58 protein-coding genes (1 of these 58 running past the window's edge) are annotated in these 54,848 nt (G+C 66.6%); 25 read left to right on the forward strand and 33 right to left on the reverse strand.

Annotated elements, in window-relative coordinates; genetic code table 11:
* Positions 1 to 180: 180 nt before the first annotated feature.
* The 15 genes from OSH10_RS07880 to OSH10_RS07950 all read right to left on the reverse strand — a co-directional run bounded on the left by OSH10_RS07880 (position 181) and on the right by OSH10_RS07950 (position 13,227).
* Positions 181 to 687, reverse strand: a complete 507-nt coding sequence (locus OSH10_RS07880) for a heme-degrading domain-containing protein (protein WP_266331153.1) — start codon at positions 685 to 687, stop codon at positions 181 to 183.
* A gap of 25 nt (positions 688 to 712) precedes the next feature.
* The gene (locus tag OSH10_RS07885; RefSeq protein ID WP_266331154.1) at positions 713 to 1,429 is read right to left on the reverse strand and encodes an ABC transporter ATP-binding protein; all 717 of its coding nucleotides are present in this window, start codon (positions 1,427 to 1,429) and stop codon (positions 713 to 715) included.
* A complete protein-coding gene (locus OSH10_RS07890) occupies positions 1,426 to 2,268 on the reverse strand; it encodes an ABC transporter ATP-binding protein (RefSeq protein WP_266331155.1) in 843 nt (280 codons plus the stop codon). The genes OSH10_RS07885 and OSH10_RS07890 overlap by 4 nt, the downstream gene beginning before the upstream one ends.
* Positions 2,261 to 3,127, reverse strand: a complete 867-nt coding sequence (locus OSH10_RS07895; protein WP_266331156.1) for an ABC transporter permease — start codon at positions 3,125 to 3,127, stop codon at positions 2,261 to 2,263. Before OSH10_RS07895 ends, OSH10_RS07890 begins: the two co-directional genes overlap by 8 nt.
* The gene (locus OSH10_RS07900; protein ID WP_323181569.1) at positions 3,124 to 4,125 is read right to left on the reverse strand and encodes an ABC transporter permease; all 1,002 of its coding nucleotides are present in this window, start codon (positions 4,123 to 4,125) and stop codon (positions 3,124 to 3,126) included. The genes OSH10_RS07895 and OSH10_RS07900 overlap by 4 nt, the downstream gene beginning before the upstream one ends.
* Positions 4,126 to 4,203: 78 nt before the next feature.
* Positions 4,204 to 5,802 (reverse strand): ABC transporter substrate-binding protein, encoded by a 1,599-nt coding sequence (locus tag OSH10_RS07905; protein ID WP_266331157.1) that lies wholly within the window; start codon positions 5,800 to 5,802, stop codon positions 4,204 to 4,206.
* A gap of 153 nt (positions 5,803 to 5,955) precedes the next feature.
* Positions 5,956 to 6,468 (reverse strand): nucleoside deaminase, encoded by a 513-nt coding sequence (locus OSH10_RS07910; protein WP_266331158.1) that lies wholly within the window; start codon positions 6,466 to 6,468, stop codon positions 5,956 to 5,958.
* A 63-nt stretch (positions 6,469 to 6,531) separates the two neighbouring features.
* A complete protein-coding gene (locus OSH10_RS07915; RefSeq protein ID WP_266331160.1) occupies positions 6,532 to 6,945 on the reverse strand; it encodes an OsmC family protein in 414 nt (137 codons plus the stop codon).
* A 47-nt stretch (positions 6,946 to 6,992) separates the two neighbouring features.
* On the reverse strand, positions 6,993 to 7,172 hold the full coding sequence (locus OSH10_RS07920; protein ID WP_266331161.1) for a hypothetical protein: 180 nt from the start codon (positions 7,170 to 7,172) through the stop codon (positions 6,993 to 6,995).
* Positions 7,173 to 7,500: 328 nt separating this feature from the next.
* Positions 7,501 to 8,286, reverse strand: coding sequence for an SIS domain-containing protein (locus OSH10_RS07925; protein ID WP_266331162.1), 786 nt, complete (start codon positions 8,284 to 8,286; stop codon positions 7,501 to 7,503).
* 54 nt (positions 8,287 to 8,340) lie between these two features.
* The gene (locus OSH10_RS07930) at positions 8,341 to 9,084 is read right to left on the reverse strand and encodes a GntR family transcriptional regulator (protein ID WP_266331163.1); all 744 of its coding nucleotides are present in this window, start codon (positions 9,082 to 9,084) and stop codon (positions 8,341 to 8,343) included.
* Entirely contained in the window at positions 9,081 to 9,983 is a 903-nt protein-coding gene (locus OSH10_RS07935) for an ROK family protein (protein WP_266331164.1), read from the reverse strand. Before OSH10_RS07935 ends, OSH10_RS07930 begins: the two co-directional genes overlap by 4 nt.
* Positions 9,980 to 10,846, reverse strand: a complete 867-nt coding sequence (locus OSH10_RS07940) for a carbohydrate ABC transporter permease (protein WP_266331165.1) — start codon at positions 10,844 to 10,846, stop codon at positions 9,980 to 9,982. Before OSH10_RS07940 ends, OSH10_RS07935 begins: the two co-directional genes overlap by 4 nt.
* Complete coding sequence (locus OSH10_RS07945; protein WP_266331166.1) at positions 10,843 to 11,730, reverse strand: carbohydrate ABC transporter permease; 888 nt, start codon at positions 11,728 to 11,730, stop codon at positions 10,843 to 10,845. Before OSH10_RS07945 ends, OSH10_RS07940 begins: the two co-directional genes overlap by 4 nt.
* A 204-nt stretch (positions 11,731 to 11,934) precedes the next feature.
* The gene (locus tag OSH10_RS07950; RefSeq protein ID WP_266331167.1) at positions 11,935 to 13,227 is read right to left on the reverse strand and encodes an ABC transporter substrate-binding protein; all 1,293 of its coding nucleotides are present in this window, start codon (positions 13,225 to 13,227) and stop codon (positions 11,935 to 11,937) included.
* 333 nt (positions 13,228 to 13,560) lie between these two features.
* Between OSH10_RS07950 and OSH10_RS07955 the strand changes: the two genes are divergently transcribed.
* The 3 genes from OSH10_RS07955 to OSH10_RS07965 all read left to right on the forward strand — a co-directional run bounded on the left by OSH10_RS07955 (position 13,561) and on the right by OSH10_RS07965 (position 16,588).
* Entirely contained in the window at positions 13,561 to 14,997 is a 1,437-nt protein-coding gene (locus tag OSH10_RS07955; protein ID WP_266331168.1) for a pyridoxal-phosphate dependent enzyme, read from the forward strand.
* Positions 14,994 to 16,163, forward strand: a complete 1,170-nt coding sequence (locus OSH10_RS07960; RefSeq protein ID WP_266331169.1) for a cystathionine gamma-synthase — start codon at positions 14,994 to 14,996, stop codon at positions 16,161 to 16,163. Before OSH10_RS07955 ends, OSH10_RS07960 begins: the two co-directional genes overlap by 4 nt.
* A 161-nt stretch (positions 16,164 to 16,324) precedes the next feature.
* Complete coding sequence (locus OSH10_RS07965) at positions 16,325 to 16,588, forward strand: BrnA antitoxin family protein (protein ID WP_266331170.1); 264 nt, start codon at positions 16,325 to 16,327, stop codon at positions 16,586 to 16,588.
* 115 nt (positions 16,589 to 16,703) lie between these two features.
* On the opposite strand, the gene OSH10_RS07970 is transcribed toward OSH10_RS07965, so the two are convergent.
* The 6 genes from OSH10_RS07970 to OSH10_RS07995 form a co-directional block, all read right to left on the reverse strand.
* On the reverse strand, positions 16,704 to 17,075 hold the full coding sequence (locus OSH10_RS07970) for a cytochrome C oxidase subunit IV family protein (protein WP_266331171.1): 372 nt from the start codon (positions 17,073 to 17,075) through the stop codon (positions 16,704 to 16,706).
* 9 nt (positions 17,076 to 17,084) lie between these two features.
* A complete protein-coding gene (locus OSH10_RS07975) occupies positions 17,085 to 17,816 on the reverse strand; it encodes a heme-copper oxidase subunit III family protein (RefSeq protein ID WP_266331173.1) in 732 nt (243 codons plus the stop codon).
* Positions 17,817 to 17,825: 9 nt separating this feature from the next.
* Positions 17,826 to 18,530, reverse strand: a complete 705-nt coding sequence (locus OSH10_RS07980; protein WP_266331174.1) for a cytochrome c oxidase subunit 3 — start codon at positions 18,528 to 18,530, stop codon at positions 17,826 to 17,828.
* Positions 18,527 to 20,338, reverse strand: a complete 1,812-nt coding sequence (locus OSH10_RS07985) for a cbb3-type cytochrome c oxidase subunit I (protein ID WP_266331175.1) — start codon at positions 20,336 to 20,338, stop codon at positions 18,527 to 18,529. Before OSH10_RS07985 ends, OSH10_RS07980 begins: the two co-directional genes overlap by 4 nt.
* A gap of 101 nt (positions 20,339 to 20,439) precedes the next feature.
* A complete protein-coding gene (locus OSH10_RS07990; RefSeq protein ID WP_266331176.1) occupies positions 20,440 to 21,255 on the reverse strand; it encodes a cytochrome c oxidase subunit II in 816 nt (271 codons plus the stop codon).
* A gap of 52 nt (positions 21,256 to 21,307) precedes the next feature.
* Entirely contained in the window at positions 21,308 to 21,709 is a 402-nt protein-coding gene (locus tag OSH10_RS07995; RefSeq protein WP_266331177.1) for a c-type cytochrome, read from the reverse strand.
* 276 nt (positions 21,710 to 21,985) lie between these two features.
* On the opposite strand from OSH10_RS07995, the gene OSH10_RS08000 reads away from it, so the two are divergent.
* The gene (locus OSH10_RS08000; protein ID WP_266331178.1) at positions 21,986 to 22,312 is read left to right on the forward strand and encodes an NIPSNAP family protein; all 327 of its coding nucleotides are present in this window, start codon (positions 21,986 to 21,988) and stop codon (positions 22,310 to 22,312) included.
* Between the two features lie 17 nt (positions 22,313 to 22,329).
* On the opposite strand, the gene OSH10_RS08005 is transcribed toward OSH10_RS08000, so the two are convergent.
* The 3 genes from OSH10_RS08005 to OSH10_RS08015 all read right to left on the reverse strand — a co-directional run bounded on the left by OSH10_RS08005 (position 22,330) and on the right by OSH10_RS08015 (position 25,058).
* Positions 22,330 to 23,934 (reverse strand): copper resistance CopC/CopD family protein, encoded by a 1,605-nt coding sequence (locus OSH10_RS08005; protein ID WP_266331179.1) that lies wholly within the window; start codon positions 23,932 to 23,934, stop codon positions 22,330 to 22,332.
* A 107-nt stretch (positions 23,935 to 24,041) separates the two neighbouring features.
* On the reverse strand, positions 24,042 to 24,587 hold the full coding sequence (locus OSH10_RS08010; RefSeq protein WP_266331180.1) for a YcnI family copper-binding membrane protein: 546 nt from the start codon (positions 24,585 to 24,587) through the stop codon (positions 24,042 to 24,044).
* Between the two features lie 78 nt (positions 24,588 to 24,665).
* Positions 24,666 to 25,058 carry a DUF2946 family protein gene (locus OSH10_RS08015; RefSeq protein WP_266331181.1) on the reverse strand — a complete coding sequence of 131 codons (393 nt, stop codon included), beginning with the start codon at positions 25,056 to 25,058 and terminating at the stop codon, positions 24,666 to 24,668.
* A 290-nt stretch (positions 25,059 to 25,348) separates the two neighbouring features.
* On the opposite strand from OSH10_RS08015, the gene OSH10_RS08020 reads away from it, so the two are divergent.
* The 4 genes from OSH10_RS08020 to ydiK all read left to right on the forward strand — a co-directional run bounded on the left by OSH10_RS08020 (position 25,349) and on the right by ydiK (position 29,752).
* Positions 25,349 to 26,527 (forward strand): porin, encoded by a 1,179-nt coding sequence (locus tag OSH10_RS08020; protein WP_266331182.1) that lies wholly within the window; start codon positions 25,349 to 25,351, stop codon positions 26,525 to 26,527.
* 311 nt (positions 26,528 to 26,838) lie between these two features.
* A complete protein-coding gene (locus tag OSH10_RS08025; RefSeq protein ID WP_266331183.1) occupies positions 26,839 to 27,363 on the forward strand; it encodes a hypothetical protein in 525 nt (174 codons plus the stop codon).
* Between the two features lie 3 nt (positions 27,364 to 27,366).
* A complete protein-coding gene (locus OSH10_RS08030; protein ID WP_266331184.1) occupies positions 27,367 to 28,599 on the forward strand; it encodes an HlyD family secretion protein in 1,233 nt (410 codons plus the stop codon).
* 97 nt (positions 28,600 to 28,696) lie between these two features.
* Positions 28,697 to 29,752, forward strand: a complete 1,056-nt coding sequence (gene ydiK, locus OSH10_RS08035; protein ID WP_266331185.1) for an AI-2E family transporter YdiK — start codon at positions 28,697 to 28,699, stop codon at positions 29,750 to 29,752.
* Between the two features lie 35 nt (positions 29,753 to 29,787).
* Here the strand turns inward: ydiK and OSH10_RS08040 are convergent, their stop codons facing one another.
* Genes OSH10_RS08040 through OSH10_RS08050 form a run of 3 tightly spaced genes read right to left on the reverse strand, consistent with a single transcriptional unit; the run spans position 29,788 to position 32,676 of the window.
* Positions 29,788 to 30,093, reverse strand: a complete 306-nt coding sequence (locus tag OSH10_RS08040) for an antibiotic biosynthesis monooxygenase (protein WP_266331186.1) — start codon at positions 30,091 to 30,093, stop codon at positions 29,788 to 29,790.
* Between the two features lie 59 nt (positions 30,094 to 30,152).
* Entirely contained in the window at positions 30,153 to 31,718 is a 1,566-nt protein-coding gene (lsrK, locus tag OSH10_RS08045) for an autoinducer-2 kinase (RefSeq protein ID WP_266331187.1), read from the reverse strand.
* Between the two features lie 10 nt (positions 31,719 to 31,728).
* Positions 31,729 to 32,676 carry a sugar-binding transcriptional regulator gene (locus OSH10_RS08050; protein WP_266331189.1) on the reverse strand — a complete coding sequence of 316 codons (948 nt, stop codon included), beginning with the start codon at positions 32,674 to 32,676 and terminating at the stop codon, positions 31,729 to 31,731.
* Positions 32,677 to 32,917: 241 nt separating this feature from the next.
* Between OSH10_RS08050 and lsrA the strand changes: the two genes are divergently transcribed.
* The 6 genes from lsrA (at position 32,918) to OSH10_RS08080 (ending at position 39,764) form a co-directional block, all read left to right on the forward strand.
* Positions 32,918 to 34,414, forward strand: a complete 1,497-nt coding sequence (gene lsrA / locus OSH10_RS08055) for an autoinducer 2 ABC transporter ATP-binding protein LsrA (protein WP_266331190.1) — start codon at positions 32,918 to 32,920, stop codon at positions 34,412 to 34,414.
* Entirely contained in the window at positions 34,407 to 35,450 is a 1,044-nt protein-coding gene (locus OSH10_RS08060) for an ABC transporter permease subunit (RefSeq protein ID WP_266331191.1), read from the forward strand. The genes lsrA and OSH10_RS08060 overlap by 8 nt, the downstream gene beginning before the upstream one ends.
* The gene (locus tag OSH10_RS08065; protein WP_266331192.1) at positions 35,447 to 36,448 is read left to right on the forward strand and encodes an ABC transporter permease subunit; all 1,002 of its coding nucleotides are present in this window, start codon (positions 35,447 to 35,449) and stop codon (positions 36,446 to 36,448) included. Before OSH10_RS08060 ends, OSH10_RS08065 begins: the two co-directional genes overlap by 4 nt.
* Before the next feature lie 13 nt (positions 36,449 to 36,461).
* Positions 36,462 to 37,493 (forward strand): autoinducer 2 ABC transporter substrate-binding protein LsrB, encoded by a 1,032-nt coding sequence (lsrB, locus tag OSH10_RS08070; RefSeq protein WP_266331193.1) that lies wholly within the window; start codon positions 36,462 to 36,464, stop codon positions 37,491 to 37,493.
* A gap of 73 nt (positions 37,494 to 37,566) precedes the next feature.
* Positions 37,567 to 38,814, forward strand: coding sequence for a class II aldolase (locus tag OSH10_RS08075; protein ID WP_266331194.1), 1,248 nt, complete (start codon positions 37,567 to 37,569; stop codon positions 38,812 to 38,814).
* A 158-nt stretch (positions 38,815 to 38,972) separates the two neighbouring features.
* A complete protein-coding gene (locus tag OSH10_RS08080; protein ID WP_266331195.1) occupies positions 38,973 to 39,764 on the forward strand; it encodes an SDR family NAD(P)-dependent oxidoreductase in 792 nt (263 codons plus the stop codon).
* Positions 39,765 to 39,773: 9 nt separating this feature from the next.
* Here OSH10_RS08080 and OSH10_RS08085 read toward each other — a convergent pair whose 3' ends face one another.
* Genes OSH10_RS08085 through OSH10_RS08095 form a run of 3 tightly spaced genes read right to left on the reverse strand, consistent with a single transcriptional unit; the run spans position 39,774 to position 43,145 of the window.
* Entirely contained in the window at positions 39,774 to 40,994 is a 1,221-nt protein-coding gene (locus OSH10_RS08085) for an SAM-dependent methyltransferase (protein WP_266331196.1), read from the reverse strand.
* Positions 40,981 to 41,790, reverse strand: coding sequence for a DUF1365 domain-containing protein (locus OSH10_RS08090; RefSeq protein WP_266331197.1), 810 nt, complete (start codon positions 41,788 to 41,790; stop codon positions 40,981 to 40,983). Before OSH10_RS08090 ends, OSH10_RS08085 begins: the two co-directional genes overlap by 14 nt.
* Entirely contained in the window at positions 41,787 to 43,145 is a 1,359-nt protein-coding gene (locus tag OSH10_RS08095) for an NAD(P)/FAD-dependent oxidoreductase (protein ID WP_266331198.1), read from the reverse strand. The genes OSH10_RS08090 and OSH10_RS08095 overlap by 4 nt, the downstream gene beginning before the upstream one ends.
* 233 nt (positions 43,146 to 43,378) lie before the next feature.
* Between OSH10_RS08095 and OSH10_RS08100 the strand changes: the two genes are divergently transcribed.
* From OSH10_RS08100 to OSH10_RS08110, 3 genes are read left to right on the forward strand one after another with little or no spacing between them, the layout of a single operon-like run.
* Positions 43,379 to 43,957 (forward strand): sigma-70 family RNA polymerase sigma factor, encoded by a 579-nt coding sequence (locus OSH10_RS08100; protein ID WP_266331199.1) that lies wholly within the window; start codon positions 43,379 to 43,381, stop codon positions 43,955 to 43,957.
* A complete protein-coding gene (locus OSH10_RS08105) occupies positions 43,954 to 44,610 on the forward strand; it encodes a ChrR family anti-sigma-E factor (RefSeq protein ID WP_266331200.1) in 657 nt (218 codons plus the stop codon). The genes OSH10_RS08100 and OSH10_RS08105 overlap by 4 nt, the downstream gene beginning before the upstream one ends.
* A 21-nt stretch (positions 44,611 to 44,631) precedes the next feature.
* Positions 44,632 to 45,048, forward strand: a complete 417-nt coding sequence (locus OSH10_RS08110; RefSeq protein WP_266331201.1) for a DUF2177 family protein — start codon at positions 44,632 to 44,634, stop codon at positions 45,046 to 45,048.
* Here the strand turns inward: OSH10_RS08110 and OSH10_RS08115 are convergent, their stop codons facing one another.
* From OSH10_RS08115 to OSH10_RS08125, 3 genes are read right to left on the reverse strand one after another with little or no spacing between them, the layout of a single operon-like run.
* Positions 45,049 to 46,365 carry an MFS transporter gene (locus OSH10_RS08115; protein WP_266331202.1) on the reverse strand — a complete coding sequence of 439 codons (1,317 nt, stop codon included), beginning with the start codon at positions 46,363 to 46,365 and terminating at the stop codon, positions 45,049 to 45,051. It lies immediately after the preceding gene.
* Between the two features lie 44 nt (positions 46,366 to 46,409).
* Positions 46,410 to 46,808 carry a hypothetical protein gene (locus tag OSH10_RS08120; RefSeq protein ID WP_266331203.1) on the reverse strand — a complete coding sequence of 133 codons (399 nt, stop codon included), beginning with the start codon at positions 46,806 to 46,808 and terminating at the stop codon, positions 46,410 to 46,412.
* Between the two features lie 47 nt (positions 46,809 to 46,855).
* A complete protein-coding gene (locus tag OSH10_RS08125) occupies positions 46,856 to 47,359 on the reverse strand; it encodes a DUF3833 family protein (RefSeq protein WP_266331204.1) in 504 nt (167 codons plus the stop codon).
* 212 nt (positions 47,360 to 47,571) lie between these two features.
* Here OSH10_RS08125 and greA point away from each other — a divergent pair, with 212 nt between their 5' ends.
* The 8 genes from greA to OSH10_RS08165 all read left to right on the forward strand — a co-directional run.
* Positions 47,572 to 48,054 (forward strand): transcription elongation factor GreA, encoded by a 483-nt coding sequence (gene greA / locus OSH10_RS08130; protein ID WP_266331205.1) that lies wholly within the window; start codon positions 47,572 to 47,574, stop codon positions 48,052 to 48,054.
* Between the two features lie 483 nt (positions 48,055 to 48,537).
* Positions 48,538 to 50,196: an arylsulfatase gene (locus tag OSH10_RS08135; RefSeq protein WP_266331206.1), complete on the forward strand. Its 1,659-nt coding sequence runs from the start codon at positions 48,538 to 48,540 to the stop codon at positions 50,194 to 50,196.
* A gap of 100 nt (positions 50,197 to 50,296) precedes the next feature.
* Positions 50,297 to 51,298: a formylglycine-generating enzyme family protein gene (locus OSH10_RS08140; protein WP_266331207.1), complete on the forward strand. Its 1,002-nt coding sequence runs from the start codon at positions 50,297 to 50,299 to the stop codon at positions 51,296 to 51,298.
* Complete coding sequence (locus OSH10_RS08145; protein WP_266331209.1) at positions 51,295 to 52,311, forward strand: HAD family hydrolase; 1,017 nt, start codon at positions 51,295 to 51,297, stop codon at positions 52,309 to 52,311. The genes OSH10_RS08140 and OSH10_RS08145 overlap by 4 nt, the downstream gene beginning before the upstream one ends.
* 6 nt (positions 52,312 to 52,317) lie before the next feature.
* Entirely contained in the window at positions 52,318 to 53,289 is a 972-nt protein-coding gene (locus tag OSH10_RS08150) for an AAA family ATPase (RefSeq protein WP_266331211.1), read from the forward strand.
* Between the two features lie 14 nt (positions 53,290 to 53,303).
* The gene (locus OSH10_RS08155) at positions 53,304 to 54,272 is read left to right on the forward strand and encodes a DUF58 domain-containing protein (protein ID WP_266331212.1); all 969 of its coding nucleotides are present in this window, start codon (positions 53,304 to 53,306) and stop codon (positions 54,270 to 54,272) included.
* A complete protein-coding gene (locus OSH10_RS08160; protein WP_266331213.1) occupies positions 54,269 to 54,742 on the forward strand; it encodes a DUF4381 domain-containing protein in 474 nt (157 codons plus the stop codon). The genes OSH10_RS08155 and OSH10_RS08160 overlap by 4 nt, the downstream gene beginning before the upstream one ends.
* A 3-nt stretch (positions 54,743 to 54,745) precedes the next feature.
* Positions 54,746 to 54,848: the start of a VWA domain-containing protein gene (locus OSH10_RS08165; RefSeq protein WP_266331215.1), read on the forward strand. Its footprint extends 911 nt past the window's final position; only the first 103 of its 1,014 coding nucleotides appear in the window; the start codon lies at positions 54,746 to 54,748; the stop codon falls past the right edge of the window.

Consider the following 54,848-nt stretch of genomic DNA (forward strand, 5'->3'; position numbering starts at 1 on the left):
TTTTGCGGGTCGCTCTTCATCGAAGTTGGAGCAAGCCGTAACAGCAGGCGCAAGCGAACCCCCTCGCCCGCTTGCTTGCGGGAGAGGGTTGGGGTGAGGGCCTCTCGGCTGTCGACCCATCAGGCCGGGTACCGCTCAAAGAGCGGCCGAGAATGGTTCCCCTGCGCCGAAAAAGACAGCCTAAGCCGTCCAGACTTCCGGGCGCGCCTCGCCGGTGCCGAGTTCGGCCAGCAGTTCCTCGATCACGGTGACCACCAGCTTGTGGTCCTCCGCCTGCGGCAGGCCGGAGACGGTCGCGGTGCCGACCATGCCGACATTGCGGACCAGGATCGGGAAGGCGCCGCCATGCGGGAAGTATTTCAGCGGATCGACCAGTTGCGCTGTGGCGAAATCGACGCCCTTCACCCGCGCCTTCTGGCCCATGTAGAATGAGGAATGGCCGTAGCGGCGCACGACCGCCGTCTTGCCGGCGACCCAGAACTCGTTGTCGGCCGAGGTGCCTTCCAGCGCGCAATAGAACAGGCGCTGCTCGCCTCGCGAAATCTCGACGACAATGGAGAGATTGTCCTGCCGCGCGCGTTCGATGATCCGCGTGCCGAGCGTGATCGCGGTGTCATTGTCGAAACGGTCGAAGACCAGCCGCTTTTCCTGGTCGAGAAGTTCCTGCAACAGGGCTTCGTCGCTCATTCGTTCCCCCTCCATGAGATCCCGATCATCGCGCAGCCGCAGCGCCTGCCGCAAGGGCCGGCCGATCGAAGGTCGCGGCAATCCGCCCCTCCGCCATGCGGGCCGCGCGGTCGCACATATGGCCGATCACGTCCGGGTCGTGGCTGACCAGCACGAAGGTCATGCCGAAGCGCGCCCTGAGCGTGACGAGCAGGTTCAGGATCTCGGCCTGCACCGACATGTCGAGCGCCGAGGTCGGCTCGTCGAGCAGCAGCAGTTTCGGCCGCAGCAGCAGCGCGCGGGCAATCGCGATGCGCTGGCGCTGGCCGCCTGAAAGCTGGTGCGGATAGCGCGCCGCGACATCCGGGCCGAAGCCGACCTCGGCCAGCGCCTCGGCGACACGCTGGTCCGGATTGTCGAGGCCGTTGACGACGAGCGGCTCGCGCAGGGCCCGGCCGATCCTGTGGCGCGGATGCAGCGAGGCGTAGGGATCCTGGAAAACCATCTGCACCTCGCGGCGCAGCGTGCCGGTGAAGCGGCGGCGCGGGGCGACGCCCTGCCCCAGCAGCGCCATGGAACCATGCCAGTCGCGGTTCAGCCCGGCGATGACGCGCAGCAAGGTGGACTTGCCGCAGCCCGACGGCCCGAGCAGGCCGAAGGTCTCGCCGTCCTCGATGGCCAGCGTAATGCCGCGCAGGATGTGGCGGCCGACATCCTGGTCCCGGAAGGTAACGTTGAGATCGCTGATATCGACGAGGCTCATGCGCCAGCCCCCAGGCTGACGCGGTCGAGCGTCGGCAGCAGCGTGCCGAAGGTTGCGGGCGAAGGCCGGCACGCCCACAGCGTCTTCGTATACGGATGTTCCGAGTTTGCCAGTTCGGACGCCGGCAGGCGATCGACAATGTCGCCGCGATACATGACGAGCGCCCGGTCGCAGAAGCGCGCCACCTGGTCGAGGTCATGGCTGATCAGGATCAGCCCCATCTCCCGCTCGTCGACGAGCTTCAGCATCAGATCGAGCACCTGGTCGCGCAGGTCGCGGTCGAGCGCCGAGGTCGGTTCATCGGCGATCAGCAGGCGCGGTTCGGCGATCAGCGTCGCCGCCAGCATCACGCGCTGGCCCATGCCGCCGGAAAGCTGGTGCGGGTAGGAATGATAGGCGCGCAGCGGATCCGGCAGGCCGACGGCCTCCAGCATGGCGAGCGCCCGCTCGCGGCGTTCGGCCTTCTTGGCGGCGGTGTGCAGCTTCAGAGGTTCCTCGACCTGACGGCCAATACTCATCACCGGATCGAGCGCGAATTTCGGATCCTGCAGCACGAGCCCGATCCTGGAGCCGCGCCAATGCTTCCATTGCCGGGGCGAGAGCGCGGTCAGATCCTCGCCATCCAGCATCAGCCGGTCGGCAGTGACGCGGCCGGGCTTGGCCACCAGCCCGATCAGCGCGCGCGCCGTCATCGATTTGCCGGAGCCGGATTCGCCGACGAGGCCGAGCTTTTCCGCGCCCATGGCAAAGGAGATGCCGTGCACGACTTCGACCGGCCCGCGATCGGACGGGAAGCGGACGGAGAGCTCTTCGACGTTGAGCAGGGTCGGATCAGCCATTGCGCGGGTCCATCAGGTCACGGAGCCCGTCGCTCAGCAGGTTGAAGGCGAAGCTGGTGAGCAGGATCGCCGCGCCCGGCGTTGCCGCCACCCACCACTGGTCGAAGATCACCTGCGTGCCTTCGGCGACCATGGCGCCCCATTCGGGCGTCGGCGGACGGACGCCGAGGCCGAGAAAGCCCAGGCCGGCGGCGATCAGGATGATGCCGCCAAGATCGAGCGCCATGCGCACGATGGCGCCAGGCAGTACGAGCGGCAGTACATGGCCGAACAGCAGGCGCGGGCCAGTGATGCCCATCATCTCGGCCGCGGCGAGATAGTCGCTCTTGCGCAGCGCCACCGTTTCCGAGCGCGTCTGGCGCGCATAGGCGGGCCAAGCGGTCAGCGCCAGGGCCAGCGCGCCGTTGACGAGGCCGGCGCCCAGCACGGCGACGAAGGCCAGCGCCAGCACCAGCTTCGGGAAGGCCATGGCGATGTCGGTGATGCGCATCAGGATGCGCTCGACGATGCCGCCATAGAAGCCGGCGACGATGCCGATGGCGATGCCGATCGGAGTCGTCAGCAGGATGACGATGGCCAGCAGCATCAGGGTCGGTCGGGTGCCGTAGATCAGGCGGGACAGCAGGTCGCGGCCGAAGCCGTCCGTGCCGAACCAGTGCGCCGCCGAGGGCGGCATCAGCCGGTTGGCGACGTCCTGCGCGATCGGGTCGTAGGGCGCGAGAAACGGCGCGAACAACGCCACAAGCAGGATCAGCACCACCAGTGCGGCGCCGATCGCGGCCGTTGGCGAGCGGCGGGCGAAGCTGGCCAGCGACAGACGATTGGGAGCGACGGCGACGGTCAGCGGCAGATTGGTCATGACAGCCTCGGATCGACGATGCGGGCGAGAATGTCGGTGATCGCGTTGACGATCACGAAGCAGACGCCGATGACCAGCGTGCCGCCGAGCACGGCCGGCATGTCCGAGGCGAAGATCGCCGTCGTCATGTAGCGGCCGAGGCCCGGCCAGCCGAACACGGTTTCGGTCAAGACCGCGCCTTCCAGCAGCGTCGCATAGGCGAGCGCGATCACCGTCAGCACGGTTCCGGCGACATTGGGCAGCAGATGGGTCAGCATCAGGCGAACCTCGCCGACACCCTTGGCGCGCGCCGCGACGGCATATTCCTTGCCGAGTTCGCCGAGCAGGCTCGCCCGCGTCAGCCGCGAGATCGAGGCGAGCGAATGGATGGCGAGGACCGATGCCGGCAGCACGAGATGCGACAGCGTATCGAGGAACGAACCCTCCTCGCCCCAGAGCGCCGTGTCGATCAGGTAGAAGCCGGTCACCGGCGTCACCGTATAGGCATAGATGTCGCTCAGGCGGCCGGGTCCGGCAGTCCAGTGCAGGCGGGCATAGAACAGCAGCAGGAACAGGAGGCCGAGCCAGAAGATCGGCACCGAATAGCCGATCAGGGAGACGATCCGGACGATGCCGTCAATCAGCCCGCGTGGTCTCAGGGCCGCGATGACGCCGAGCGCCACGCCGATCAGTGCGCCGAAAAGGATGGCGACGGTGGCGAGTTCCAGGGTTGCCGGGAAAACGCGAAGGATATCGGTGAAGACGGGCTGGTTGGTCGACCAGGAGGTGCCGAGATTGCCGGTCAGCACATGGCCGACATAGGCGGCGAAGCGCTGCGGCAGCGGATCATCGAGGCCGAGCGTCTGGCGCGCTGCCTGATAGGTCGCCTCGGTCGCCTTGTCGCCGGCCAGATGCAGCGCCGGATCGGCCGGCGAAAGCTCGGCCAGCGCGAAGGTGACGACCATCAGGCCAAGCAGGGTTATCGCCAGCGTCACCAGCCAATTGGCGACAGCCGACACATATGAAAGTCCCCGCCGGCCGCGAGGCCGACGGGGAAGCAGTTCAGGGGCCGCGACGCGGCCGCCAGTATCTGTCAATTACTTCTCGACCCCTGCGAAATAGACCTGGTCCGCATTGAGGCCCTGGATGAAGCCCTTGACGTTGTCGCGCAGCACGATCTGGTTGTTCGGCTGCAGGAGGACGACGAAGGGCGACTTCTGCTGAACCTCAAGCTGAATAGCCTTATAGTCCGCCGCGCGCTTCTCCGCATCCTGTTCTTCGACAGCGGCCTGGGTCTTGTCGGAAAGCTCCGGAATCACCCAGCCATTGCGCCACGCGACCGTCTTGGTGCCGTCATCGCGGTTGAGCGCGAAGGCCGACGCGTTGGAGTGCGGATCGAAATAATCCGGGATCCAGAACAGCAGCGCCGCCTCGTGGCCCTGCGAGCGGATCTTGGAATAGAACTGGCTGGCGACGGAGGGCTGGATCTCCAGCTTGATGCCAGCCTGGGCGAAGGTCGCCTGGATCGCCTGGGCGATGTCGGTGTAGGGCGGCTGGTTGATCACGTCGAGCTTGATGGTCAGGCCGCCATCGAGACCGGCCGCCTTCAGGATGCCCTTCGCCTTCTCGACGTCGAGCTTGAAGGGCGTATCGTCGAGCGAACCGGCAAAGCCCTTGGGGATGAAGCCCTGGTGCACGGCCGACTGGCCCTTGAGCAGGTTCTTGGCGATGCCCTCGTAATCAACGAGATAGCGGGCCGCTTCCCAGAGCGCGGGGTTCTTGGTGTTCGGATTGTCCTTGCTGGCGACGTTGAAGGCCAGATAGTCGATCTCGGCCGAGGGTGCCGACAGCACGTTGATGCCGGGCTTGCCGGACAGCGCCGCGATCTGGTCCGCGCCAAGGTCGCGGGCAATGTCGGCGTCGCCCTGCTCGATCAGCAGGCGGCGGGCGGCCGGGTCGGCGACGTTCTTGAAGATGACGCCCTTGAGCTTCGGCGCGCCAGTCGGCGAGGAGGCGTTGGCATCGAGCACGAGCGCCTCATGCGGCTGGTAGGCGCGGATCTTGAACGGGCCGGAGCCAGCCGAAGCCGTGTGCAGCCAGGCATTGCCGAAATCGCCGTCCTTGGCATGCGCCTCGACTTCCTTCTGGTCGACGATCGAGGCGACCGGCGCGGAAAGGATCGAGAGCGCGAAGGACGGGCCGACCTTGGCCGGCCAGGAGACCTTGACGTGGCTGTCGTCGACCTTGGTCAGGAAGGTGTCGACATTGTCGGCCGACCAGCCGAGCTCGTTCAGGATGAACACCGGCGACTTGCCGAGCTTCACGGCGCGCGACAGCGAGTAGATCACGTCATCGGCCCGCACCGGATTGCCGGATGAGAAGGTCGCGCCGTCGCGGATCTTGAAGGTGATCGCATTGCCTTCCGGCGCCACGACCCAGCTTTCGGCGAGCACCGGATCCAGCTTTGTCGGCTCGTTCGGGTTGGACTGGATCAGCCGCTGATACAGGCTCGAGAACGACTGCACCGAGGTCAGCTCGAAACCTTCGGCCGGGTCGAGGCTGACGATGTCGTCGATCGCCTGGGCGACGATCAGCAGGTCCTTGGGCGTGGCGGCCATGGCCGCCGGCGCCCCGAACAGGCCGGCGAGCGCAATCGCGCCGGCCAGCGCCGTCGCGGAAAGGAAACGCATGGTCATGCGGCATTCTCCATCACAATCGGGGAGCCTTCGACCGGCCCTGCCCGCTTGCCGGCATGGAACCATTCCCCGGAAAGCTGCGCAACGGCGGCGATTGCGCGATTTGATCAGATGGTGAAAAAAACAGTCGACAACCGGCCTCGAGGCGCGTGTTCAGTGCTTGTCCCACACGCCTTCGTGCAAGGCGGCCGCTTCCCCGACCAGCAGCGGCCCGATCACCTGGATCGGCCGCTGGCCGGCATCGAACACGACGCGGCAGGGCAGATCGAGGGTCGGATTCTCGGGATGGTCGCCGGTGATCGCCTTCATCTCGTGCTCGCCCAGGCCATAGACGACACGGCCGATGCCGGCCCAGTAGGCCGCGCCGGCGCACATCGCGCAGGGCTCTGCCGAGGTGTACATCGAACAGCCACGCAGAAAGCCCGGTTCATAGGCCTTCGACGCCCGCGTCATCAGCACGCGCTCGGCATGCCCGGTCATGTCGTGATCGGGCTGAAAGGCGTTTTCCTGCTCCATCAGCACGCTGCCATCCGGCCCGACCAGGATCGCGCCAAAGGGATGCGAGCCATTTTCCAGCGATCGCCGCGCCACGGCGAAGGCAAGACGGAGATAGTGCTCGTGATCCAGCGGCGGCAGGGACGTCGCGTTCAGCGTGGTCGTGGTCATGCGCTTGCCTCCCAGCACGAAGTCGCCAAGCTTTGCAAATTCGGTGCCGGCCGGACAGGGGCCTCAGGCGGGTTCTACGGTGGCACCGACGCGCAGGGTGTTGGAGACGGTGCAGATCGAGTCGGCCGCCTCGACGAGATGCGCCTTCTTTGCCGCGTCAAGCGGGCCTTCGATCGTCACTGTGGTGACAAAACGCGCGACCCGCGACGGCTCGTCATGCGCCTTTTCCGGGATCACCCTGGCGCTGACCTGATCGATCTGGTCGAGCCAGCCCTCGTGCCGCGCCGCGCTCTGCACGCTAAGCACGATACAGGCGGAAAGCGAGGCGCTGATCAGGTCGAGCGGATTGAAGCCCTCGGCCGAGGGCCGCGTCACGACCGAAAGCTGGCCGCCGGTTTCGCTGGTGACTTCCGGCAGGCCATCGCGGCTGGCTGTAGCGGTGGCGCCGATGGCGCGGGTTCGGATCGTGGCGTTCATGCTCTACCCTCGGACGGACCGGACCGTTTCCGGCATCGCTTCGCGTGCTACAACCAGGGCCAATAGGCAAGCGCCCAGACGAAATCGGAAGTCGCGTCGTCGTCATCGCCCTTGTCCGATGGGCCGGCCGCGATGGGATGCTCGACGGGACGGGCCTTCGGCTCAGAAGCCCGGAAGAACGAGAAAAAACGGGGAAGGTCGGAAGGAACGTCGTTGGCAAGCGTCATCGGGTTTCTCCCAGAATAGGCGCCGCGAAAGGCGGGCGGCCGGCAGTCTCCGTCGTTCGGCGGCCGGGCGGAACGACCCGGCCGATGCCGAGATTTCCCGAACTCGCGGCCTCTGTCAAGAAACCCGACTCATTCGATCGTGTAAGATCGCCGGCCAGATCCGGCAAGCAACTGATCCACATCGTGGATTTCGGATTGTCCAAAGGACTGGGATCGCCCCGGCGGGAGGGCAGGAGCGAAGGGAAGAAAGCCCCGGCCTCACCAACGAGAACGCCGCGAACCCGGGGGCTCGCGGCGTCAGGAAACAGGCCGGATGCAGTGGCCGAAATCAGCCCTTCATCTTCTCCTGGAAGGTCGACAGGTGCTTCTGCTGCGCTTCCAGCATCTTCTCGCGATAGATGCCGTAGATCACGTCTGTGTCGTGCAGCGTCACGCCCTCGATCGTCGGCGAAGCGAAGACGGGCAGTTCGACGCCCTTCTTCGACAGAGCGTCGGCGGTGCGGGCGATCAGCTCATGCGTCAGGATCATCGCCAGCACGGTCGAGGAACCCGAGACCGGACGGCTCCAGCCCTCGATTGGAACGATCGCGTCCTCGACCGGCGAGTTGGTGTCGATGACGATGTCGGCGACGTCCTTCAGGCGCTTGCCGGACGAATGCTTGGCCGGCTTGTCGTTCGCCTTCGAGGTGACGGCGACGACGAACAGGCCGCGCGCCTTGGCGTAGAGCGCCGTCTCGATGCCGGCCGAGTTGGTGCCGGAATGCGAGTAGATGATGATCGAATCGCCCGCGTTGAGCGGCTGGTGATCGAGGAACTTGTCGATGTAGTTCTCGGTCCGCTCCAGCCAGAGCAGTTCGCGCACGCCGCCGGCGCCGAGCACGTTGTGCCACATGACGCGCGGGTCGGTCAGCGGGTTGAAGCCGACGAATGAGCCGTAGCGCGGGAAGGCCTCCTGCGTCGGCAGGACCGAATGGCCCGAGCCAAACAGGTGGATCAGGCCGCCCTTGGCGAGCGATTCCGAGAAACGCTTGGCGGCCTCGGTCAGGGCCGCGTCATTGGCGCTGCCGGCGGTCTCGATCAGCTTGATCAGCCTGTGCAGGTAGAAATCGGACATGGGTCGTCTCCTTGGAGGATGGTGTGGGGGAAAGGGAGCTGCGGCCGCCGGCCGTCAGATCCGCAAGGTGGAACGGATCTCGTAGCGGTCGCCCCGCATGATCGAGAGGGTGAATTCGAAGGGCCCGCGCGGATCGATCGCGAGGCGCTCGACGATGAAGGCCGGGCTGCCGATGGCGATCTCCAGCAGTTCGGCATCCTCCGGCCCGACGGCGCCGACGCGGTAGATCTCCGTCGCTTCCGACGGCTTGATGCTGTAGCGCCGCTCGATCTGGCCATACAGAGAGCCGCCCGAGAGATCGTCATCGAGCAGGCCGGGCACGCGGTCGAGCCGCAGATGGGCCGTCTGCACGCCGATCGGCGACCCATTGCCGAGCCGCAGCCGGCGCACCAGCGCGACCGGCTCGCCCTCCTCGATCTCCAGAGCCGCCGCGACCCGGGCGTTCGCCGGCACGATCTGCTGTTCCAGCATGCGCGAGCCGACGGTGAGCCCAAGAGCCGCCATTTCGTCGGAGAAGCTGGTGAGGCCGCGCGCGCCGGCCACCACGGTGGCGCTGCGCACGAACGTGCCGCGGCCATGCTCGCGCCTGAGCAGGCCGAGCGCCTCGAGATTGCGCAGCGCGTGGCGCACCGTGATGCGGCTGACGCCGAGCAGGTCGCAGAGCCGGTCCTCGGCCGGGATCTGCGAACCGGCCGGCCACTCGCCAGCTTCAATCCGGGCGCGGATCGCGCGCTCGGCCTGGTGCCAGAGCGGCTCCGGGCGGCGGCGGTCCAGCGATGTCATCGCAGATTCGGTCATCGCACTCTCCACCATTCCGGACCGAGGCCGGCGGCCACGGCAGCACCCACAAGCCCGGCGCGCGCGCCGAAATGGCCCGGCCGGATTTCGATTGGCCGCAGATGCGGCGGCAGGTTTCGCGTCAGCGCCGCGCGCAGCGGCGGCCCGAGCACGTCGATCGCCTCCGAGACGCCGCCGGCGAGCAGCACCGCCTGCGGGTCGAGCAAGGCCACGGCACCGGCAAGCGTCGTGCCCAGCGCAGCACCGACCTGGTGGATCGCGAGGCTCGCGACCCGGTCGCCGGCCCGCGCCGCCTCGATCAGGGCCGCGCCATCGGCAAGGCCGGCATCGCGGCCAAGCCGGTCGAGCGCTCTGCCCGCCGCCTGCCGCTCGAGCCAGCCGGAACGATCCTCGCCCGGATCGGCGACGTCGGCCGACGCCCAGCCGAACGAGCAGGCGGCCCCGTGCGCGCCGCGCACGATGCGCCCTCCGGCGAGCACGGACGAGCCAATGCCCGTGCCGATCGCAAGCAGGATGGCGTCGTCGAGGCCTGCGGCGGCGCCAAGGCGGGCCTCGGCCAGCAGCGCCATCTGCGCGTCATTGCCGGCGGCGACGGGCACGCCCGCACCGCCCAGGAGTTCGGCGAGATCGATGCCGTCGAGGAAGGGCAGGTTCGGCACCCAGCGCGACACGGTGCCTTCGACGAGGCCGGGAATGGTGATGCCGATGCCGGCGAGCGCCGCGGATTGGGGTCGCGCGGCGACCAGCCCGAGCACCTTGTCGCGCAGCGCCGCGGCGCTTTCCGGCGCCGCCCAGCGCTCGGCGGCGTCAAACTCGGCCGGCGCATCGAGGGGCGCAAAGCCAGCGCGCAGGCTTGTGCCGCCAAGGTCAAGCGCCAGGACGTGGGAGAGCGCGCTCATTGTCCCGTCATTCCCGAGGCGGTGATGGTCCGGACGAAGAAGCGCTGCAGAAAGACGAACAGGATCAGCGGCGGCAGCACGGCGAGCGTCGCGCCTGCCATGACGAGGCCCGTATTCACCGCCGATCGATTGTAGGAGAGCAGGCGCGAGAGGCTGATGACGATCGGATACTGGCTCGAATTGCCCTGCAGCACGGTCAGCGGCCAGAGATAGCTGTTCCAGTGATAGACGAAGGCGAACAGCGCCAGCGCGGCCAGCGCCGGGGCGACGGCCGGCGCCACGATGGTGAAGACGATGCGGAATTCCGACGCGCCGTCGAGCCGGGCCGCCTCGACCAGTTCGTCCGGCACGCCGGCGATGAACTGGCGCATCAGGAAGATGCCGAAGGCGTTGGCGAGGTTCGGCACGATGACGCCGGCGAGGCTCGCATTGAGGCCGATCGAGCCGACCAGCCGGTAGAGCGGGATCAGCGTCACGATCGGCGGCAGGAACATCGTGGCGATGGTAATCGCGAACAGCACCTCGCGGTAGCGGAAGCGATATTTGGCGAAGGCGTAGCCCGCCATCAGCGAGGTGACGAGGATGCCCGCGGTGGTGATGCCGGCGATCAGGGCCGAATTGGCGAAGGAGCGGCCGACGCTGATCAGCTCCGACACCTTTTGATAGGCGTCGAGGCTGGGCGTGCCGGGAATCCAGACCGGCGGGGTCTGCATCGCCTCGGCCGGGGTCTTCAGGCTGGAGAGCACCATCCAGACCAGCGGGAAGGCCGAGACGACGGCGATCGCGATCATCAGCAGATAGAGGATGCCGCGCCAGGCGGGCGATGCGGCGCCGGGCGCCGGCGTGGTGACGGGAAGGCTCATCGCCGATCCTCCCTGCGGGCCAGGGCGAAGACGGCGGTCACCGTGACGACCAGCGCCAGCAACAGCGTCACCGACATGGCCGAGCCGAGCCCGCCCTGGGCCCGTTCGATGCCGACGCGGCGGATATGATAGGTCATGACGTTGGTCGAGCCGACCGGGCCGCCCTGGGTGACCAGCGCCACCGGCTCGAACACCTGCACGGCGTTGATCAGCGCGATGACGGCGGAGAACAGCAGCGTGCGCTTCAAGAGCGGCAGCGTGATGAAGCCGAACAGCGCCGGGCCGCGCGCGCCGTCCATCTTCGCCGCCTCGTAGATCGATTGCGGGATCTGGGTCAGACCGGCGATGATCAGGATGGTGAAGTAGCCGACCTGTTGCCAGACATTGAGCAGCACGACGGAAACGAGCGCCGTGTCGGGCGAGGAAAGCCAGGGTAACGGACCGATGCCGACCCAGCCGAGGATCTGGTTGATGGGGCCTTCCGACGGCGAATAGAGCTTCGAGAACACCAGCGCCACGGCGATCATCGGCACCATGTAGGTGGCGAACAGGATGGTGCGCAGGATATTGGCGCCCCTGAGATCCGCCTGGTGGATCAGCATGCCGAACAGCACCGAAAGCGGCAGGATCAGCGCGATCGACATCAACGAATAGAGCGCCGTGTTGGCGAGCGCGCCCTTGAAGTCGCGCCCCACGGAACCCGTGCCGAAAATCTCGCGAAAATTGTCGAGGCCGATGAAGGTGGCGGTCGAAAACGGCGTCTGCGCCGACCATTTGGTGAAGGCGAGCCAGACGGTGAGCGCGATCGGCACCAGGATGAAGATCGCGATCAGCCCCAGGCTCGGCGCCAGCATCGCCACCATCGATTTTCGGAAGCCGCTCATCGGTATGCGTGTTCTCTGTTCATGGCCGTCTGGAGGCGTGACTCGACCGGCGCCCTCTCCCGTTTTGCGCGGGCGAGGGAGTCGGACGGAGACTCTCCTCGATCGTCATCCCCGCGAAGGCGGGGATCCATTCAGCTTCCCGAGGCGATCGGCTGAATGGATCCCGGGTCGAGCCCGGGATGACGGAAGAGGGTCGTCGCGAACTTACTGCGCTGCCTTTTCGAGGATGGCCGCGGCGTCGGCCTGCGCTCCGGCAGCGGCTTCCGCGGCCGTTTCCTTGCCGAACTGCACCGCCTCGATATGGCCCTGCAGCGATTCCGTAAATTCCTGGCCGCCCAGCACGGTCGGGAACGGACGTGCCTCGGACAGGGCCGAGACATAGCCGGCCAGGAACGGCGTCTTCAACCGCTCGGAGAAGGCCGCGACATCGGAGGTGCGCGACGGCAGAATGCCCATGGACTGCAGCAGGTCGCCCATGGCGGAAGCGCCGTTCTCGCCCGAGGTCGGGCCGTTGAACCAGGCAAGGAAGTCCCAGGCCGCCTTCTTTTCCGCATCCGAGGCGCCGTCCGAGACGACGGTCATCCAGGAATAGGATATCGAGTGCGGCCCGTCGCCCTTGGGACCGACCGGGATCGGCGCGGTGGCGATGTCGGCGAAGCGGTCGCCCATGCCGGCCTTCAGCGCCGATTCCCACCAGTTCGCCATGATGATCATGCCGGTCTTGCCGGACACGAAATTGTCGAGGAACGGGCCGGTGGTGTTGGCGTCGGCGGTGCCCATGGTAGCGACCGAGGCGCCGGACTGGATCAGCTTCTCATAGAGCTCGAAGGTCGCCTTGGCATTGTCGCTGTCGAGCTGCGGCTTGCCGTCGACCACCAGCGCGCCGCCATTCGAGGCAAGGAGGGAGGCGAAGGGATGGACGACGCCCGCCGCCCACGAATTGATCATGCCGAAACCCTGCTGGCCCTTGTCCTTGTTGGTCAGCTTTTCGGCGGCGGCATAGAACTCGTCCCAGGTCTTCGGCGCTTCTTGAATGCCGGCTTCCTCGAACAACTTCTTGTTGTAGTTGAGCGCGTAGACGTCGATCTCGTTGGGATAGCCATAGACCGTGCCGCCGACGCTGGCGGCGGTCGCCACGCCCTTCGGCCAGTTGGTCGTGACGTCGGTTGCATTGGCTTCCGGCGCGGCGTTGACGAGCTTGTCGCGCGCCAGTTCCGGCAGCCAGAGATCATAGATGCCGGTGATCGTCGGCCCGCCCGACTGGCCGGCCTGCGAGCGGAGCGTCGTCAGCAGGTCTCCGAACGGCACGGCGCGAACCTCCACCTTCACGCCGGGATGATCCTTGGCGTAGGTGGCGGCGGCGGCTTCCAGCTTGGCGACCGTCTCCGGCGGCCAATGCGTCAGGAACGATACGGTCACGTCCTCGGCCCAGGCTACGCTGGAGAATGCGGCCAGGGCGGAACCCAGGAACAAGCCCATCAAAGGTCTGATCGTCACGGAACCCCTCCGTTCAATGCCGACGGTCCGATGGTGTCTCGGCCGCCTTTCTTCATTATGACGTAAGGACGTTATAATGACTTTTCCCGATCGGCAAGCCGACTTTTGCGCCAGTCACCAAAACGCACTGCACAAAGTGGCGACATTCCAGGCGATGGAATGCAAGCCCCCACGAGGGCGCGGCGCCAGGGTTCAGCAGCCCTACGCCCGGCGGGGGTGGCAAGGCAGGATTTTGCCGGGAACCGGGCGGCGGGGAAACGAACAGCCTTGTTGCGGCAGGGGCCCACCCCACATGCTGTTGGCCGCATCGCGACCCTCGCGTGGAGATCTTCGATGACCGAGCAAGCTTCGACCCGGACCGGCAAGGCGATCAAGGTGGATACCGGGACGCCCCTGCCCCGTCCGGTCCGCTCCAGCCTCGACCTGATCGGCCGCACGCCGATCGTCGAGCTGACGACCTTCGATACCGGCCCCTGCCGGCTTTTCGTCAAGCTGGAGAGCCAGAATCCCGGCGGCTCGATCAAGGACCGCATCGCGCTGTCGATGATCGCCGCCGCCGAGGCCGACGGCCGGCTGAAGCCCGGCGGCACCATTGTCGAGGCGACGGCGGGAAACACCGGCCTTGGCCTGGCGCAGGTGGCGCTGCCGAAGGGCTACAAGCTGATCCTGATCGTTCCCGACAAGATGTCGCGCGAGAAGGTGCAGCATCTGCGCGCCATCGGCGCCGACGTGCGCACGACCCGCTCCGATGTCGGCAAGGGCCACCCGGACTATTACCAGGACATGGGCGCCCGCATCGCCGAGGAAACCGGCGGCTTCTTCGTCAACCAGTTCGCCAACCCGGCCAATCCGCGCGCGCATGAGACGACGACGGGCCCGGAGATCTTTGAGCAGTTGGACGGCGACGTCGACGCGGTGGTGGTCGGCGTCGGCTCGGGCGGCACGCTGACCGGCATCGGCCGCTATTTCCAGCGCGTCTCGCCCAAGACGAAGATGGTGCTGGCCGACCCCAAGGGTTCGATCCTGGCGCCTCTGGTCAATACCGGCGAGACGATCGAACCGGGAAGCTGGGCCGTCGAAGGCATTGGCGAGGATTTCGTGCCGCCCAATGCCGACCTCTCGCTGGTCTCGCGCGCCTACACGATCACCGATCGCGAGAGCGTCGCCGCCGCCCGCGCGCTGCTGGCGCAGGAAGGCATTCTCGCGGGCTCCTCTTCGGGTACGCTGCTGGCCGCGGCGCTGCGCTATTGCCGCGAGCAGAAGGAGCCGCAGCGCGTCGTCACGCTGGTCTGCGACAGCGGCAACAAATATCTCTCCAAGGTGTTCAACGATGTCTGGGTCGCCGAACAGGGCCTGATCGAGAAGATCCGGCATGGCAATCTGCGCGATCTCGTCGCCCGCAGCTTTGCCGAGGGCGGCACGGTGACGGTGTCGCCGGACGACACGCTTTCCACCGCCTATGCGCGGATGCGCTCGGCCGACGTGTCGCAATTGCCGGTGATCGAGCATGGCGAACTGATCGGCCTGATCGACGAAAGCGACGTGCTGGGCGTTCTTCGCCCCCCGGCCCGCGACGGGCGCAGCGATTTCGGCGCCTCGGTGCGCGACGCCATGGTCACGTCGCTCCACACGCTGCAGGCGGACGAGCCGGTCGACGCGCTGCTGCCGGTGTTCGAGCGCAACGAGGTGGCCATCGTCATGGATGGCGATGAATTCGTCGGCCTCATCACCCGGATGGACCTGATCAATCACGAGAGGTTAGCGTTTTGAACCAGCCCCTGAAGCCGAACCGCCTCGCTTTCGAGACGCGCACCATCCATGGCGGCCAGAGTCACGACCCGCTGACCGGCGCGGTGATGGTGCCGATCTACGCCACCTCGACCTTCGCGCAGGAAAGCCCCGGCGTGCACAAGGGCTTCGAATATGGCCGCTCGCAAAACCCGACCCGCTTCGCCTTCGAGCGCGCCATCGCCGACCTCGAAAGCGGCACCGCCGGCTTCGCCTTCGCCTCGGGCCTGGCCGCGATCGCCACGACGCTGGAACTGCTGTCGGTCGGCGACCACATCGTCGCGACCGACGATCTCTATGGCGGCACGTTCCGCCTGCTCGACAAGGTGCGCAAGCGCACGGCCGGCCTCGAGGTGAGCTTCGTCGATTTCACCGACCTCGCCGCGGTCGAGGCGGCGATCCGGCCGGAGACGAAGCTGCTCTGGATCGAGACGCCGACCAATCCGCTGCTGCGCATCATCGATCTCGAAGCCGTGGCGGCGCTCGCCAGGCGGCGCGGCCTGATCACGGTCGCCGACAACACCTTCGCAAGCCCCTACATCCAGCGCCCGCTGGAGCTTGGCATCGACATCGTCGTGCACTCGACGACCAAATATCTGAATGGCCATTCCGACATGATCGGCGGCACGGTGGTGGTCGGCGGGCGGCAGGAGATCGTCGACCAGATCCGCTTCCTGCAGAACGCGGTCGGCGCGATTTCCGGCCCGTTCGATAGCTTCTTGGCGCTGCGCGGGCTGAAGACGCTGGCGCTCCGGATGCAGCGGCATTCGGAGAACGGCCTTGCCATCGCCCGCTGGCTGGAGGGGCGGCCGGAAGTTCGCCGCGTCCTCTATCCCGGCCTCGAAAGCCATCCGCAGCACGCGGTCGCCAAACGGCAGATGCATGCCTTTGGCGGCATGATCAGCGTCGAGTTCGACCGCGATCTCGCGGGAACCAAGCGCTTCCTCGAACGCGTGCGGCTGTTTACCCTCGCCGAGAGCCTGGGCGGCGTCGAAAGCCTGATCGAGCATCCGGCCACGATGACCCATGCCTCGATCCCGCTGGCGCAGCGCGAGGCGCTCGGCATTTCGGACGGTCTGGTGCGGTTCTCGGCCGGCATCGAGGCGGCGGAGGATTTGATCGCCGATATCGAGCAGGCGCTGCTTTAGGTGAACCTGTTCGCTCTGTGACCTGGATCACTGTGCGCAACATGACGTTACGTTATCTTTGGTGTAGAAGAAGAAACTTCGACACCAGGATGATCATGTCCAGTTCGACGAAATCCTCAGACTTCGAGTCCGTTCCGCCCCCTGATGGAGCCGGAACGGACATGTCTCCCCCCCCGGACGGCGAGGCCATTCCCGCCCGGCGCCGCAAGGCGGCGGCAGAGGCCGAGATCGTCACCCTCGTGACATTGCCGCTCAGCAATCGCGTGATCGAGTATTTTCAGGCCGATGGCGACGACTGGCAGGGCCGCATCAACGAGGCGCTCAACCTGATCGTCAACCGCCACCAGGCGCGCGAAGCCAAGAAGCGGGCCCGCCTGCGCGCCCGGAATTCGATTCGCCGCAGGCCGCCCGGCGCCCGTGCCTGACCGGTTCACGTGAAACAATGCAGAACGGAGGATGGCTGCTAAAAGGCGCCGCCGCGGGCGTTTTCACAGGGCGCGCCTTCGCGGCACGCACCGAAATTCCCCGCTCCAGGCAGCTCTAATTGCCGCCGCCATAATAGAGCACCCGCGTCAGCAGCGTGTAGTTCGCTTCCGACGCCATGATGCCGACAAAGACCATCACCAGCAGCGGGGGCAGCAGGATGGCGTAGATCAGCGTCAGCCGCTCCCATGCCATGTGCATGAAGATCGCGAGGATCAGGCCGGCCTTCAGCAGCATGAACAGGACGATCAGCGTCCAGCGCAGCCAGCCCTGCAGGCCGATATAATCCACCAGATACGAACAGGCGCTGAGCACGAACAGCCAGCCCCAGACGGCGAGATAGAGCTTCACCGGGTGATGCTGCGTGTCGGCAGGTAAAGGCGGGGCGGCGGGAGCGCCGACCTTGGCATGCGCGGTCGTCTCGACCATGCGAACCTCCTACCAAAGGTAGAAAAACGCGAAGATGAAGACCCAGACCAGATCGACGAAGTGCCAGTACAGGCCCATGATCTCGATCGCCTCGTAGCGGCCCCTGCGGCTGGTGAAGAAGCCGCGCCGGCCGGTCTCGTAATCGCCCCGCAGCACCTTGCGCGCCAGCACCAGCAGGAAGATCACGCCGATCGTGACATGGGTGCCGTGAAAGCCGGTGATCATGAAGAAGGACGAGCCGAACTGCGGCGCGCCCCATGGATTGGTCCAGGGCCGGACCCCTTCACGGATCAGCTTCGTCCACTCGAAAGCCTGCATGCCGACGAAGCACGCGCCGAACAGCGCCGTCGCCAGCATCAGCCGCCCCGCCTTGCGGCGGTCGCGCAGGTAGCCGTAATGCACGGCCAGCGCCATGGTGCCGCTGCTCGAGATCAGCACGAAGGTCATGATGGCGATCAGGATCAGCGGCACCTCGGTGCCGCCGATCTCGAGCGCGAACACCTCGCTCGGATTGGGCCAGGGCACGGTGGTCGACATCCGCGCCGTCATGTAGGCGACGAGGAAACAGCCGAAGACGAAGGTGTCGGAAAGCAGGAACACCCACATCATGGCCTTCCCCCAGGAGACGCCCTTGAAGGAGGTCTGGTCGGAAGCCCAGTCGGCGGCGAAACGGCGCCAGCCACTCCCTGGCCTCGCCTGGGCAGGCGGAGCGGCGGCGGGATCGAGCGACGATTCGGTCATGCGCGCCTCCTAGGTCAGCAACTGGCGGCAGATGGCGACGAAATCGCCGACCCAGTTGGCGAGCAGCCCGAGCAGCACCAGCCAGATCAGCAGCAGCGCGTGCCAGTAGGTGGCGCAGAGATCGACGCCGAGCCGCAATCGCGCGATGCCCGCGCCGCGCTCCATCCGCCACGCGACGCGCCCCAGCACCGCCAGCCCGCCCGCGACATGCAGCCCGTGCAGCCCGGTGAGAAGATAGAAGAAGGCGGTTGCCGGATTGCCGGCGAGGAAATAGCCCTCGGCACGCAATTGCCGCCAGGCGAGCCACTGGCCCGCGAGAAACAGCAGCGCCGTGAGCGCTCCCGCCCGCACGCCGGCACGCACCCCTTCGATGTCGTCGCGCCGGGCCGCCAGCCGCGCCGTCTCCAGCGCGATGCTGCTCAGCGCCAGCACGCCGGTATTGACCCAGACGATGCCGGGCATGCGCACGGCCTCCCAGTCCCCGAGGCCGGCGCGCATGAGATAGGCGCTGGCGCTGAGCGCGAAAAGCGAACCGACCACCGCCAGGAACACGGCGAGGCCGACCCTGGCGCCTCGCGCCGGGGAACGATCGGGCGGCGCGGCCGGGCCGGCGACGCCGACCTCGAGCCAGGGCTTCGTCAGGATGCCCTGGCGCCAGAGCCAGCCGAAGGCGATGGCCAGAATCCCGACGAGGAACAGCAGGATGACGCTCATCGCACGCCCTCCGCGACTGTCTCGCCGGATGAGGCGAGGTCCGGCCCCGGGTCGTTCTGCGGCAGGAAATCCTGGGGGGCGCCCGGCACGGAATAATCATAGGCCCAGCGATAGACGACCGGCCGCTCGGCGCCCCAATTGCCATGCGCCGGCGGCGTCTCCGGCGTCTGCCATTCCAGCGTCGTCGCCCGCCACGGATTGCCGCCCGCCTCGCGGCCATGCCGCAGGCTCCAGGCGAGGTTGAACAGGAACAGCATCTGCGTCGCGCCGACCACCAGCGCGGTGATGGTGATGAAGACGTTCAGCGTCGCCGCCGAAGCCGGCACGAAGGCCGTCTCGCCCATCTCGAAATAGCGGCGCGGCACACCGAGCAGGCCGAGATAATGCATCGGGAAGAAGATCAGATAGGCGCCGAGGAAGGTCATCCAGAAATGGATCTTGCCGAGCGTGGTATCGAGCATCCGGCCGGTGATCTTCGGATACCAGTGATAGATCGCGCCGAAGATGACGAGGATCGGCGCGACGCCCATCACCATGTGGAAATGCGCCACCACGAACATCGTGTCGGACAGCGGTACGTCGACCACGACATTGCCGAGGAACAGGCCGGTCAGCCCGCCATTGATGAAGGTGACGATGAAGCCGAGCGCGAACAGCATCGGCACGGTGAAGTGGATGTCACCGCGCCAGAGCGTCAGCACCCAGTTATACACCTTGAGCGCGGTCGGGATGGCGATGATCAGCGTCGTCGTGGCGAAGAAGAAGCCGAAGCCCGGATTCATGCCGCTCACATACATGTGGTGCGCCCACACCACGAAGGAGAGCGCGCCGATGCCGACGATCGCCCAGACCATCATCCGGTAGCCGAAGATGTTCTTGCGGGCATGGGTGCTGATGAGGTCGGAGACGATGCCGAAGGCTGGCAGCGCGACGATGTAGACCTCGGGATGGCCGAAGAACCAGAACAGGTGCTGGAACAGAATCGGGCTGCCGCCGCCATAGGGCGCCTGTTCGCCCGTGACGACGATCGCCGGCATGAAGAAGCTGGTGCCGAGCAGCCGGTCGAACAGCATCATCACGGCCCCGACGAACAGCGCCGGGAAGGCCAGGAGCGCCATCACCGTGGCGGTGAAGATGCCCCAGATGGTGAGCGGCATGCGCATCAGCGTCAGGCCGCGCGTGCGCCCCTGCAGCACGGTCACGACATAATTGAGCCCGCCCATGGTGAAGCCGATGATGAACAGCATCAGCGAGGCGAGCATCACGACGATGCCCCACGATTGGCCGGGCGTGTTGGCGAGGATCGCCTGCGGCGGATAGAGCGTCCAGCCCGCGCCGGTCGGCCCGCCCGGCACGAAGAAGCCGGCCACCAGCAGCAGCACGGCGGCGAGATAGATCCAGTAGCTCAGCATGTTGAGATAGGGAAACATCATGTCCCGCGCGCCGAGCATCAGCGGGATCAGGTAGTTGCCGAAGCCGCCGAGGAACAGCGCGGTCAGCAGGTACACCACCATGATCATGCCGTGCATGGTGATGAACTGGTAATAGTGGTCGGCGTCGATGAAGGGCAGCAGCCCCGGAAAGGCCAGTTGCATCCGCATCAGCCAGGACAGCACCAGCGCCACGAGGCCGATCGCCATCGCCGTCAGCCCGTACTGGATGGCGATGACCTTGGCGTCCTGCGAGAAGACGTATTTCGTCACCCAGCTCCTGGGGTGGTAGAGGTCCGGCTCGCCGACCTCGAAGGCCGGCGCCGCGCCGGAAGCCGTTCCGCCCGATATGGGTCCGCCATGCGTGACATCGACCATGAGCCGCCACCCGCTGCGTTGCGGGGCGGCGCGATGCGCCGTCCCGGCCTAGCTTGCCTCGTCCCTGCCTGCGCCGACCGTCCGGCCGCCGGAATTGTCCTCTAGTTCAGGGCGCCGGTTTGCGCCGGCGCCTGCATCTGCTCGAAGGTCTGCTGCTGCGCGAGCCAGGCCTGGTAGTCGGCCTCCGCCTCGACCACCACCGTGCCGCGCATATAGGGATGGCCGACGCCGCAGAGTTCGGCGCACAGCACCTCGAAACTGCCGGTGCGCGTCGGCGTCAGCCAGTAATAGGTGACCGAGCCCGGGATCATGTCCATCTTGGCGCGGAACTCCGGCACGAAGAAATCATGTACGACGTCGAGCGAGCGCAGCAGCAGCGCCACCGGCTTGCCGACCGGCAGATGCAGTTCGCCGCCCTGCACGATGACGTCGTCGCGACCGTTCGGGTCGTTCGGATCGATGCCGAGCGGATTGGTGTCGTTGACCTCGCGCGTGTCGGCCGCGCCGAGCCTGCCGTCCTTGCCGGGCAGCCGGTAAGCCCATTGCCATTGCTGGCCCACCACCTCGACCGAGGTGGCGCCGGCCGGCACGCGGATGAAATGCGCCCACACGACCAGCCCCGGCGCCAGCATCGCGGCGACGCCGACCGCGGTGCCGATCGCCAGCCAGCTTTCCAGCCGGCGGTTCTCCGGCTCGTAGGCGGCGCGGCGGCCGGGCTTGTGCCGGAAGCGCAGCAGGCAATAGGCCATGAACAGCACGACGGCGGCAAAGACCGCGCCGGTGATCCAGAAGGTGATGTTGATGGTGTCGTCGATATAGCCCCAGTTCGAGGCGATGGGCGTGAACCACCACGGGCTCAGGAAGTGAAACAGCACCGAGCCGACGACCACCAGACCCAGGACTATCGCGATCGGCATGCCTTTTCATCCATGTCACGACGACGGGCGCGCGCGCCCCTGTCCTCCGCGCCTACATCTTTTTGCCGTCCGGTCCGAACTGCTTGAGATAGGCCACGATGTTATCGATATCCTTCGGGTTCTTGAGCCCCGGGAAGGTCATCTTGGTGCCGGGGATCTTGCCCTTCGGGTTCTGGATGTATTCACGGAAGATCGTCTCGTCCCAGACGATGCCCGAATTCTTGTTGGCGGCTGAATAGGTGTAGCCCGGCACCGAGCCGGTCTTGCGCCCGAACAGGCCGTTCAACTCCGGGCCGACGGCGTTCTTGGCGCCCTCGCCGATCTGGTGGCAGGATTTGCACTTCAGGAAGACTTTTTCACCCTGGGCCGCGTCGCCATCCGCCAGCGCCGCCACCGGCAGCAGGACGAGGAGCGCTCCGGCACCGAGCCAGGCCGCACAGTCCCGAAAGATCATTGACGCCTCCCGACAATCGACGGAAACGCAACAACATCGCATCGCGCGGCAACGTCTGGGCCTCAATGGGGGAACCAGGGGCTCGCCGCATGTCCAAGCTTAGCACATTTACGCAACGTCATCTCGCAATAGAATCACGATGATAAAGTGCGACATACAACAGCGCGCGAGCCTGCATGGCCAAACCGCGCTTGCCTTGGCCGCGCGAACAGGCTTGTCTTCGGGCAACCGCCTTCCACCCACAAGACAACGCCAACCCAACCGGTCGAGACGCGAATGATCTATGAACTGCGAGTCTATTCCTGCCTGCCCGGCCGCATGGCCGCCCTTCAGAACCGTTTCCAGAACCACACGCTGCGGATCTGGGAAAAGCATGGCATCCGGCAGGCCGGATTCTGGACCACGCTGATCGGTCCGGCCAACAACGACCTGACCTACATGATCGCCTGGGACAGCCTGGCCGACCGCGAGGCCCGCTGGAACGCGTTCATGGCCGACCCGGAATGGATCGCCGCCCGCGCCGACAGCGAGAAGGACGGGCTGATCGTCGCCAATGTCGAAAGCTCGTTCCTGCAGCCGACCGCCTTCTCCTCGGTCCGCTGAGGCCGAACCGCCCCTCTTCAGGGGCGGATCTCGATGACGTCCTCGAGCTTCACCAGATCGAAGTCGGAGACGAGGATATCGATCCGCGCATGCCAGCGGCCGGCGACCGGCAGGGTCAGGTCGTCGATGCGCCAGGTCCCGTCGCCGGGCTTCTTTGCCTGGCGGCGGATCGCCTCGATGCCGGCATCCGGATTGGACAGGACCAGCGTCACCCCCTGGGCGTCGAGCGGGCCGAAATCGCCGGTAAGGAGGGAGATGGTGGCGCTGGTGACGCCGGCGCGGCCCGGCGCGATCTCCAGATCCGCCATCGCCTGAGCGGCGTGGATATGGATCGCGACCGGCGCTGAGGCCGCCTCCGCCAGCGCGCGCGGCGGCGGCGTGAAGCGCCAGAGCGCCGCGACGGCGAAGATCATGACGACCAACAGCAGTTCAGCGGCGATCGACCGGCGCAGATGCATGCTCGCCCGCGCGTCCCCTTTGCCGGCGGGCGCCGTCAGGCGCAGGCGATTGAACAGGGCCAGTCCGAACAGCGGCGCCAGCAGAGCGAGCTTGGCGAGAAGAACCAGCCCATAATTGGTGGTCCAGAGCGCCTCCGGCACCCGCACCTGCACCAGCGCCAGCAGCAGCCCGGCGCCGATCAGCGGCAGGACGAACCAGGGCGCCAGCTTGGAGAACCGGCGGAGCGCGGTCGCGGCTTCGGGCGCCGGCGAGGCCAGCGCCCGGCCGAGCGGAAACAGAGCGCCGGCCCAGAACGCGATGCCCACGCCATGCAGGAACACCGCCGGCCGCGTCAGCCAGCCCGGATGGGCGGCGCTGGCATGCCCGCTGGAGGCCAGCGCGACGCCGGTGAGTGCGAGCGCGGCGAACGACAGGATCTTCGCCAATACACCACCTGTGAAAAGGGCGGCGAAGGCTGCGATCAGCGCCGCCAGCGCCAGGCAGGCGAGCGTGCCGAGGCTGGTGCCGAATCCGGTCTTCCAGACGACCGGCTGCAGGAGGCTGCCGATCGGAAGGCCGAGCGCATCCAGTCCCTGGAAGCCGATGGAAAGCGGCACCGCGACGAGGCCCGCCAGGATCCATCCGGCGCAGAACCGGCGCGATCGCACCCCACCGCCGGCAAGGCTGACGAAGAAGGCTCCGCCGACGCCGAGAAACAGCCCGGCATAGGTGACAAGCTTGCCAAGCCAGATCGCGCCGCGAACCGGCGCGTCGATGGCCTCAACGGCGACCTTCGCTCCTCCCGCGCTCGGCGCGCCGATCGAGAATACGGCGGAGCCGCCGATCGGGTGGCCGTCCTCCGAGACGACGCGCCAACTCAGCACATAGGTACCGTTGCCAAGCCCGGCCGGCGCCGGGATCTCGACGGTCGCGTTCCGCAGCGTGAAGCGCTCGAGCGCGACGGTCGAGCCATCGGGACGAACAAGCCTGAGGGAAAGCGGCGAGGTCGGCTCGCTGAAGGTAAGCGAGAAAGCCGGCGGCGCCGTCGCCACGACAGAGCCATCGACCGGGCTGGCGCGGATGAGCGAGGCGTGCGCCAGGGCTTCCCCGGCCGCCAGCAGGCCTGCGACAAGCACCAGCGCCGCCAGCAAAACGCGTGTCCATCCGGTCGCGACGGTGACCATCGTCCCGCTCCTGTCTGACGATCCCATGCGACGGATCCGGCACGCCCGCATGGACGCGCCGGATCCGCGTAGGAAATCGCGATTCTTCTATCTTGCGGAAACGCGCTTTATTTCTTCGGCGACAGCATCACGCCGGGCGCCGGCTGCTCGTAGTCGTCGGCGCTCTTGCCGGCGGCGGGGATCTCGATCCAGCGCTCGACGGCGCCGTCCGGGCATTCCTGAACGACCGGGAAGTAAAGCGTCGTATCGGCCTTCAGATCGCCGGTCAGATAGGCGCGCAGGACGAATTCGTCATATTCGTCGTCCGGCAGGCTGCCGCCACTCCAGACGATCTCCTTCACGCCCTCGGTCGTCGGCGTGCCGTAATAGTCATAGGCCTTGTCATAGGCGCCCTTGACCTTCTCGATCGTCCAGCCCGCCTTGGGCTGCGGCTTGACGGCGATGACGCCGTCGGGGATCCGGACGCGAACCTTGACGGTCGGCTTGCCTTCGCAGCCATGGCCGACGCGGAACACGGCCTTGTAGGTCGAGGCGACCGGCGCCTGCTGGGTTTCCAGGGTGATATGCGCCGAAGCGGCGGAAGCGCCGAGCGCGACCAGCGCGGCCGCGGAGATCAGGGTCGAAAGGCGCGTCGAAAAACGTTGAACAAACATGGATTCGCTCCAAAAGGGCAGCACCACCCGCGAGGGTGGAAAGGATCGGATGAGCCGGCTCCAGGAGCCGGAAGCAGATCAGACCTGCCCGGGAGGCGCCCTGGGATTGTGCGGCTTGCGTTCGACATGCGCGACCAGCCGGGGCGATGCCGGCGCGGGTTTGCTCACGAAGAGCAGCCGGTTGGTCAGCGCCGCGCTTTCGTCCGGCGCGGGCGGCACGGCGCCGCCGACCATGCTGCAGCCGAAGGTGCAGCAATCAAAAGCGTGGGCCGGGGGCGCGTCATCGGTCGGGGAGCCGGCGGCGACCGTGCGACCCTCGGTGGTGCAGAGCACATGCCCGAGCGCGCCGGAATCGAGCGTCGCCGCCCTCGCGCCCAGAGAAAGCCCGCTGAACAGCACCTGGATGACGAGCATGAAGGCGACGAACAACGTCACCTCAGCCGACAATCCCTGGCGCAAGCGGTGCTTCAATGCGGTTTCCCCCTGCCGGCAGCGATAGCATGAGAACCGGCGCCGGGAACATTCCGTTCTGCCCGCGACGTCGCGACAAAACATCCCGTGCCTCCCCGAGGCCGGTATCGCGGGCGCCGCGTGGATCCGCCCTTGCCGCTCCGTGTCCGTTCAGCGCGGAAGAGACGACAATCGCGATGGAGACGAGAGGCGAACGGCGCTATCCTTCCCGGTGGGGAAGGCTCCGCATAAATCAGTTTCGCGCAGCCTTTGCGGCCGGCCGGGTCCGCCGCGAAAGGGAGATGGGCGCCATGCGATTTCGACGCCGGGCGATGCTGGCGACCACCCTCTTGCTGCTCTCGCCGACCTGGACCTTCCCGGCCGCCGCCGACGAGACCGAGCCCCCCGCTGCGCCAACCGCCACCGGGCCGAAGGCGACGTGGATTCCGCCGCTCCGCACGGGCGACGACGACGCCTACCTCCGGTTCTATGGCCAGATCGACAAGGGTCTGCTGGTCTTCGACGATGGCGGGTCGACGCTCGGATACGGACCGGTCGACAACGGCAATTCCTCCACCCGCGCCGGCCTGCTGCTCCATGGCAAGGTGAATGACGACTGGGCGGTTGGCGGCAATCTCGAATGGGAATGGACGCCCTACGCGACGGTCTACGCCAACCAGCGCAACCGCGGCGATTTCGACTGGGATTCCAACCAGTTGCGCCATGCCGAGGTCTATCTGGAATCGCAGACATACGGGAAGCTGTGGCTCGGCCAGGGCAGCATGGCGTCGGACGGCTCGGCCGAGGCCGATCTCTCCGGCACCAAGGTCGCCGGCTATGCGATGGTCTCCGACATGGCCGGCGGACCGTTCTTCCGTTTTTCCGATGGCACCCTCTCCTCGATCCAGGTCAAGGATGCGTTCACCGACTATGACGGGCTGAGCCGAAAGCTGCGCGTCCGCTATGACACGCCGCAATTCTACGGCTTCAGCCTGGCCTCCTCGGTCGGGACACAGGTCGTGCCCACCACGACCGATGTCACGGTCTGGGATATTGCCGCGCGCTATCAGCAGACGCTTAGGGACTTCGAGGTCTCCGGCGCGCTGGCCTATTCCCAACCCGCCGACAACCAGTCCCTGATCGATGGCTCGATCTCGATCCTGCACCAGCCATCGGGCCTGAGCCTGACGGTCGCGGCGGCCTATTCGGACAAGGAAGCGATCGACGGCCGCTATGGCTACGTCAAGCTCGGCTACCAGACCCGCATCTTGGAGGTCGGCAAGACCGCCTTCTCGGCCGATGCCTATTTCGGGGAGGATATCGATGCCGCCGACAGCACCAGCCGGTCGTTCGGCGTGCAGGTGGTGCAGAATCTGGACTACCTCCAGACCGAACTCTATCTCGGCGGCCGGTCCTATTCCTATGACGAGCCAGGCCATGACCTCGACAGAAGCTATGCCGTTCTTGCGGGCGCCCGGCTGAAATTCTGAACCGGCGCGACGGGCCGGTCGCGGCGCACGGAAGGACGATGCGGGGCGTCGCTCAGGCCGGATCCAGATGCACCGTCGACCCGTCGGCTTCCTTGCATCGACGCTTTCCAAGAGCTGGAAAACAAGTAACATCGCCCGCATGGACGTAATGCGATCCGGAGGCGGAGCCACCCTTTGGAATAGCGTACCTTAACGGCCGGGACGGAATGGGCGAAGACAGGCCCCGCCTCGCGCACGACTGCCGGCGCGGTGGCGGAATGACCGGAATCAGCAGCGTCACCCAGGAACGCAATCTTGGGAGAGAGAAATCGATGGACGACAAGATTCATCCCACGGCGATCGAACACCTGCCATTCTTCATCACCGGGCCGGGCCAGACGGACATCCTCTTCAACGTGATGGTCGTCTTCATGCTGGTGGCGATCCTGGCCGTCGGCAATCTGTATTTTCAGCTGCATGCCTTCCCGGAGCGCATGGCGCACCGGACGAACGTGGTGCAGATGGAAGTCGTCGCCGTGCTGGCGCTGATTTCGCTGTTCACGCACAACCACCTGTTCTGGATCGCCGGCCTGCTGCTGGCGCTGATCCGCTTCCCGGATTTCTCCAGCCCGCTGGGTTCCATCGCGGACTCGCTGCAGCGGCTGGCGGGCCGTCGCGATGCCAGGGTCACGGCCGTGGCTGTCGCCCTCCCCGGCTCGACGCCGGGTGTCGCCACGGTGGCGGGCCTCTCCCCGGACCCGACCCTCTCGCCCGAGGATGAGCCCACCGATCCCTCGGATCCGGACCCGGGAACCGATCTCCCGCGCGGAATTCACCCGTCGAAAGAGGGAAACTGAGCGATGCTCGAGTTGCTGCTCTGCTCGATGCTCACCATCTTTCCCGATTATCTCATTCGCCGGTACGGCCAGGGGAAGCGGATCGGCCGCGAGATCACCCTCTATTCGGTCTGGTACGAGCTGCGCTGGGGCATCACCGCCTGCCTCATCCTGACGGTTTCGCTGATTACGCTGATCTTCTACTTCCACCCCTCGACCAAGAATGTCGCCGCCGTCTTCCGGACCATCTCGATCCTGCCGGAGACGGGCGGCCGCGTCGCCAAGGTGTTCGTCGGCGTGAATGAGAAGGTCGAGGCGGGCGCCCCGCTGTTCCAGCTCGACGATTCCCAACAGCAGGCGGCGCACGATGCCGCGCAGCGTCGCATCGCCGAGATCGATGCCGAGATGAAGGTGGCCGAAACCGAACTTGCCTCCGCCGATGGCGCCATCCGGCAGGCGGAGGGCGCCTATCAGCAGGCCCTGAACGAGCTGGAGACCAAGCAGGAGCTACTCCGGCGCAACGCGAATGTCGTCGCCACGCGCGAGATCGAGCGATTGCAGGTCGCCGCCGACGGCCGCCAGGGCGCGGTCGATGCGGCGATCGGCAACAAGCGCACGCTGCAGGTGCGCCTCACCTCGCTGCTTCCAGCCCAGCGCGCGAGCGCCGAGGCCGCCCTCGCCCAGGCCCAGGTCGAACTCGACAAGATGCTGGTGCGGGCGGGCGTCGCCGGCACGCTCCAGCAGTTCACGCTCCGGCCCGGCGACGTCGTCAACCCGATGCTGCGGCCCGCCGGCATCATGGTTCCGGCCGATGCGGGGCGCGTCGCGCTGGTCGCCGGCTTCGGGCAAATCGAGACCCAGGTGATGAAGGTCGGCATGATCGCCGAAGCCACCTGCATCGGCAAACCCTTCACCATCATTCCCATGGTCGTCACCCAGGTGCAGGATGTCGTGGCGGCCGGCCAGTTTCGCCCGACCGACCTCTTGGTCGACGTCCAGAAGCTGGGTCAGCCCGGTTCGATCACCGTCTATCTGGAGCCGCTCTACCCCGGCCAGCTGGAAGGCGTCCCGCCGGGCGGCAGCTGCATCGCCAATGCCTATACCAACAACCATGATGCCCTGGCGGACAAGAACATCAGCGGGCCGCGCTGGCTGTTCCTGCATGTCGTCGATGCCGTCGCGGTGGTTCATGCCGCGATCCTGCGCATGCAGGCCATCCTGCTTCCCGTTCAGACGCTGGTCTTCAGCGGGCACTGATGGACGCCGCGGCGCCTGCCGACCAACAGGCGCCGCTTCCCGAGGCGGCCGGTGGGGCGCCCCGCATGGCGTGAAGCAGGGTCAGGGGTAGAACGCGATGACCCGGCAGCACCAGGACATCACGCGGATCACGCTGGCGGTTCTGTTCATTGGCGGCATTCTGGTCACCTGCATCTGGGTGATGCTGCCCTTCCTGCCGGCCATCATCTGGGCCACCACCCTGGTGATCGCCACCTGGCCCCTGATGCTGTGGGTCCAGCGCCATACCGGCAACCGGCGCGGCCTGGCCGCGCTGATCATGACGGTCCTGTTGCTGCTGATCCTGATCGTGCCGTTCTGGCTGGCGCTCAGCGCCGTCGTCGCCAACACGGACGAGATTCGCGAGCTGATCCGAACCCTCTTGTCCCTGCGCCTGCCACCACCGCCGGCCTGGCTGGCCGAGATTCCGCTTCTCGGCGCGCGCGCGAGCGAGGCCTGGACCACCCTGTCGTCCGACCGGCTGGAGGCGCTGACGCCGAGACTCGCGCCCTATGCCGGCGCGATAACCCAGTGGATCGCCTCGACGGCGGGAAGTCTGGGCTCGATGTTCGTCCACTTCCTGCTCACCACGCTCATCGCCGCCTTGATGTATCTGAGCGGAGAAAAGGCGGCCACGCAGATCATCCGCTTCGGTCGGCGCCTGGCGGGCGACCGCGGCGAAATGGCAGTGCGTCTCGGCGCGCAGGCGATCCGGAGCGTGGCACTGGGCGTCGTCGTGACCGCGATCGCCCAGAGCGCCATCGCCTGCATCGGACTTCTGGTGGTGGGCGTGCCCTTCGCCGCCATCCTGACGGCGATGATCTTCCTGCTATGCCTGATCCAGCTCGGCCCCGGGCTCGTGATGGTGCCCGCCGTGGCGTGGATGTACTATTCCGGCGATGCCCTCTGGGCGACGGTGCTGCTGGTCTTCACCGTGATCGCCGGAACCATCGATCAACTGGTGCGTCCGATCCTGATCCGGCGCGGCGCCGATCTGCCGGTCCTGCTGATCCTCGCCGGCGTGATCGGCGGGCTGATCGCATTCGGCATGCTCGGCATCTTCATCGGGCCGACGGTCCTGGGCGTCGGCTACACGCTGCTCAACGCCTGGATCAGCGAGAGCGAGCCTGGCTGACGGTACAGCCAGGCAGAGGCTTGCAGCGCCCGAGCCTAGTCCGCGAGAAAGTCCGCCATTTCGGCGTTGTAGAAGACCTTGGTGCGCGGGCCGGTCTGGATCGGCTCGAGAAGGCTGACGCATTTCTGGTAGTGCGGCGTGCGGCGGTGTTCCTCGAGGGCGGCCTCCGACCTGAAGACCTCGTAGATCAGGAACTTGTTGCCATCGTCAGGGTCGCGCAGCACGTCGAAGCGCAGATTGCCCGGCTCCTGGCGCGTGCCTTCATAATTGATGCGGAAGGCCTCGATGAAATCATCGGCATGGCCCGGCTTGACCATGATGGTCACCATCTGGATGAGCATAATCACTCCTTTGCAAAGAGATTGGCGCAGCGCCCGAAGCGCCGCGAAACGTTGGAAGCTCAGAGGCCGGGGGCCTTCCACATCGAGGTGGTGACGCCCTCGTCGACGAGCTGGAGCTGCAGCGCATAGGCGCGCGCCCACCGCTCGCCGGCCTCGTCGTAGATCGCCTTGTGGCCGAGATCCGGCTCGAAATGCCGGTCCCAGCGCACCCAGGATTCGGCGGTCGAAACGAAATCCCGCTGCAGGCCGGCGCCGATCGCGGCGGCGGCGGCGCAACCGAGCGCGGTCGCCTCCTTGACCACCGGCGTCACCACCGGCAGGCCGGTCGCGCTCGACAGGATCTGCGCCCAATGGGCCGACTTGGCCGCACCGGCCGCGAAGACGATCTGCTTGGGCGTGACGCCGGAGAGCTTGAAGATCGCGGCGAGGTTTCGCGCCGCGACGATCGCGGCGTTTTCCTGCAGGGCGCGGAAGATCGCCGCCTTGCCGGACTTTTCCGGATCGATCGAGAGGTTCAGCAGCGACGGCGCGGCGTGGTACCACTTGCCGTAATGCATCACGTCGGAGAACACCGGGATGATGCCATAGGCGCCGGGCGGGATATGCGCCGACTGCGCCTCCAGCAGCGAATAGGCATCGCCACCCGTCGCGGCCGCCTCCGCCACCTCCGCCGCGCCAAAACTGTCGCGGAACCAGCGCATCACGATGCCGACGAAGAAGCTGATCGCCTCGGCCTGGTTGAGGCCGGCGACGACATGCGGATTGATGCGCAGATCCATGGACGGGTCGGTCAGCGTCTGGTCGACATTGACGATCTGCTGCCAGAAGGTGCCGCCGAGCACCGCGCAATCGCCCTTGTTGACGACGCCGAGCCCGGCCGTGCCGATCTGGCAATCCCCGCCACCGGCGACGACCTTCGTGCCGGCCTGCAGGCCCGTCGCCTCGGCCGCCGCGGCCGTGACATGGCCGATCACCGTGCCGGACTCGACCGTCTCCGGGAAGATGTCGTCACGCATGCCGGCCCAGCGCATCGCCTCCGGCATCCACTTGCGCGCGCCCAGGTCCAGCAGGCCGGTGGTGCCGGCGTTGGAAGGCTCGCTGACGAGCACGCCGGAAAGCCGGGCGAGGACCCAGTCGGACAGCATGCTGATCCGATGCATGCGGTCATAGACGTCCGGCAGGTTGCGCTTCAGCCAGAGCAGGCGCGGCAGCGCGCCGAGCGCGAAGGTCTGGCCGGAATGCTGATAAAGCCGGGCCTCGAGTTCGGGAAAGGCCTGCTTCAGTTCGCGCACTTCGCTGTTGGAGCGGCTGTCGACATTGGCGCAGGCCCAGATCTCCCGGCCGTCGGAATCATAGACCACCAGCGCCTCGCGCATGCTGGTGGCGCTGACGGCGGCGATGTCGCCGGCCGAGATGCCGGCGCTGGCGATCGCCTGGCGGATGGCACGGGCGAGATGGGCCCAGTTGCCCTCGACATCGAAATCCATCGAGCCTTCGAAGCGCGGATCGGGCTTGTGCCACCATTCATGCTGGGCGGCGGCCACCTGGTTGCCGGCCGCGTCGAAGACGACCGCGCGGCCGCTTCCCGTCCCGGCGTCGACCGCCAGAAGATATGTTCCCGCCATAGCCCTCTCCCTAATCCTTCAGGTCCATCAGACCCAGCGCCGTCGTTTCATCCGTGATCAGGATGCCGACGAACTTCCCCTTGAGTGCGGCGTGGATGGCCGGCACCTTTTCCAGCCCGCCGGCGGCCGCCACGACCTTCTCGGCGCGCGACAACGCGGCGAGCTTCACGCCGATGACGCGGTCGTGCAGCTGCAGGTCGAGCACTTCGCCCTTGTCGTTGAAGAACTGGCAGAGGATGTCGCCGACCGCGCCCTTGCGGCGCAGCGGCTCGACCTCGTCCGGCGTCACATAGCCCGAGCGCACCACCGTCGAGGTGCCGGACAGTTCGCCGATGCCGACCAGCTGGTAGGAAGCGTTCAGCGCCATGTCGAGCAGATTGGCGACCGCCGGCTCCGAGGACAGGTTCTTCGCGACGTCCGGGTCGCGCACCACCAGCGGGGCGGGCACGAGATGCACGCTGCTGCCCCAGTTCGCGGTGCGCATGCCATCGACATAGGTGCCGACGCCGCCGGTCAGGCTGACCAGCCCGATATTGCGCTCATTGGCGAGATGGCCGAGGCGCTGGATGGCGTTGCTGACGGTGGCGCCCCAGCCGACCGCGAGCAGGTCGTCGGGCTGCAGCCGCTGCATCAGGAACTGCGCCGCCGCCTGCCCCAGCCGGTCGCTGGCGCTCTGCTCGGGAAGTTCCGGCACGACATAGGCCTCGAGCAGGCCATAGCGGGCCTTGATCTCGCGCTCCAGCGACAGGCAGCCCTGGTAGCGCGAATTGATCCGGACCTGGATGATGCCGGACCGTCGGCCGCTTTCCAGCAGGCGCGACACCTTGATCCGCGACATGGCGAGCTTTTCGCCGATCTCGTTCTGCGTCAGGCCGTCATTGTAATAGTACCAGGCAATGCGCGTGAGGATCTCCTCGTCGGCGTCGCCATAGCTCCACTCGTTGCTTTCCAAGGCCATGCGCCGAGCACCCCTCCTGCGTTCTGTGATCATATCGATATCGTAAAAACATTTGATCCGTCAACAGGACAGGCTGCGCTTGTTCCGACGATCCGACGCAACCGTGGTAACTCCACTGAAATAGCCGTATTGCAGCGCAATATCGACCACCGCGATCGCGAACGCCGAATCTGACCATATTGACGCCCTCCAAATCTTGTGATCACTTGAGCGATAAGAGAGACATCTGAACAGGTGCGGAATGACTGAGGACACAGCGGCCGGGAGGGCTGCACAGCTCACCGGCATATGGAAATCCTACGGTCCCGTCCCGGTCCTGAAGGGGGTTTCGCTCGCCTTGCAGAAGGGCGAGGTCCATGCGCTGCTGGGCGGCAACGGCGCCGGCAAGTCCACGCTGATGAAGATCATGTCCGGCCTGGTCCCGGCCAATGCCGGCTCGATCGAGATCCATGGCGAGCCCCTGACGCATGCGTCCCCCGCCCTCGCCCAGCAGCTCGGCCTGTACCTGGTGCCGCAGGAAGCGCATATCCTCGGCAACCAGTCGGTGCTCGAGAACATCTGCCTCGGCCTGCGTCCCTCGCCGCGCTCCCTGCGCAAACGGGTCGAGCAGCTGATCGCCGAACTCGCCGTCACGCTCGACCTCGACGCGCAGGCGGCGACGCTGGAAATCGCCGAGCGGCAGATCGTCGAGATCCTGCGCGGCCTGATCCGCGATGCCCGCGTGCTGATCCTCGACGAGCCGACCTCCGCGCTGACGCCGTTCGAGGTGCACGCCCTTTTCCAGCGCGTCCGCAAGCTTCAGGCCCAGGGCGTCGGCATCTTCTTCATCTCGCACAAGCTGCGCGAGATCCGCGAGATCTGCGGCACGATCAGCGTGCTGCGCGACGGCGCGGTGGTGCTGAGCGGACCGCTCGACACCTATAGCGACGCCGAGATCATCGATGCGATGAGCCGGGTCGCCACCGGCGACGCCCCACTCGCTTCCACCCGATCCGGCAGCGATCACGGTCCCGTTCGCCTCGCGGTGCGCAAGCTGAGCGGCGAAGGATTTCGCGATATCAGCCTCGAGGTCCGCGCCGGCGAAGTGCTGGGCCTTGCCGGCGTGGTCGGGGCCGGCCGCACGGAATTCTCCGAGACGCTGTTCGGCCTCCGCCGCCAGAGCGCCGGCTCCGTCACGCTGGACGGCGTCGAGCTCATCCGCCGCTCGCCGCGCGGCTGCATCGATGCCGGACTGGTCTATCTGCCGGAAGACCGGCAGCAGAACGGCCTGTTCCTGGAGGCGCCGCTCTACTGGAACGCCTCGTCCTACCTGATCCACCGCCTGCCCTTCCTGCTCCGGCCCGGCCGCGAGCGCAGCCTGTTCAACGGTTTTCGCCAGAGCATGGGCATCAAGTGCACCGGGCCCGGCCAATCGGCCAAGGCGCTCTCGGGCGGCAACCAGCAAAAGGTGCTGATGGCGAAATGCCTGTCGGCCAAGCCGAAGGTGCTCGTCCTCGACGAGCCGACCCGCGGCGTCGACGTGGCGGCGCGCAACGACATCTACGCCCTGATCCGCCAGCTCGCGGCCGAGGGCGTCGCCGTCATCCTGATCTCGTCCGATTTCGACGAGATCGAACTCCTGGCCGACCGGGTGGTCGTCATGGCCTTCGGCCGGCTCGGCGGCGAATTGACCGAAAACATCAGCGTCGACGCGATTGCCCGCCTGGCATTCGGCGCAGGGGAACAGGCCCATGCTTAATCTCGTCGCCCGCAACCGCGTCCTCATGCTGCTGGCGGTGATGGCGGCGGCTTGCCTCGCCCTCGGCTTCGCCGCGCCCGGCTATCTCTCGGCCGCCACCGCCTCGGTAATCCTGTCGAACAGCCTGGTGCTGCTGCTGATCTCGCTCGGCACCATGCTGGTGATCCTGACCCGCAACATCGACGTGTCCAGCGGCTCGATCCTGGGCCTCAGCGCCGCGACCCTCGGCCTGTCGCTCAATGCCGGCGCCAGCCTGCCGCTGGCGATCGCGCTCTGCATCCTGACCGGCGTCGTCGCGGGCGCCGTCAACGGCCTGCTGGTCGCCTATCTCCGCATCCCCTCGATCGTCGCGACGCTCGGTACGCTCGGCCTCTATCGCGGCATCATGCTGATCCAGACCGGCGGCCGCTGGATCGAGGACCTGCCGCAGGGCCTGAAGGCGCTGGCAGGGGGCATCGGTTTCGGCGTCTCGATCCTGACCGTCGCCGTACTTGCCCTCTTCGCGCTCGCCTGGATCTTCCTGCGCCGCACCCGCTTCGGCCGCTATTTCTATGCCGTGGGCGACAACCGCGACGCCGCCCACCATCTCGGCGTGCCGGTCCGGCGCGTGCAGTTCACCGCCTTCGTCGCGTCAGGCGCCTGCGCCGCGATCGCGGGACTGATCTTCGCGGCGCAGATCGGCTTCATCCCCAACCAGGCCGGCAATGGCGTCGAACTGAAGGCGATCGCCGTCAACGTGCTCGGCGGCGTCAGCCTGCTCGGCGGCAGCGGCTCGGTCGCCGGCGTCTTCACCGCCGCGATCTTCCTGACCTCGATCGACAGCGCGCTCGTGTTCCTGAAGATCCCGGCCTTCTGGAACGACTTCATCGCCGGCGCGATCCTGCTGACCGTGCTGCTGCTCGACGGGCGCATCCGCCTGCTGATCGACCGGCGCATCCGCGCCCGCCGCTACGCCGTGCATGACCGCGTGCCGCAGGCTGCCGAGACGCCCGGCAACCATGCCGACAAGACCCTGCTGGCGGAGGCAAGCCGATGAAAAACGTACTCTTCCGCTGGGAAACGGCGCTGTTCCTGATGCTCGTCGCCGAGCTGGCCATTTTCGGCGTCGTCAATCCGCGCTTCCTCAATGTCGGCAACCTGATCTACGGCACCTCGGATTTCGTCCAGATCGGCATCGTCGCGCTGCCTCTGACGCTGGTCATCATCGCCGGCGGCATCGACGTTTCCTTCGCTTCGACCATCGGCCTCTGCGCCATCGTCTTCGGCGTCTCGAACTTCTTCGGCATACCGCTGCCGCTGGCGATCGGCATGGCGCTGGTCGCCGGCGGACTGGCCGGGCTTCTCAACGCCACCGTCATCCACCTGTCGAAGATCCAGCCGCTCGTGGTCACACTGGGCAGCCTTTATCTGTTCCAGGGCGCCGCCACGGTGCTGTCGGGCGTCGTCGGCGCCGGCGGCTATGAGGGCATCGGCAACTTCCCGGCCAGCTTCACCGCCTTCGGCTATGCCGAGATCCTCGGCCTGCCGGCGCCGCTCGCGGTCTTCCTCGCGCTCGCCGCCGTGCTGATCGTGCTGCTGCATTTCACCCGCTTCGGCCGCGCCGTGTTCCTGATCGGCCAGTCGGCGGAGGCCGCGCGTTATTCCGGCCTGTCGGTCGGGACGACCCAGACCATCACCTACGTCATCACCGGCGTCTGCGCGGCGATCGCGGGGCTCGTCATGTCGGCCTATTTCGGCTCGGCCCGCGTCGATCTCGGCGCCGCGACGCTGCTGCCGGCCGTCACTGCGGCCGTGCTCGGCGGCGCCTCGATCTATGGCGGCCAGGGCTCGATCCTCGGCACGCTGCTCGCGACATTCGTCATCGGCTACCTGCAGCAGGGCCTGCAGGCGAGCGGTGTCCCAAGCCAGATTTCCAGCGCGCTTTCGGGAGGTTTGCTGGTTGCGGCGGTCGCATTGCGCCACGGAAGCGCGCTGCTGGCCGATTTTATCGCTGTCGCCCGACAGAAACGAAACGATCGGGCGTCGGCCTTTTGAGGAGGAAACGAAAATGACGATGAAATTCCTGAAGTCCGGACTGATGGCGGCAACGCTGCTCGCAGGCACCCTGCTCGCCTCGGGCGCGGCGCAGGCTGAATCCCAGATCGCCTTCATTCCGAAGCTGGTCGGCGTCGGCTTCTTCACCAGCGGCGGCGCCGGCGCGGTCAAGGCCGGCGAGGAAGTCGGCGCCAAGGTCACCTATGACGGCCCGACCGAGCCCAGCGTCTCGGCGCAGGTGCAGTTCATCAACAACTACGTAAACCAGGGCTACAACGCGATCATCGTGTCGTCGGTCTCGCCGGATGGGCTTTGCCCGGCGCTGAAGCGCGCCATGGAGCGCGACGTGCTGGTCATGACGTGGGACAGCGACGTCAATCCGGACTGCCGCAGCTACTACATCAACCAGGGCACCCCGGATCAGCTCGGCGGCCTGCTGGTCGACATGGCGGCGGAAGGCGTGACCAAGGAGAAGGCCAAGGTGGCTTTCTTCTATTCCAGCCCGACCGTGACCGACCAGAACGCCTGGGCCGAAGCCGCCAAGGCGAAGATCGCCAAGGAGCATCCGGGCTGGGAGATCGTCACCACCCAGTACGGCTACAATGATGCGCAGAAGTCGCTGCAGACGGCCGAGAGCATCCTGCAGACCTATCCCGACCTCGACATCATCATCGCACCGGATGCCAACGCCCTGCCGGCCGCCGCCCAGGCCGCCGAGAACCTGAAGCGCGCCGAGGGCGTGAACATCGTCGGCTTCTCGACGCCCAACGTCATGCGGCCCTATGTCGAGCGCGGCACGATCAAGCGCTTCGGCCTCTGGGACGTGACCCAGCAGGGCAAGATCGCGGTCCATGTCGCCGAGCACGTGCTGAAGAACGGCAAGATGAAGGTCGGCGACAAGCTCGAAATCCCGGGCGTGGGCACCGTCGAAGTCTCGCCGAACAGCGTCCAGGGCTATGACTACGAAGCCGAAGGCAACGGCATCATCCTGCTGCCGGAGCGGACCGTGTTCACCAAGGAAAACATCGGCAAGTTCGACTTCTAATTCGCAAAACCCATGCGGGCGGCTCCATCCGGGGCCGCCCGCTCCATTTCTCCAGAACAACGGATCCAGACCCATGCAAAGCCGCTGGAACGGCGACGAGGCCAATCGTTTCATCCAGGCAGCGCTTGACGCCGGCCAGAGCGAGGCCCTCGGCCTTCGCATCTATACCTCGCGCATCATCGGCCAGGATCCCGATCTCGTCCTGCATGGCGGCGGCAACACCTCGGCCAAGGTGACGGACGCCGACGGCAACGAGATCATGCACATCAAGGGCAGCGGCTGGGATCTCGACACGATCGAGGCGCCGGGCCTGCCGGCGGTGCGGATGGAGCCGCTGATCGCCGCGCGCGACGGCGGCAAGCTCTCCGATCCCGAAATGGTGGCGCTGCTGCGCGCGGCCCTGCTCGACCCGACCTCGCCCAATCCGTCCGTCGAGGCTCTGCTGCACGCCTTCCTGCCCTTCCGCTTCGTCGACCACACCCATGCAACGGCGGCCCTGGCGCTCGCCAACCAGCCCGACATGCGCGAGACCGTGCAGCGCGTCTATGGCGACCGCCTCGCCTGGGTTCCCTATGTCATGCCGGGCTTCGATCTCTCGATCGAGGGCGACAAGGTCTATCGCGACCACCCCGGCTGCGAGGGCCTCTGGCTGGAGAACCATGGCCTGTTCAGCTTCGCCGACACGGCCGAAGCCTCCTACGCGCTGATGATCGAGTTCGCGACGATGGCCGAGCAGGAACTCGCGCGCGCCGGCGTCGTGCTGGAAGGCCCGCAACAGAGTGACCGCGAGGCCGACCCGGCGCTGGCGGAACGGCTCACCGCCGCCCTCACCCGTCCCGGCTCGCCCTTCGCCAAGGGGCTTTCGCTCGACTACCGCTCGACGCCGGCGATCCGCCGTCACGTCTCCAAGCCGGAGGTCGCGGACATCGCCCTGCGCGGCACGGTCACGCCCGACCACGTCATCCGCATCAAGCCGTTCCCGCTGATCCTCGAGGCCGGCGCATCCGAGGCCGATATCGACCAGGCGCTGGCCGGCTATATCGAGCGCTACACCGCCTATTTCGAACGCAACGCCGCCAAGGCGTCCGAACCCAAGACGATGCTCGACGCCTATCCGCGCGTCGTGCTGGTCCGTGGCGAGGGCATGTTCGGCCTCGGCACCAATGCCAAATCGGCGAAGATCGCCGGCGACCTCATCGAACAGTCGACGCGCGTCATGAATGCCGCCGAGGCCTATGGCCGCTTCACGCCGATCTCGGAGCCGGACCTGTTCGACATGGAATACTGGTCGCTGGAGCAGGCCAAGCTGAAATCGGCCTGATGGGCGCGGGCGGGGGCCGCCCCCCCGCCCGTCCCTTGGAGGCTGCCTCGCCTCCAAGGGCGCGCGACATCGGCAATTCGCGTGGATCCGAAAACCAGTTGTCGACTTGGTCCGTAAGAAGCGAAGGGGGCTGCCGCCGACCTCGCGAGGAAACGACCATGCCGATCACGACGACGCCCGACCATCCGACCGCGACCCAGGATCCCTCCGGCCGCGTCGCCTGGATCACCGGCGCCGGCTCCGGCATCGGTCGGGCCCTGGCGCTTCGCCTCGCGCAGGAAGGCTGGATCGTCGCCATCAGCGCCCGGACATTTCAGGACCTCGAGGCGCTGGCCGAGGAAATGCCGGACCGGCTGCACCCTTTCCCGCTCGACGTGACCGACGCGGCGGCCAGCAGGAATACAGTGGCGCGGATCGAGGAACGCCTGGGGCCGATCGATCTCGCCGTGCTGAATGCCGGCACCTATCGCCGCGACGCCGTCGACTCGTTCGATGTCGCGGCATTTCGCAGGACCGTCGACGTCAACCTGATGGGCACGGTCCATTGCCTGGCGCCCGTGATGCAGGGGATGCTGGCGCGGCAGGCGGGGCACATCGCCGTGGTTTCCTCGGTTGTCGGCTATGTCGGCCTGCCGGGCGCGATGGCCTATGGCGCCACCAAGGCGGCTCTCATCAACATGTGCGAAGCGCTCTATCCGCAATTGTCCGACCGCCAGGTCGGCCTCAGCGTCATCAATCCCGGCTTTGTCGACACGCCGCTTACGCAGCAGAACGACTTTCCCATGCCGTTCCTGATCTCCGTCGACGCGGCGGTCGATCACATCATGGCCGGGCTGAAGTCCCGGCGCTTCGAGATCGCCTTCCCGTGGAAGATGGTGCTGTCGCTGAAGCTGCTCGCCCGGCTCCCGTCGCGGCTGTTCTTCGCGATCACCCGCAGGATGGTCCGCTGAAGCGCCCCGCTATTGCGGGCGCTCCAGCAGGAACTGGCCGACATCGATCTTGCCGCGCCGGAAACCGACGGCGCAATATTGCAAATAATAGCGCCACATCCGCTTGAATGGCGCGTCGAAGCCCTGCGCCTCGATGCGGTGCCAGGCCGCCGAAAAGGCCTGGTCCCAGATCAGCAGGGTCTTCTCGTAGTCGCGGCCGAAGAATTCGGATTCCACAAGGTCGAGCCTCGCGGCCGAGACCCCGGCTGCGAAAGCTGTCCGGGACGGCAGCATGCCGCCCGGAAAGATATAGGTCTGGATAAAGTCGGCGTTGCGCCGATAGTGCTCGAAGCTGTCTTCCGCAATCGTGATGACCTGCAGCATGGCGCGGCCGCCTGGCTTGAGCCGCGTCCGCAGCGCGTCGAAATAGACCGGCCAGTTTTCCTCGCCCACCGCCTCGAACATCTCGATCGAGACGATCTTGTCGAAATGGCCGGCGCAATCGCGATAGTCCTCGAGCCGGATCTCGACCCGATCGGCAAGCCCCGCCGCCACGATGCGTTCGCGGGCGAATTTCGCCTGCTCCTGCGACAGAGTCAGGCAGGTGATGCGGCATCCGGTTTCGCGCGCGGCGAATTCGGCGAAGCCGCCCCAGCCGCAGCCGATTTCCAGGACGTGGTCGCCTTCGCCAAGCGCGAGTTCGCGAACGACGCGGGCATATTTTGCGCGCTGCGCATCGGCCAGCGATTGCTCGGGGCTGGTGAAGATCGCCGAGGAATAGGTCATCGTCTCGTCGAGCCACTGGCGATAGAAATCATTGCCGAGGTCGTAGTGGAAGGCGATGTTGCGCCGGCTGCCGGCGCGGGTATTGGCGCGAAGCCGGTGACGGAGATAGGCGAGGATCCGGCCAAGTCCCGGCGCATGCAGCACCGATTGCAGCGCCTGCTCGTTGACGAGGCCAAGCTCCAGCAGCGCGCCGAGATCGGCCGTGTCCCAATCGCCATCGATATAGCCGCGCGCCAGTCCCAGATCGCCGCCGCTGGCGATCCGCCACAGCAGCCTGCCCCGGCGAACCCGGAGACTGGCCGACGGCCCCGGCAGGACGCCGCGGACCATATGGCTGGCGCCATCGGGAAACTGGATCGTCAGTTCGCCCGCGACGATCCGGTCGGCCCAGCCCCGAAGAACGCGCGACCAGAGCGGCGTGAGGAAGCCCCCGGCCAGGATTACCTTGTCTTCAACGTGGCTCATGGGCTGTCGCATCCTCGAAGCGGGTCGTAACGATGGTGCTGGCAACGGGCCGGTCAGCGGCCTGGTGACGGTGAAGGGGGACGCCCTTCCACCAGAGGCGAAGCGCCTCCCAGTGGATCCCGGCCGTCACCTTGAGGGTCATCAGCGGGTAGCGCAGCAGCGCACCGAGCAGGGACCGGTCGGTCATCGGCTGGCGCGTTCCGGCAAAGGAGGCGACGAGCAGGGGGCCATCGGCGTCCGACTCGTCGATCCGCACCAGGATGGCCTCGCCCGGCGGCTCGATATGAAAGCGATAGAAGCAGGCCATCGGCAGGAAGGGCGAGACATAGAGCTCCTTCGGGCAGCCATGCCGGATCGGACCGGCCTCGTCGCCCGAAACGGCGATGACATAGGTGTGGCGCTCGCCGAAGGTGTTGCAGACCTCGTAGAGAATGGCGCGCAAGCGGCCATCCGGCGCATGGCAGAAATAGACGGTCAGCGGATTGAAGACATAGCCGAGGATGCGCGGATAGCAGAGCACGCGAAGGCTCATGCCATCCTCGAAGCATCCGGCCTCGACCAGCCGCGCCTCGACCCAGGCGCGCAGCCCCCCGGTTTCGCCGTTGCCGTGATCCTTGTCCCAGAAGCTGAGCACCGCGCGACGATTATAGCCAAACAGCCGCGACGTCGCGCTGAACGACGGCAGTTCGTCGAGATCGAGCAGCAGCGAAAAGACGCGGTAGTGCAGCTTGTGCCGGCGCGGCCGGAAGCGGGCATGCATCACGTCGCCAAGGTAGAGGGCGGATTGGCCATTCATTCGGCCGCCTCGCGTTGCGGCGCCAGCACGATCCGGCCGGACTCGTCTCCGACCGTCCAGGGCCGGCGGAGACCGGAAAGATCCTCGGCCGCGGCCAGCCCCGCCTGGAGGCCGTCCTCGTGAAACCCATAACCGAAATAGGCGCCGCAGAACCAGGTGTTGCGCCGCCCCTGCAGCCGCCAGAGCTGCTGCTGCGCGTCGAGCGCCGGCTGATCGAACAGCGGGTGGGTATAGTGGAAGCTCTCGATGACCTTGGCCGGATCGATCGCGCGCGTCGGGTTGAGCGTCACGAACAGGGGATGACGGCTGTCCAGATTTTGAAGGCGGTTCATCCAGTAGGTGACGCAGAGCGGCTGCGCCCCGTCCTGCTGTCGCTCGCCGATATAGTTCCAGCTCGACCAGACGCGCTTGCGCTTCGGCATCAGCGTCTCGTCCGAATGCAGCACGGCCAGATTGTCGGTATAGCGGAAGGCGCCGAGCACGGAGCGTTCCTGCGCATCGGCATCGCCGAGCAGGCGCAGGGCCTGGTCGGCATGGGTCGCGACCACGACATCGCTGAAGCTGTCGGTATGGCCGGAGGCATCGGTGACCAGGACGCGGTCCGTCTCCCGCGTGATCCGGCTGACCGGCGTCTTGAGGCGGATCCCATCGGTGAAAGCCGCGCTCAGCCGCTCGACATAGGCGCGGCTGCCGCCCTGAACGGTGCGCCAGAGCGGCCGGTCGATGAGGTTCAGCAGGCCATGGCTGGCGAAGAAGCGGACGAAGGCCAGCAGCGGATAGTCGCGCATCTCGCGCGCCGTCATCGACCAGATCGCGGCCCCCATCGGCAGGAGATGGTCCTCGATGAAAGCCGGCGAATAGTCGTTCCCATCGAGATAGTCGCCCAGCGTCAGCCCGTCGAGGTCGGTGCGCGGCAGGAGGCGCGGCGCCTCGCGATAGAAGCGCAGGATATCGCGCATCATCCGCCAGAAGCGGGGCCGCACCACATTACCGCGCTGGCCCATCAGCCCGTTGAGGCCTGAGCCGGAATATTCCAGCCTGCCGCCGTCGAGCGACGCCGCGAACGACATTTCGGACGCTGCCGTCTCGACGCCGATCTCCCTGAACAGCGCGACGAGGTTCGGATAGTTGCGCTCATTGTAGACGATGAAGCCGGTATCGACGGGAATGGGACCGTTCGCCGTGGGGACCACCACCGTGTTGGAATGGCCGCCAAGCCTGGTGTCGCTCTCGTAGAGGGTGACGCGCATGGTCCGGCTGAGCAGCCAGGCGGCCGACAGGCCGGAAATTCCCGAACCGACGACGGCGACGCGACGCGCGAAATCCGGATGCTGGCCCTTGGCTTCAATTCGCACGTTCTACCTTCCTGCGCCGATCTGGTTCCTGCTTGTTGATACGGGGCGAAAGACGTTCTGGATCCATCGGCGGCAAAAAATCGCCCGCCGGTGATCCGCTCGCCGCAGCGGCGCGTAGAAGCTGCATGAACGCGCTCATTTCCATTGCCGCTGCGCCATGGCAGAAACGATCCAGGACGGTGGTGCCCCGGCACCGCGTCGGATCGCTGGATCGCAGGTTGGGAATGGTTGAAATGCGCCGTCCGACAGAGAGCGACGCGACGCCGAGCATGGCGGCTCTGCTGGTCGCGGTCGGCGCGCGCCGCGATGTCGAGGCCTTCGAGGCGCTGTTCCGGCACTTCGCGCCGCGCGTGAAGGCCTATATGGCCCGCCTCGCCGGCGACAGTCACCTGGCCGAGGAACTGATGCAGGAAACCATGGTAGCGGTCTGGAACAAGGCGGATCGCTTCGATCCGGCCAAGGGCGCCGCTTCGACCTGGATCTTCACCATCGCGCGCAATCTGCGCATCGACGCATTCCGGCGTGACAATCGCCCGGATTTCGACCCGAACGATCCCGCCTTCGTGCAGGACGATGTCGCGCCCGCCGACGAGATGTTCGAGTCACAGGAAGTTTCGGCCCAGCTGCACCTGGCGATGGCCTCGCTGCCGGAGGAGCAGGTGGCGCTGCTCAAGCTCGCCTTCTTCGAGGACCGGTCGCACAGCGCCATCGCGACCAGCCTCAACATGCCGCTCGGCACGGTCAAATCGCGCCTGCGCCTTGCCTTTGCCAAGCTGCGCGCCGCGCTCGACCGGAATGGAGACGCGTCGTGACCATCCGCCATCATCTGAGCGACGACCTCCTCGTCAGCTACGCCGCCGGCAGCCTCGCCGAAGGCTGGAGCCTGGCCGTCGCGACCCATCTGGCGCTCTGCCCCGAATGCCGGAAGCGCCTGGCCCTGGCCGAGGACATAGGCGGCGAATTGCTGGATGCGACGGAAACGTCTGAAGACGTCACGTCGTCCTGGGAAGCAGTCCGCCGTCGCCTGGCCGAGCCGGTGGTGAGCGAAGCCCCGCGCGCCACACCCGGCGGACGGCGCGAAGGCGGGTTGCCGGAGCCGCTGCGCTCCTATCTCGGCGGCGATATCGACACGTTGCGCTGGCGCTCGCTCGGACGCGGCGCCTACCAGATCCGCATCCCGACCGCCGACAGCGAGACCCAGGTCCGACTGCTGCGAATCCCGGCCGGCAAGCCGGTGCCGGAACATGGCCATGGTGGCCGCGAATTGACCCTCGTGCTGACGGGCAGCTTCGCCGACGGCGACGACCTGTTCGCGCGGGGCGACATCGAGGATGCCGATGCCAGCCTGACGCACCAGCCCATCGCGACACCCGGAGAGGACTGCATCTGCCTCGCCGTCACCGACGCGCCGCTGCGCTTCCGCAGTTGGATCGTCCGCGCCATCCAGCCCATCCTGGGCATCTGATCCAACCTGAGAGCCTCCCCCATGCTGAACTTCGCCATTGCCTATGCCGGCACCGCGCTGGTGTTTTTCGGGCTGGATTTCGTCTGGCTCTCCAGCATGGCCTCCGGCTTCTACAAAAGCCGGATCGGCGAGCTTCTGCTGGCGCAGCCCAATCTCGGCGTCGCCGGATTGTTCTATCTCGTCTATGTCGCCGGCCTCGTGCATTTCGCGGTCATGCCGGCCCTGCAGGCCGGAAGCTGGGGCACGGCGCTGCTCAACGGCGCGCTGCTCGGGCTGGTGGCCTATGGCACCTATGACATGACCAATCTCTCGACCCTGAAGAACTGGTCGGTCTCGGTCAGCATCGTCGACATGACCTGGGGCGTGACGCTGAGCGCCGTCGCCGCCACATGCGGCTATCTGGTCACCACCTGGATGGCGACGCGCAGCGGCGGCTGATCAGACAAGTGGCCCCACCGGCGCGCTCGCCTCGATGCGGGCGCGCAATTCTGACTGCGCCGTCTCGCCGAGCGGGAAGTTCCACATGATGGCGATCGCCGCCAGCTTTGGCAGGATCGGCAGCCAGGCATAGAGCGTCGTCAGCGTGTCGAGCGCGAAGGCGGGCACCACGGCGTCACTTCCGGGCACGAAGCCGGACCAGGCCAGGATCGGGAACACCAGGCCGACGCCGAGCGCCAGCGACAGCTTGGTCGCCAGCCCCCAGGCCGCGAAATAGACGCCGGTGCGCTGCTCGCCCGAAAGGGCCGTATCGCAATCGATGACATCGGCCTGGATCGCCGGCGGCAGCGCCAGATCGAAGCCGAGCAGCACGCCGGTCAGCGCGCAGATTACGGCGAAGGCGACGACGTCGCCGGTGCCCAGGAATCCCGAAAAGAAGAACACGACGCAGGCAAGCAGCATGGCGCCGCACCAGCTGCGGTGCTTGCCGAACCGCGCCGCCACCCAGACCGCGATCGGCACGCCGAGGATGCCACAGAGAAAATAGCCGAACAGCAAGGGGCCGCGCAGCCCCTCGGCGCCGAGGCGCTCGGACACGAAATAGAGGAACAGCGTGGCGGGGATCGCATTGGCGAAGCCGTTGAGCAGGAAGGCGGCGACCAGCCGGACGAAAGGCCGGTTGCGGACGAGATAGCGCAAGCTGGCGAGGAGCGGGAGACGCGATCGCGATCGGTTGGCGGGCTCGGGAACCACGCCAACCGCCACGAATCCGAAGGCCGGAAGCGCGATGAGGGTCAGCACCGCGACGGCGGCCATGCCATGGAAGCCGTCGATCGCCTCCATGCCGACCGCGAAGGGCAGCACGATGGCGATCAGGGTACCCACCAGCGCCGCGCCTTCGCGAAACGCCGAAACGACGGAGCGGCCGCGATAATCGGTCGAGAGTTCCGCGCCCCAGGCGGTATAGGGCAAGAGCGTCGCGGTATAGCCGATCGAAAGCAGGATGCCCCAGAAGGCGAGGTAGCCGGTCCCGGCCGTGCTCGGCGGCCAGAACACCATGAATCCCGACAGCGCGGTCAGGGGCAGCGACAGCATGAAGACCACGCGCCGCCGCCCGAAGGTCGGCGACACCCTGTCCGACAGCCAGCCGATCACGGGATCGCTCGCGGCGTCAAACAGGCGGATGAGCAGCAGCACCGTGCCGATCGCCGCCAGCGACAGGCCGAGATGGTCGGCATAGAAGGTCGGCACGATGACATAGAGCGGCAGCGCGATCGCCGCGAGCGGCACGGCCGGCAAGGCATAGGCGAAAAGCACTCCGCGGCGGGGCGCTCCTGCCTGCGCTTGCGGAGCCGGCGCCACTACCGCCCGATCCGCGCGGTTCCCGACGCGCCATCGTCGCGCAGCCAGGTGATCTTGCCGCCGCCGAGCGACGTGATCTTGAAGCAGAACTGCCGGCCGTCATACCAGCTCGGCCATTTCTGGCAGAGCGAATTGCCCGAGATCCACCAGCGCCCTTCCTCGCGCGGCGCCAGCATCCGCGCCGCCGAAATTCCCGAGACATCGCCGACGACGACGCCATTCTCGCGATAGTGAAGCGGCAGCGCGATGCCGAAGGGCGTGCTGAGGCGAACCTTTTCGCCACCGATCAGCTGCCGGATTTCCGGCCCGCTGAGTTCGGCCGCCGCGGCCGGCATGGCCGCCGCGCATCCGGCAAGGACGATGGCAAGCAACAGCTTTCGGCGAGAGCGAACCGACATGATGAGACATCTCCCCTTTGCGTTGGCATTGATCGGGTGGCGTTGCGTCAGCGTCGGAATTCGACGTGGGTCTTGGCGACGGGCAGGCCGAACTTGGTGATCGTGGCGTTGTTGATCAGCCGGCCATCGTCCTGCAGCACCATGGTGTCGTGGAAGCGGACGCGATTGCGCTTTCGCGCCGCGTCGAGATCGACCAGATAGGTGAAGCGCGCCGTGTTTCCGGTGACGGTCACCAGCGTGTCGCCGACGACGTCCTCGCGCGTGCCGCGATACTGGTTCGGTGCGATCTTGCGGAAGCGCCAGGTCTTGCGGTCGCGCTCGCCGTCCGAATAGACGAAGTCCTCGACCAGCGTCAGCGTCCGCCCGTTCCATTGGCCGCGCAGAGCGACGGTGAAGTCGCGCTTCACGCCGTTGATCGCCTTGAAACTGCCGACCGCCGACGTCTTGCCGGAGAAATAGCGCTCCAGGGAAAGGTCGCGGGCCGTCGCGGGCAGGATGCCCAGGAGCGTCGCGATTGCCATGGCCGCCAGCCCTGCCGTTCTGCCGTTCATTCCACCCTCCTCCGATGCCGTCCGTGCTGCTTATACGGGGCGGAGCGATGGCTGGATCAGCGCATGGCGCGCTTCCCTTTCCCGGAGCGCCGGCGGCAGTCCGTGCTAACATAGATGCAGGCCCTCGAATGGATGCAGCCCAGATTGGATGCAGCTTTGTCGGCCGCCGCGGGTTATCCGACAGTCCGGTTGTCGGCAGGGAGGTCCATCCGTTGAGCGTTGCATTCACCAAGGAGGAAAGCGCCGAGACGGCGTCCGAAACGATCCTGCCCGCTCGGCCCATCTCCGATCGTATCAACCTGGTCACCGAGACCGGGCTCGCAAGGCTGCAGGAAGACCTGGCGCGCGCCCGACAGGCGCTCGACGCCGCCAAACGGCTGGAGGACGTGAACGAGAGGCGGCGGCAGTCGGCGGTCCCGCTCCGGGACATACGCTACCTTGCCGAACGCGTTCGCACGGCCCAGTTGATGCCGGCGCCGACATCCAGCGAGGCCGTCGCCTTCGGCCACACCGTCACGTTCGAGCGGGACGATGGCCGCACCCAGACCTTTCGCATCGTCGGGGAGGACGAGGCGGACCCGTCGCAAGCCACCCTCTCGCATGGCTCGCCGGTGGCGATCGCCCTGATGGGCAAGGCCGTCGGCGACGTCGTCCGCTTCGGCCCGGGCGAACTCGAAATCCTCGCCATCGCCTAGCTTGCGAACGCCATTGCCGGGTCGTTCCGCCGGGTACCGCCAGGCTCACACCGGGCAGAGCGCGGTCCGGACCCGGCTCGTCGGCATCCCTGAGCATTGATCTGCATGGCCGGCCCTTTCCGGGCGGATGGGAACCGCACAGAAGTGGCTCCCACGCGGTGAGAGCCGACGGCGGACGGCCGACCCACGGCGATCTGGCGCCGATGGAAACACAAAATATCAATTTGCGAGCTTACCGGGCGGTCTTGACTTCATGGCCAGCTGCTGCAGATTGGTTTCAGTCCGGATTACGCTAGGGAATTTTATAGTCAACCGGCCAATCCCATTGAAGCTTAAAGCAAATTTTTAAATATAAGGCTAGGTAATTACTATCACCGAAACGCCGGATAGGCAGCCACCGCCCTATCTAGCTGGCCCTGAGCGACGCATTCAGTTTCGTGTTCCCGACGGGCAGATTCCGATGCACATCACCGGGAGGATAGAATGACCATTTCGCAAGATGAGCCTGGACCCACGGCTGACGCTGTAAGCCGTCGAACCCTTCTGAAGGGAACGACCGCGCTGATCGCCACCTCGGCACTCGCAACAACCGCCCTCTCCGCCGCAGCTCCCTCCTTGGCGCGGGCGCAGGATGCCACCGCTCCATCGGGGAAGCTTCCGAACATTCTCGTCATCTTCGGCGACGATATCGGCATTCCGCAGATCAGCGCCTACACGATGGGCCTGATGGGCTACCGCACGCCCAACATCGACCGGATCGCCAATGAAGGCGCGATTTTCACCGATTCCTACGGCCAGCAGAGCTGCACCGCCGGCCGCGCCTCGTTCATCCTCGGCCAGGAGCCCTTCCGCACCGGCCTGCTGACGATCGGCATGCCGGGCGACCCGCATGGCATTCAGGACTGGATGCCGACGATCGCCGACGTGCTGAAGACCAAGGGATACGCGACCGGCCAGTTCGGCAAGAACCATCTCGGCGACCAGGACCAGCACCTGCCGACCAATCACGGCTTCGACGAGTTCTTCGGCAACCTCTACCACCTCAACGCCGAGGAGGAGCCCGAGGGCTACTTCTATCCGAAGGATCCGGAATTCCGGAAGAAATACGGGCCGCGCGGCGTCATCCATTCGTTTGCCGACGGCAAGATCGAGGATACCGGCCCGCTCAATATCAAGCGCATGGAGACGGTAGACGAGGAATTCCTGACCGCGGCCAAGGACTTCATCGACCGCCAGCACAAGGCCGACAAGCCGTTCTTCGTCTGGTTCAACGCGACCCGCATGCACGTCTTCACCCATCTCAAGCCGGACTCGCTCGGCAAGACGGGCAAGGGCATCCACGCCGACGGCATGGCCGAGCACGATGCCATGGTTGGCGAGTTGCTGAAGCAACTGGACGATCTCGGCATCGCCGAGGACACCATCGTCCTCTACACCACCGACAACGGCGCCGAGATCGCGCTGTGGCCCGATGGCGCCATGACGATGTTCCACGGCGAAAAGGGCACCACCTGGGAGGGCGGTTTCCGCATTCCGATGATGGTGCGCTGGCCGGGCGTGGTGAAGCCGGGCGCGCAGATCAACGACCCCGTGGCGCTGATGGACTGGATGCCGACCTTCGCCACGGCCGCCGGCATCCCGGACATCAAGGAGCAGATGAAGAAGGGGTTCCAGGCCGGTTCGAAGACGTTCAAGGTCCATCTCGACGGTTATGACCTGACCGAGCTGCTGAAGGGCGACGCCAAGGAACCGCCGCGCGACACGATGTTCTACTTCGACCAGGGCGGCAATCTGAACGCGCTGCGCTGGAACGACTGGAAGCTCTCCTTTGCGATCAACAGCGAAGGCAACATCGCGACCGCGACCCGCGAGGTGCCGGCCTGGGCGAACATCACCAATCTGCGCATGGATCCCTATGAGAGGGGCCTGCGCGAGGGCGGCGGCGCCATGGACTTCCTGGCGCGCAACATCTGGCTGCTGGTGCCGGTGCAGGGGAAGATCAAGGAATTCTTCTCCGACTTCACCGAGTTCCCCTACCAGGAGGGCAGTTCGCTGAACGCGAGCGGCATCAATTACAGCCTGCTCCGGCAGGAGGCCGCGCTCAACCGGCTGAAGCAACTGGAAACGCTGGCACCACGCTGACGCCGGTATCCACGCCTCCCTTGCCGTGGCGCCCCATCGCGCCACGGCAATCGCCTCCAGGGCCGGGAAACGGCCGCAATGACACCGCGAGGATGCTGACATGTCCGCCGAGGCCCGAACCAAGCCGCGACCGCCTGCCGCCGCCGACATGGTCGCTATTCCCGGCGGCACGTTCCGCATGGGGTCCGACGACCACTATGCCGAGGAGAAGCCGACCCACCGCGTCACGGTCGACAGCTTCTTCATCGACCCGACGCCGGTGACCAACGCGCAGTTCCGCGCCTTCGTCGAGGCGACCGGCCATGTCACCTTCGCGGAGGTTCCGCCGGACCCGAAGGACTATCCCGGCGCCCTGCCCCACATGCTGAAGGCCGGCTCGCTGGTGTTCACGCCGCCCAGCCACCCGGTCGACACGCGCGACTGGTCGCAATGGTGGGCATTCCGCTTCCGCGCCAATTGGCGCAGGCCCTATGGCCCCGGCAGTTCGATCAAGGGCCTCGACGACCACCCGGTCGTGCATGTCGCCTATGCCGACGCGGAAGCCTATGCCCGCTGGGTCGGCAAGGAACTGCCGACCGAGGCGGAATGGGAATACGCGGCGCGCGGCGGGCTGGAGGGGGCGGAATATGCCTGGGGCGACGAGTTCAATCCGGATGGCCGCGAGATGGCCAACACCTGGCAAGGCCAGTTCCCCTCCGAGAACCTGATGACAGACGGCTACCTGCGCACCTCGCCCGTCGGGGCGTTCCCGCCCAATGGCTACGGCCTCTACGACATGATCGGCAATGTCTGGGAATGGACGAGCGACTGGTGGTCGACGCGCCATCCCGCCGATGCGCCCAAGGCCTGCTGCGTGCCCGAGAATCCGCGCGGCGGGCCGGTCGACGCCAGCTACGATCCGCGCATGCCGGCGATCCGCATTCCCCGCAAGGTGCTGAAGGGCGGCTCGCATCTCTGCGCGCCGAACTACTGCCGCCGCTATCGCCCGGCCGCCCGCCATGCCGAGCCGATCGACACCTCGACAAGCCATGTCGGCTTCCGCTGCGTCCGGCGCATGGAAGCGGATGCCCCGGAGCCGCGCCGGAACGGAGATGCGCCATGATCCCGGCCTTTGCAGCGCTCACCCGGCGGGCCCTGCTTCGCCTCGGCGTCGCCGCCGCCCTGGCCTGCGCCGCCCTTCCGGCGGCAACCGCACAGGCCGACCCGCTTCCCTCCTGGAACGACGGCAAGACGAAAGCCGCCATCGTCGATTTCGTGACCCGCACGACGACGCCGGGGCCCGATTTCGTCATCGTCGATGACCGGATCGCCACCTTCGACAATGACGGCACGCTCTGGTCCGAGCAGCCGGTCTATTTCCAGCTCGCCTTCGTGCTGGGCCGCGTCAAGGCGATGGCCAAGGATCATCCCGAATGGAAGGAGACCCAGCCCTTCCAGGCCGTTCTGGAGGGCGACCTCAAGACCCTGCTGGCCGGCGGCGAAAAAGGCATCATGGAACTGCTCGCCGCGACATCCTCGGGCATGTCGGTCCAGGATTTCGCCGCTTCGGTCCTGGAATGGACGAAGACGGCGCGTCATCCGCGCTTCGACAGGCCCTATACCGAGCTGGCCTTCCAGCCCATGCTGGAACTGCTCGCCTATCTGCGCGCCAATGACTACCAGACCTTCATCGTTTCCGGCGGCGGCGTCGAGTTCATGCGGCCCTGGACCGAGGGCGTCTACGGCATCCCGCCCAACCAGGTCGTCGGCTCCTCCGGCAAGACCGAGTTCAGGCTCGATGGCGACACCCCCACCATCCAGAAGCTGCCGGCGATCGAATTCGTCGATGACGGCCCCGGCAAGCCCGTGGGCATCAACCGGTTCATCGGCAAGCGTCCGGTCTTCGCCGCCGGCAATTCCGATGGCGACCTCGAGATGCTGCAGTGGACGACGCTCAACAGCGGGCCACGCTTCGGCATGATCGTCCATCACACCGACGCCGAGCGCGAATGGGCCTACGACCGGGACTCGCATGTCGGCAAGCTCGACAAGGCCCTCGACGAAGCGCCGAAACGCGGCTGGACCGTCGTCGACATGAAGGACGACTGGAAGGTCATCTATCCCTTCGAAAAGTGAGGCGGCATGCCGGCACGCGACTCCATCCTCGAAATCGAAAAGCGCGTCAACGCGGCCGTGATCGGCCAGGAAAGAGTGGTGGAGCGGCTCGTCATAGCGCTGCTTGCCAACGGCAACGTGCTGGTCGAGGGCCTGCCCGGCCTCGCCAAGACGCGCGCCATCAAAAGCCTGTCAAAAGCGCTGGAATCCGAATTCAGCCGAATCCAGTTCACGCCCGACCTGCTGCCCTCCGACGTGACCGGCGGCGAGATCTACCGCACCGACGCCGCCGGCGCCGGCTCGTTCGAATTCCGCAAGGGGCCGATCTTCGGCAATCTCGTGCTCGCCGACGAGATCAATCGCGCGCCCGCGAAAGTGCAGTCGGCGCTGCTCGAGGCGATGGAGGAACGGCAGGTCACCGTCGCCGGCAAGCGCTACGCGCTGCCGGATCTGTTCATGGTGCTGGCAACGCAGAACCCGATCGAACAGGAAGGCACGTATCCGCTGCCCGAGGCGCAGATGGACCGCTTTCTGATGCATGTGCGGATCGACTATCCCAACGACGACGACGAGGTGAAGGTGCTGCGGCTGGTGCGGGCCGAGACCGCCGGGGCGGCCGCCGACGATCCCGCGAGGATCCCACAGCAGGTGATCTTCGACGCCCGCAAGGAGATCGACAGCGTCACGTCGGTCGATGCCGTCGAGAGTTACATCGTCGCCCTGATCTCCGCGACCCGGCGCCCGGCCGAATTCGGCGACAGGCTGAAGGACTGGATCAGCATCGGCGCCAGCCCGCGCGGCTCGCTGGCGCTCGACAAGGCGTCGCGCGTCTTCGCCTGGCTGCAGGGCCGCGACTATGTCACGCCGGAGGACGTGCAGGCGGTCGCGCATGACTGCCTGCGCCATCGCCTGTCGCTCTCCTATGAGGCGAGCGCCGATGGCATGCATGCCGACGACGTGATCGACGAGATCGTCAAACAGGTCGCCGTGGCCGTGTGAACCGGGAGGCGACGATGGCGACCACATCCGCATCGGCCCGCGCCTATGTCACCCTCGACGAACTGCTGCGCCTGCGCCATCACGCCAAGGGCTTCAGCTTCCTGCCGCGCCAGCCGGTGCATTCCCTGCTGACCGGCCGCCATGCCTCGCGCCTGCGCGGTCGCGGCCTCGATTTCGAGGAACTGCGCCACTATTACGAGGGCGACGACACCCGCGCGATCGACTGGGCCGCCACCGCCCGGCTCGGCACGCCGCATGTCCGCGTCTTCACCGAGGAGCGCGACCGCAGCGTCCTGCTCCTCGTCGACCAGCGCCTGTCGATGTTCTTCGGCAGCCGGCTGATGATGAAGTCGGTGGCTTCAGCCGAGGTCGCGGCGCTTTCCGCCTGGCGGGTCACCTCCCTCGGGGACCGCGTCGGCGCCCTGGTCTTTTCGGAAGATGGCATCGCCGAGATCCAGCCGGAGGCGCGCAACAAGGGCGTGCTGCCGATCCTGCACGCGGTCGCCCGACAGAACGCGGCGCTTCGCGCCTCGGACAGCCGGGCCGCCGACCCGGCCCTCTTCAACGAAGTGTTGCGGCGCGCCGCGCGGCTCGCCCATCACGATTGCCTCGTCTGCATCATTTCCGATGCCTTTGGCGCCGACGCCGAGACGGTCAAGCTGGTGACCCGGATCACCGCGCATAACGACGTACTGATCATCTTCATCTCCGACCCGATCGAGGCCGACCTGCCGTCGCTGGGTCGGGTCATCGTCGGCGAGGGCGACAACCAGATCGAGCTGGACAGCGCCTCAACGTCGCTGCGTGGCCGCTTCGCCCAAAGCTTCAGCGAACGGCGCGACAGCCTGGAGAGCTTCTCGCGCAAGCGAACGATTCCGGTCTTGCCGATCCAGACCGGGCGGGACGTCTCGACGCAATTGCGCGACCTGCTCGGCCAGCGGCTGGCCCATGCGCGCACCGGCGCGGCTCGGACGACGCCATGAGCAGCGACCCGTCCGATCTCTCCAATCTTCGCGACATCGTGCTGCCGCCGCCCGTCTCCTACTGGCCGCCGGCACCCGGCTGGTGGGTTCTCGCCGCGGCGGGGGCCGCTCTCCTGGCGCTGCTTGTCGCCCGCCAGGTCCTCCGCCATCGCCGCGACGCCTATCGGCGCGCGGCGTTGCGGGAACTCGCCGCCCTGCCCGCGCCGCTCGACGCCCGCGGCGCGCAGGCGCTGTCGGGGATCCTCAAGCGCACGGCGCTGGTCGCCTTCCCCCGCGCGGAAACCGCCGGGCTGACCGGTGCCGCCTGGCTGCGCTTTCTCGATACGACCGGGCGGATGCAGGCCTTTGAAAGCGGCCCGGCCGCCACGCTGCCCCAGATCGCGCTCGGAGCTTCGATGCCGGCCGACGACGGCGCCATCCGCCATGCGGCGCGCGACTGGATCCACCGTCATCGCGCGGAGGGCGGGTAGATCATGCCGAGCTTCGCCTATCCCTGGCTTGCCCTGCTGCTGCCGTTGCCGATCCTGGCCTATTCCCTGCTGCCGCGACACCGCGAGCAGAGACCGGCGCTGCGCG

Source organism: Kaistia defluvii (assembly GCF_026343955.1).
GTDB lineage: Bacteria > Pseudomonadota > Alphaproteobacteria > Rhizobiales > Kaistiaceae > Kaistia > Kaistia defluvii.

Bases quoted from the DNA above. Each gene is read 5' to 3' on its own strand.
- OSH10_RS08020 (WP_266331182.1), top strand. From the start codon at position 25,349: ATGCGATTTCGACGCCGGGCGATGCTGGCGACCACCCTCTTGCTGCTC.
- OSH10_RS08150 (WP_266331211.1), top strand. From the start codon at position 52,318: ATGCCGGCACGCGACTCCATCCTCGAAATCGAAAAGCGCGTCAACGCG.
- OSH10_RS07940 (WP_266331165.1), bottom strand. From the start codon at position 10,846: ATGAGCCTTCCCGTCACCACGCCGGCGCCCGGCGCCGCATCGCCCGCC.
- OSH10_RS07995 (WP_266331177.1), bottom strand. From the start codon at position 21,709: ATGATCTTTCGGGACTGTGCGGCCTGGCTCGGTGCCGGAGCGCTCCTC.
- OSH10_RS08155 (WP_266331212.1), top strand. From the start codon at position 53,304: ATGGCGACCACATCCGCATCGGCCCGCGCCTATGTCACCCTCGACGAA.
- OSH10_RS07885 (WP_266331154.1), bottom strand. From the start codon at position 1,429: ATGAGCCTCGTCGATATCAGCGATCTCAACGTTACCTTCCGGGACCAG.
- OSH10_RS07930 (WP_266331163.1), bottom strand. From the start codon at position 9,084: ATGACCGAATCTGCGATGACATCGCTGGACCGCCGCCGCCCGGAGCCG.
- OSH10_RS07965 (WP_266331170.1), top strand. From the start codon at position 16,325: ATGTCTCCCCCCCCGGACGGCGAGGCCATTCCCGCCCGGCGCCGCAAG.
- OSH10_RS07905 (WP_266331157.1), bottom strand. From the start codon at position 5,802: ATGACCATGCGTTTCCTTTCCGCGACGGCGCTGGCCGGCGCGATTGCG.
- OSH10_RS08025 (WP_266331183.1), top strand. From the start codon at position 26,839: ATGGACGACAAGATTCATCCCACGGCGATCGAACACCTGCCATTCTTC.
- OSH10_RS07890 (WP_266331155.1), bottom strand. From the start codon at position 2,268: ATGGCTGATCCGACCCTGCTCAACGTCGAAGAGCTCTCCGTCCGCTTC.
- OSH10_RS07925 (WP_266331162.1), bottom strand. From the start codon at position 8,286: ATGTCCGATTTCTACCTGCACAGGCTGATCAAGCTGATCGAGACCGCC.
- OSH10_RS08005 (WP_266331179.1), bottom strand. From the start codon at position 23,934: ATGGTCACCGTCGCGACCGGATGGACACGCGTTTTGCTGGCGGCGCTG.
- OSH10_RS08100 (WP_266331199.1), top strand. From the start codon at position 43,379: ATGCGCCGTCCGACAGAGAGCGACGCGACGCCGAGCATGGCGGCTCTG.
- OSH10_RS08160 (WP_266331213.1), top strand. From the start codon at position 54,269: ATGAGCAGCGACCCGTCCGATCTCTCCAATCTTCGCGACATCGTGCTG.
- OSH10_RS08125 (WP_266331204.1), bottom strand. From the start codon at position 47,359: ATGAACGGCAGAACGGCAGGGCTGGCGGCCATGGCAATCGCGACGCTC.
- OSH10_RS08135 (WP_266331206.1), top strand. From the start codon at position 48,538: ATGACCATTTCGCAAGATGAGCCTGGACCCACGGCTGACGCTGTAAGC.
- OSH10_RS07910 (WP_266331158.1), bottom strand. From the start codon at position 6,468: ATGACCACGACCACGCTGAACGCGACGTCCCTGCCGCCGCTGGATCAC.
- OSH10_RS08120 (WP_266331203.1), bottom strand. From the start codon at position 46,808: ATGTCGGTTCGCTCTCGCCGAAAGCTGTTGCTTGCCATCGTCCTTGCC.
- OSH10_RS08065 (WP_266331192.1), top strand. From the start codon at position 35,447: ATGAAAAACGTACTCTTCCGCTGGGAAACGGCGCTGTTCCTGATGCTC.
- OSH10_RS07945 (WP_266331166.1), bottom strand. From the start codon at position 11,730: ATGAGCGGCTTCCGAAAATCGATGGTGGCGATGCTGGCGCCGAGCCTG.
- OSH10_RS08075 (WP_266331194.1), top strand. From the start codon at position 37,567: ATGCAAAGCCGCTGGAACGGCGACGAGGCCAATCGTTTCATCCAGGCA.
- OSH10_RS07985 (WP_266331175.1), bottom strand. From the start codon at position 20,338: ATGGTCGATGTCACGCATGGCGGACCCATATCGGGCGGAACGGCTTCC.
- OSH10_RS07935 (WP_266331164.1), bottom strand. From the start codon at position 9,983: ATGAGCGCGCTCTCCCACGTCCTGGCGCTTGACCTTGGCGGCACAAGC.
- OSH10_RS08080 (WP_266331195.1), top strand. From the start codon at position 38,973: ATGCCGATCACGACGACGCCCGACCATCCGACCGCGACCCAGGATCCC.
- lsrA (WP_266331190.1), top strand. From the start codon at position 32,918: ATGACTGAGGACACAGCGGCCGGGAGGGCTGCACAGCTCACCGGCATA.
- OSH10_RS08060 (WP_266331191.1), top strand. From the start codon at position 34,407: ATGCTTAATCTCGTCGCCCGCAACCGCGTCCTCATGCTGCTGGCGGTG.
- OSH10_RS08140 (WP_266331207.1), top strand. From the start codon at position 50,297: ATGTCCGCCGAGGCCCGAACCAAGCCGCGACCGCCTGCCGCCGCCGAC.
- OSH10_RS08010 (WP_266331180.1), bottom strand. From the start codon at position 24,587: ATGTTTGTTCAACGTTTTTCGACGCGCCTTTCGACCCTGATCTCCGCG.
- OSH10_RS08145 (WP_266331209.1), top strand. From the start codon at position 51,295: ATGATCCCGGCCTTTGCAGCGCTCACCCGGCGGGCCCTGCTTCGCCTC.
- OSH10_RS07880 (WP_266331153.1), bottom strand. From the start codon at position 687: ATGAGCGACGAAGCCCTGTTGCAGGAACTTCTCGACCAGGAAAAGCGG.
- OSH10_RS07990 (WP_266331176.1), bottom strand. From the start codon at position 21,255: ATGCCGATCGCGATAGTCCTGGGTCTGGTGGTCGTCGGCTCGGTGCTG.
- OSH10_RS08110 (WP_266331201.1), top strand. From the start codon at position 44,632: ATGCTGAACTTCGCCATTGCCTATGCCGGCACCGCGCTGGTGTTTTTC.
- OSH10_RS07915 (WP_266331160.1), bottom strand. From the start codon at position 6,945: ATGAACGCCACGATCCGAACCCGCGCCATCGGCGCCACCGCTACAGCC.
- OSH10_RS07920 (WP_266331161.1), bottom strand. From the start codon at position 7,172: ATGACGCTTGCCAACGACGTTCCTTCCGACCTTCCCCGTTTTTTCTCG.
- OSH10_RS08090 (WP_266331197.1), bottom strand. From the start codon at position 41,790: ATGAATGGCCAATCCGCCCTCTACCTTGGCGACGTGATGCATGCCCGC.
- ydiK (WP_266331185.1), top strand. From the start codon at position 28,697: ATGACCCGGCAGCACCAGGACATCACGCGGATCACGCTGGCGGTTCTG.
- OSH10_RS08000 (WP_266331178.1), top strand. From the start codon at position 21,986: ATGATCTATGAACTGCGAGTCTATTCCTGCCTGCCCGGCCGCATGGCC.
- lsrK (WP_266331187.1), bottom strand. From the start codon at position 31,718: ATGGCGGGAACATATCTTCTGGCGGTCGACGCCGGGACGGGAAGCGGC.
- OSH10_RS07955 (WP_266331168.1), top strand. From the start codon at position 13,561: ATGACCGAGCAAGCTTCGACCCGGACCGGCAAGGCGATCAAGGTGGAT.
- OSH10_RS08040 (WP_266331186.1), bottom strand. From the start codon at position 30,093: ATGCTCATCCAGATGGTGACCATCATGGTCAAGCCGGGCCATGCCGAT.
- OSH10_RS07895 (WP_266331156.1), bottom strand. From the start codon at position 3,127: ATGACCAATCTGCCGCTGACCGTCGCCGTCGCTCCCAATCGTCTGTCG.
- OSH10_RS08085 (WP_266331196.1), bottom strand. From the start codon at position 40,994: ATGAGCCACGTTGAAGACAAGGTAATCCTGGCCGGGGGCTTCCTCACG.
- OSH10_RS08030 (WP_266331184.1), top strand. From the start codon at position 27,367: ATGCTCGAGTTGCTGCTCTGCTCGATGCTCACCATCTTTCCCGATTAT.
- OSH10_RS07975 (WP_266331173.1), bottom strand. From the start codon at position 17,816: ATGACCGAATCGTCGCTCGATCCCGCCGCCGCTCCGCCTGCCCAGGCG.
- OSH10_RS08050 (WP_266331189.1), bottom strand. From the start codon at position 32,676: ATGGCCTTGGAAAGCAACGAGTGGAGCTATGGCGACGCCGACGAGGAG.
- OSH10_RS07970 (WP_266331171.1), bottom strand. From the start codon at position 17,075: ATGGTCGAGACGACCGCGCATGCCAAGGTCGGCGCTCCCGCCGCCCCG.
- lsrB (WP_266331193.1), top strand. From the start codon at position 36,462: ATGACGATGAAATTCCTGAAGTCCGGACTGATGGCGGCAACGCTGCTC.
- OSH10_RS07980 (WP_266331174.1), bottom strand. From the start codon at position 18,530: ATGAGCGTCATCCTGCTGTTCCTCGTCGGGATTCTGGCCATCGCCTTC.